56 protein-coding genes (2 of these 56 cut by a window edge) are annotated in these 56,791 nt (G+C 56.6%); 20 read left to right on the top strand and 36 right to left on the bottom strand.

Going from position 1 to position 56,791, the window contains the following annotated elements; translation table 11 throughout:
* The 3 genes in view from PHA01_RS02225 to PHA01_RS02215 are tightly spaced (at most 40 nt apart) and all read left to right on the top strand, a layout consistent with a single transcriptional unit that may run on beyond the window.
* Nucleotides 1–1,070: the 3' portion of a M16 family metallopeptidase gene (locus PHA01_RS02225; RefSeq protein ID WP_271893065.1), read on the top strand. It extends 226 nt beyond the left edge of the window; the window shows 1,070 of its 1,296 coding nt (coding positions 227–1,296); its start codon lies beyond the left edge, outside the window; it ends in the stop codon at nucleotides 1,068–1,070.
* A 15-nt stretch (nucleotides 1,071–1,085) separates the two neighbouring features.
* Complete coding sequence (locus PHA01_RS02220) at nucleotides 1,086–1,667, top strand: GNAT family N-acetyltransferase (protein ID WP_224505425.1); 582 nt, start codon at nucleotides 1,086–1,088, stop codon at nucleotides 1,665–1,667.
* Between the two features lie 40 nt (nucleotides 1,668–1,707).
* Entirely contained in the window at nucleotides 1,708–4,587 is a 2,880-nt protein-coding gene (locus PHA01_RS02215; RefSeq protein WP_417020911.1) for an EAL domain-containing protein, read from the top strand.
* 182 nt (nucleotides 4,588–4,769) lie between these two features.
* Here PHA01_RS02215 and PHA01_RS02210 read toward each other — a convergent pair whose 3' ends face one another.
* The gene (locus PHA01_RS02210; protein ID WP_114432193.1) at nucleotides 4,770–5,372 is read right to left on the bottom strand and encodes a YqgE/AlgH family protein; all 603 of its coding nucleotides are present in this window, start codon (nucleotides 5,370–5,372) and stop codon (nucleotides 4,770–4,772) included.
* Between the two features lie 174 nt (nucleotides 5,373–5,546).
* Between PHA01_RS02210 and PHA01_RS02205 the strand changes: the two genes are divergently transcribed.
* A complete protein-coding gene (locus PHA01_RS02205; RefSeq protein WP_271893064.1) occupies nucleotides 5,547–6,344 on the top strand; it encodes a protein-disulfide reductase DsbD domain-containing protein in 798 nt (265 codons plus the stop codon).
* Nucleotides 6,345–6,423: 79 nt separating this feature from the next.
* Nucleotides 6,424–6,909, top strand: coding sequence for a peroxiredoxin (locus PHA01_RS02200; RefSeq protein ID WP_271893063.1), 486 nt, complete (start codon nucleotides 6,424–6,426; stop codon nucleotides 6,907–6,909).
* 688 nt (nucleotides 6,910–7,597) lie between these two features.
* Here PHA01_RS02200 and rnhA read toward each other — a convergent pair.
* The 11 genes from rnhA to coxB all read right to left on the bottom strand — a co-directional run bounded on the left by rnhA (nucleotide 7,598) and on the right by coxB (nucleotide 16,653).
* Nucleotides 7,598–8,053 carry a ribonuclease HI gene (gene rnhA, locus PHA01_RS02195; protein WP_271893062.1) on the bottom strand — a complete coding sequence of 152 codons (456 nt, stop codon included), beginning with the start codon at nucleotides 8,051–8,053 and terminating at the stop codon, nucleotides 7,598–7,600.
* Entirely contained in the window at nucleotides 8,050–9,030 is a 981-nt protein-coding gene (locus tag PHA01_RS02190) for a homoserine kinase (RefSeq protein ID WP_271893061.1), read from the bottom strand. Before PHA01_RS02190 ends, rnhA begins: the two co-directional genes overlap by 4 nt.
* A 2-nt stretch (nucleotides 9,031–9,032) precedes the next feature.
* Nucleotides 9,033–10,034, bottom strand: a complete 1,002-nt coding sequence (gene ispH, locus PHA01_RS02185; protein WP_271893059.1) for a 4-hydroxy-3-methylbut-2-enyl diphosphate reductase — start codon at nucleotides 10,032–10,034, stop codon at nucleotides 9,033–9,035.
* Nucleotides 10,035–10,084: 50 nt separating this feature from the next.
* Complete coding sequence (locus PHA01_RS02180) at nucleotides 10,085–10,885, bottom strand: SURF1 family protein (RefSeq protein ID WP_271893057.1); 801 nt, start codon at nucleotides 10,883–10,885, stop codon at nucleotides 10,085–10,087.
* A complete protein-coding gene (locus PHA01_RS02175; RefSeq protein WP_271893055.1) occupies nucleotides 10,878–11,273 on the bottom strand; it encodes a DUF983 domain-containing protein in 396 nt (131 codons plus the stop codon). The genes PHA01_RS02180 and PHA01_RS02175 overlap by 8 nt, the downstream gene beginning before the upstream one ends.
* A 128-nt stretch (nucleotides 11,274–11,401) precedes the next feature.
* Nucleotides 11,402–12,280 (bottom strand): cytochrome c oxidase subunit 3, encoded by an 879-nt coding sequence (locus tag PHA01_RS02170; RefSeq protein ID WP_271893054.1) that lies wholly within the window; start codon nucleotides 12,278–12,280, stop codon nucleotides 11,402–11,404.
* Nucleotides 12,281–12,336: 56 nt separating this feature from the next.
* Nucleotides 12,337–12,936 (bottom strand): cytochrome c oxidase assembly protein, encoded by a 600-nt coding sequence (locus tag PHA01_RS02165; protein ID WP_224505415.1) that lies wholly within the window; start codon nucleotides 12,934–12,936, stop codon nucleotides 12,337–12,339.
* Nucleotides 12,933–13,109, bottom strand: coding sequence for a hypothetical protein (locus PHA01_RS02160; RefSeq protein WP_210283366.1), 177 nt, complete (start codon nucleotides 13,107–13,109; stop codon nucleotides 12,933–12,935). Before PHA01_RS02160 ends, PHA01_RS02165 begins: the two co-directional genes overlap by 4 nt.
* 1 nt (nucleotide 13,110) lies before the next feature.
* Nucleotides 13,111–14,055: a heme o synthase gene (cyoE, locus tag PHA01_RS02155; protein WP_271893049.1), complete on the bottom strand. Its 945-nt coding sequence runs from the start codon at nucleotides 14,053–14,055 to the stop codon at nucleotides 13,111–13,113.
* Between the two features lie 59 nt (nucleotides 14,056–14,114).
* Nucleotides 14,115–15,767, bottom strand: coding sequence for a cytochrome c oxidase subunit I (ctaD, locus tag PHA01_RS02150; RefSeq protein WP_114432781.1), 1,653 nt, complete (start codon nucleotides 15,765–15,767; stop codon nucleotides 14,115–14,117).
* A gap of 40 nt (nucleotides 15,768–15,807) precedes the next feature.
* Entirely contained in the window at nucleotides 15,808–16,653 is an 846-nt protein-coding gene (gene coxB / locus PHA01_RS02145) for a cytochrome c oxidase subunit II (protein ID WP_417020910.1), read from the bottom strand.
* A 431-nt stretch (nucleotides 16,654–17,084) separates the two neighbouring features.
* Here coxB and PHA01_RS02140 point away from each other — a divergent pair, with 431 nt between their 5' ends.
* Together PHA01_RS02140 and tldD are read left to right on the top strand one after the other, a co-directional pair.
* Nucleotides 17,085–17,552: an invasion associated locus B family protein gene (locus PHA01_RS02140; protein ID WP_245426596.1), complete on the top strand. Its 468-nt coding sequence runs from the start codon at nucleotides 17,085–17,087 to the stop codon at nucleotides 17,550–17,552.
* Between the two features lie 80 nt (nucleotides 17,553–17,632).
* The gene (gene tldD / locus PHA01_RS02135; RefSeq protein WP_271893046.1) at nucleotides 17,633–19,045 is read left to right on the top strand and encodes a metalloprotease TldD; all 1,413 of its coding nucleotides are present in this window, start codon (nucleotides 17,633–17,635) and stop codon (nucleotides 19,043–19,045) included.
* A 4-nt stretch (nucleotides 19,046–19,049) separates the two neighbouring features.
* Here tldD and PHA01_RS02130 read toward each other — a convergent pair whose 3' ends face one another.
* The 9 genes from PHA01_RS02130 to aroC form a co-directional block, all read right to left on the bottom strand.
* Nucleotides 19,050–20,279: a class I SAM-dependent RNA methyltransferase gene (locus PHA01_RS02130; protein WP_271893044.1), complete on the bottom strand. Its 1,230-nt coding sequence runs from the start codon at nucleotides 20,277–20,279 to the stop codon at nucleotides 19,050–19,052.
* 6 nt (nucleotides 20,280–20,285) lie between these two features.
* Nucleotides 20,286–21,029: a TlyA family RNA methyltransferase gene (locus PHA01_RS02125; RefSeq protein ID WP_271893042.1), complete on the bottom strand. Its 744-nt coding sequence runs from the start codon at nucleotides 21,027–21,029 to the stop codon at nucleotides 20,286–20,288.
* Between the two features lie 5 nt (nucleotides 21,030–21,034).
* A complete protein-coding gene (gene dxs / locus PHA01_RS02120) occupies nucleotides 21,035–22,954 on the bottom strand; it encodes a 1-deoxy-D-xylulose-5-phosphate synthase (RefSeq protein WP_271893040.1) in 1,920 nt (639 codons plus the stop codon).
* Between the two features lie 75 nt (nucleotides 22,955–23,029).
* Nucleotides 23,030–23,968 carry a pirin family protein gene (locus tag PHA01_RS02115; RefSeq protein ID WP_271893037.1) on the bottom strand — a complete coding sequence of 313 codons (939 nt, stop codon included), beginning with the start codon at nucleotides 23,966–23,968 and terminating at the stop codon, nucleotides 23,030–23,032.
* Nucleotides 23,969–24,037: 69 nt separating this feature from the next.
* Complete coding sequence (locus PHA01_RS02110) at nucleotides 24,038–24,292, bottom strand: exodeoxyribonuclease VII small subunit (protein WP_262293924.1); 255 nt, start codon at nucleotides 24,290–24,292, stop codon at nucleotides 24,038–24,040.
* A 3-nt stretch (nucleotides 24,293–24,295) separates the two neighbouring features.
* Entirely contained in the window at nucleotides 24,296–25,222 is a 927-nt protein-coding gene (locus tag PHA01_RS02105; RefSeq protein WP_271893034.1) for a histone deacetylase family protein, read from the bottom strand.
* A gap of 121 nt (nucleotides 25,223–25,343) precedes the next feature.
* Nucleotides 25,344–26,627: a cystathionine gamma-synthase family protein gene (locus tag PHA01_RS02100; RefSeq protein WP_271893032.1), complete on the bottom strand. Its 1,284-nt coding sequence runs from the start codon at nucleotides 26,625–26,627 to the stop codon at nucleotides 25,344–25,346.
* Nucleotides 26,628–26,731: 104 nt separating this feature from the next.
* The gene (ribB, locus tag PHA01_RS02095; RefSeq protein WP_112527301.1) at nucleotides 26,732–27,835 is read right to left on the bottom strand and encodes a 3,4-dihydroxy-2-butanone-4-phosphate synthase; all 1,104 of its coding nucleotides are present in this window, start codon (nucleotides 27,833–27,835) and stop codon (nucleotides 26,732–26,734) included.
* A gap of 16 nt (nucleotides 27,836–27,851) precedes the next feature.
* Nucleotides 27,852–28,946, bottom strand: a complete 1,095-nt coding sequence (gene aroC, locus PHA01_RS02090) for a chorismate synthase (protein WP_271893028.1) — start codon at nucleotides 28,944–28,946, stop codon at nucleotides 27,852–27,854.
* A 169-nt stretch (nucleotides 28,947–29,115) separates the two neighbouring features.
* Here aroC and PHA01_RS02085 point away from each other — a divergent pair, with 169 nt between their 5' ends.
* Complete coding sequence (locus tag PHA01_RS02085; RefSeq protein WP_112527297.1) at nucleotides 29,116–29,370, top strand: DUF1344 domain-containing protein; 255 nt, start codon at nucleotides 29,116–29,118, stop codon at nucleotides 29,368–29,370.
* Here PHA01_RS02085 and PHA01_RS02080 read toward each other — a convergent pair whose 3' ends face one another.
* From PHA01_RS02080 to PHA01_RS02065, 4 genes are all read right to left on the bottom strand, one after another.
* Nucleotides 29,371–29,961, bottom strand: a complete 591-nt coding sequence (locus PHA01_RS02080; RefSeq protein ID WP_271893910.1) for a histidine phosphatase family protein — start codon at nucleotides 29,959–29,961, stop codon at nucleotides 29,371–29,373. It lies immediately after the preceding gene.
* Between the two features lie 13 nt (nucleotides 29,962–29,974).
* Entirely contained in the window at nucleotides 29,975–30,793 is an 819-nt protein-coding gene (gene fabI, locus PHA01_RS02075; RefSeq protein ID WP_114432770.1) for an enoyl-ACP reductase FabI, read from the bottom strand.
* Between the two features lie 92 nt (nucleotides 30,794–30,885).
* Nucleotides 30,886–31,809 carry a J domain-containing protein gene (locus PHA01_RS02070; RefSeq protein WP_271893023.1) on the bottom strand — a complete coding sequence of 308 codons (924 nt, stop codon included), beginning with the start codon at nucleotides 31,807–31,809 and terminating at the stop codon, nucleotides 30,886–30,888.
* Between the two features lie 125 nt (nucleotides 31,810–31,934).
* Complete coding sequence (locus PHA01_RS02065; RefSeq protein ID WP_271893021.1) at nucleotides 31,935–32,285, bottom strand: RT0821/Lpp0805 family surface protein; 351 nt, start codon at nucleotides 32,283–32,285, stop codon at nucleotides 31,935–31,937.
* Nucleotides 32,286–32,455: 170 nt separating this feature from the next.
* On the opposite strand from PHA01_RS02065, the gene pdxH reads away from it, so the two are divergent.
* On the top strand, nucleotides 32,456–33,067 hold the full coding sequence (gene pdxH / locus PHA01_RS02060) for a pyridoxamine 5'-phosphate oxidase (protein ID WP_271893019.1): 612 nt from the start codon (nucleotides 32,456–32,458) through the stop codon (nucleotides 33,065–33,067).
* Here pdxH and PHA01_RS02055 read toward each other — a convergent pair.
* Entirely contained in the window at nucleotides 33,064–33,816 is a 753-nt protein-coding gene (locus tag PHA01_RS02055; RefSeq protein WP_271893017.1) for a crotonase/enoyl-CoA hydratase family protein, read from the bottom strand. The two genes, pdxH and PHA01_RS02055, sit on opposite strands and share 4 nt — an antisense overlap.
* An 8-nt stretch (nucleotides 33,817–33,824) precedes the next feature.
* Complete coding sequence (locus PHA01_RS02050) at nucleotides 33,825–35,600, bottom strand: acyl-CoA dehydrogenase family protein (RefSeq protein WP_271893015.1); 1,776 nt, start codon at nucleotides 35,598–35,600, stop codon at nucleotides 33,825–33,827.
* A gap of 246 nt (nucleotides 35,601–35,846) precedes the next feature.
* On the opposite strand from PHA01_RS02050, the gene PHA01_RS02045 reads away from it, so the two are divergent.
* Nucleotides 35,847–37,016, top strand: coding sequence for a glycoside hydrolase family 25 protein (locus PHA01_RS02045; protein WP_271893013.1), 1,170 nt, complete (start codon nucleotides 35,847–35,849; stop codon nucleotides 37,014–37,016).
* On the opposite strand, the gene purD is transcribed toward PHA01_RS02045, so the two are convergent.
* Nucleotides 37,011–38,291, bottom strand: a complete 1,281-nt coding sequence (purD, locus tag PHA01_RS02040; RefSeq protein WP_271893011.1) for a phosphoribosylamine--glycine ligase — start codon at nucleotides 38,289–38,291, stop codon at nucleotides 37,011–37,013. The genes PHA01_RS02045 and purD overlap by 6 nt on opposite strands.
* A gap of 135 nt (nucleotides 38,292–38,426) precedes the next feature.
* Between purD and ubiA the strand changes: the two genes are divergently transcribed.
* Nucleotides 38,427–39,422, top strand: a complete 996-nt coding sequence (gene ubiA / locus PHA01_RS02035) for a 4-hydroxybenzoate octaprenyltransferase (protein WP_271893009.1) — start codon at nucleotides 38,427–38,429, stop codon at nucleotides 39,420–39,422.
* A 667-nt stretch (nucleotides 39,423–40,089) separates the two neighbouring features.
* On the opposite strand, the gene PHA01_RS02030 is transcribed toward ubiA, so the two are convergent.
* The 3 genes from PHA01_RS02030 to PHA01_RS02020 all read right to left on the bottom strand — a co-directional run bounded on the left by PHA01_RS02030 (nucleotide 40,090) and on the right by PHA01_RS02020 (nucleotide 43,287).
* The gene (locus PHA01_RS02030) at nucleotides 40,090–40,662 is read right to left on the bottom strand and encodes a DUF6101 family protein (protein ID WP_271893007.1); all 573 of its coding nucleotides are present in this window, start codon (nucleotides 40,660–40,662) and stop codon (nucleotides 40,090–40,092) included.
* Between the two features lie 220 nt (nucleotides 40,663–40,882).
* Nucleotides 40,883–42,298 carry an FAD-binding oxidoreductase gene (locus PHA01_RS02025; protein ID WP_271893005.1) on the bottom strand — a complete coding sequence of 472 codons (1,416 nt, stop codon included), beginning with the start codon at nucleotides 42,296–42,298 and terminating at the stop codon, nucleotides 40,883–40,885.
* Nucleotides 42,295–43,287 (bottom strand): L-threonylcarbamoyladenylate synthase, encoded by a 993-nt coding sequence (locus PHA01_RS02020; RefSeq protein ID WP_271893003.1) that lies wholly within the window; start codon nucleotides 43,285–43,287, stop codon nucleotides 42,295–42,297. The genes PHA01_RS02025 and PHA01_RS02020 overlap by 4 nt, the downstream gene beginning before the upstream one ends.
* A 181-nt stretch (nucleotides 43,288–43,468) precedes the next feature.
* Here PHA01_RS02020 and PHA01_RS02015 point away from each other — a divergent pair, with 181 nt between their 5' ends.
* Nucleotides 43,469–43,846, top strand: coding sequence for a hypothetical protein (locus PHA01_RS02015; RefSeq protein ID WP_271893001.1), 378 nt, complete (start codon nucleotides 43,469–43,471; stop codon nucleotides 43,844–43,846).
* 31 nt (nucleotides 43,847–43,877) lie between these two features.
* Here the strand turns inward: PHA01_RS02015 and glyS are convergent, their stop codons facing one another.
* From glyS to PHA01_RS01995, 4 genes are all read right to left on the bottom strand, one after another.
* On the bottom strand, nucleotides 43,878–46,172 hold the full coding sequence (gene glyS, locus PHA01_RS02010) for a glycine--tRNA ligase subunit beta (protein ID WP_271892999.1): 2,295 nt from the start codon (nucleotides 46,170–46,172) through the stop codon (nucleotides 43,878–43,880).
* The gene (locus tag PHA01_RS02005) at nucleotides 46,172–47,107 is read right to left on the bottom strand and encodes a glycine--tRNA ligase subunit alpha (protein ID WP_271893909.1); all 936 of its coding nucleotides are present in this window, start codon (nucleotides 47,105–47,107) and stop codon (nucleotides 46,172–46,174) included. The genes glyS and PHA01_RS02005 overlap by 1 nt, the downstream gene beginning before the upstream one ends.
* 161 nt (nucleotides 47,108–47,268) lie before the next feature.
* Nucleotides 47,269–49,071, bottom strand: a complete 1,803-nt coding sequence (locus PHA01_RS02000) for a tetratricopeptide repeat protein (RefSeq protein WP_271892997.1) — start codon at nucleotides 49,069–49,071, stop codon at nucleotides 47,269–47,271.
* 134 nt (nucleotides 49,072–49,205) lie between these two features.
* A complete protein-coding gene (locus tag PHA01_RS01995) occupies nucleotides 49,206–50,222 on the bottom strand; it encodes a polyprenyl synthetase family protein (protein WP_271892995.1) in 1,017 nt (338 codons plus the stop codon).
* A gap of 348 nt (nucleotides 50,223–50,570) precedes the next feature.
* Here PHA01_RS01995 and PHA01_RS01990 point away from each other — a divergent pair, with 348 nt between their 5' ends.
* The 6 genes from PHA01_RS01990 to moaB all read left to right on the top strand — a co-directional run bounded on the left by PHA01_RS01990 (nucleotide 50,571) and on the right by moaB (nucleotide 54,539).
* Nucleotides 50,571–50,792, top strand: coding sequence for a putative signal transducing protein (locus PHA01_RS01990; RefSeq protein WP_112525794.1), 222 nt, complete (start codon nucleotides 50,571–50,573; stop codon nucleotides 50,790–50,792).
* 3 nt (nucleotides 50,793–50,795) lie between these two features.
* Nucleotides 50,796–51,569 carry a tRNA1(Val) (adenine(37)-N6)-methyltransferase gene (locus PHA01_RS01985; protein WP_271892993.1) on the top strand — a complete coding sequence of 258 codons (774 nt, stop codon included), beginning with the start codon at nucleotides 50,796–50,798 and terminating at the stop codon, nucleotides 51,567–51,569.
* 128 nt (nucleotides 51,570–51,697) lie between these two features.
* On the top strand, nucleotides 51,698–52,555 hold the full coding sequence (locus PHA01_RS01980) for a S49 family peptidase (RefSeq protein ID WP_271892992.1): 858 nt from the start codon (nucleotides 51,698–51,700) through the stop codon (nucleotides 52,553–52,555).
* A gap of 352 nt (nucleotides 52,556–52,907) precedes the next feature.
* Nucleotides 52,908–53,093: a hypothetical protein gene (locus PHA01_RS01975; RefSeq protein ID WP_112525800.1), complete on the top strand. Its 186-nt coding sequence runs from the start codon at nucleotides 52,908–52,910 to the stop codon at nucleotides 53,091–53,093.
* Between the two features lie 5 nt (nucleotides 53,094–53,098).
* Nucleotides 53,099–54,004: a 4-(cytidine 5'-diphospho)-2-C-methyl-D-erythritol kinase gene (locus PHA01_RS01970; RefSeq protein ID WP_271892990.1), complete on the top strand. Its 906-nt coding sequence runs from the start codon at nucleotides 53,099–53,101 to the stop codon at nucleotides 54,002–54,004.
* Nucleotides 53,988–54,539, top strand: a complete 552-nt coding sequence (gene moaB, locus PHA01_RS01965; protein WP_271892988.1) for a molybdenum cofactor biosynthesis protein B — start codon at nucleotides 53,988–53,990, stop codon at nucleotides 54,537–54,539. The genes PHA01_RS01970 and moaB overlap by 17 nt, the downstream gene beginning before the upstream one ends.
* Here moaB and PHA01_RS01960 read toward each other — a convergent pair.
* Nucleotides 54,536–55,084, bottom strand: a complete 549-nt coding sequence (locus tag PHA01_RS01960; RefSeq protein ID WP_271892986.1) for a glycosyltransferase family protein — start codon at nucleotides 55,082–55,084, stop codon at nucleotides 54,536–54,538. The two genes, moaB and PHA01_RS01960, sit on opposite strands and share 4 nt — an antisense overlap.
* A 115-nt stretch (nucleotides 55,085–55,199) precedes the next feature.
* Here PHA01_RS01960 and PHA01_RS01955 point away from each other — a divergent pair, with 115 nt between their 5' ends.
* Nucleotides 55,200–56,351 (top strand): PA0069 family radical SAM protein, encoded by a 1,152-nt coding sequence (locus PHA01_RS01955; protein WP_271892984.1) that lies wholly within the window; start codon nucleotides 55,200–55,202, stop codon nucleotides 56,349–56,351.
* Between the two features lie 163 nt (nucleotides 56,352–56,514).
* Nucleotides 56,515–56,791 carry the beginning of a ribonuclease HII gene (locus PHA01_RS01950; protein ID WP_271892982.1) on the top strand. 383 nt of this gene lie beyond the right edge of the window, so the window shows 277 of its 660 coding nt (coding positions 1–277); it begins with the start codon at nucleotides 56,515–56,517; its stop codon lies beyond the right edge, outside the window.

Genomic DNA, 56,791 nt, shown 5'->3' with positions numbered 1-56,791 from the left:
TCAACGCGGCCACCAGTGTCGAAACAACATCGTATTATGCGCGCGTCTTGCGAGACGACATGCCTCTGGCAATCGACATCCTCAGCGATATCATGACCGGTTCGAAGTTCGATGCTGACGAACTCGAGCGCGAAAAAAATGTGATCATGCAGGAAATCGGGGCGGCTCACGACACGCCTGACGACGTTGTCTTTGACCGCTTCACGGAAGCAGCGTTTCAAGACCAGACAATCGGCCGGACAATTCTTGGAACGCCGGAAACCGTGCAATCCTTTTCTTCTGCCGACCTTCGCCGCTATATGGATGAACAATACAGCGCCGAGCGCATGGTCGTCGTCGCCGCTGGCGGTGTGAAGCATGATGAATTCGTACGCGAAGTCGAGAAGCGTCTCGGTTCCTTCCGTGCCAAATCAACAGCACCGGAACCCGATCTGTCGCATTATGTTGGCGGCGATTTCCGCGAACAACGCGACTTGATGGACGCACAGGTCGTCATCGGCTTCGAGGGACGCGCCTACCACGTTCGCGATTTCTATGCTTCGCAATTGCTGGCCATGATCCTTGGCGGTGGGATGTCTTCCCGTCTTTTCCAGGAAGTGCGTGAGAAACGCGGACTGTGTTATTCGGTCTATGCGTTCCACTGGGGTTTTTCCGATACCGGCATTTTCGGCATCCATGCCGCAACCGGGCGCAACCATCTTAAGAAGCTCGTCCCGGTCATCATCAACGAGCTGCATGAAGCTGCTCGGAACATCAGTCAGGAAGAGTTGAACCGTGCACGGGCGCAGTATCGTGCCAGTTTGCTGATGTCACACGAAAGTGCCGCGAGCAGGGCCGGACAGATTGCACGGCAGATGCTACTCTACGGGCACGCGGTCTCGACCGAAGAACTAGTCGAGCGTTTGTCGAAGATCACGACAGAGCGCCTGACGGATCTCGCGGGCCGCCTCTTCCTCGATACGACGCCAACGATTGCCGCCGTTGGTCCGGTTGGTTCGCTGATGAAATTCGCCGATGTCCGTCAGGGGCTTACTTCTGCAACAGCAAGTCCCCGAAAAATCGCAGTCTGACGGCAAGGCAAGGCCATGATCGCCCTGCCCTTCCTGAAAAGCGCCGCGCCGCCCCTGCAGGGCGAGCGGCTCTATTTGCGTCCGCCGCAACTTTCCGACTACCGTGCGTGGTCCACACTTCGCGCACAGAGCCGCGAGTTCCTCTCGCCGTGGGAACCCCTCTGGGCGGTCGACGATCTGGAGCGCGGAGCTTTTCGCCACCGAATTCGTCATTATGACGAAGAGGCGGCAGCCGGCACAGCGCATCCATTCTTCCTTTTCCGCAACAAGGATTCGCGCCTGCTTGGGGGCATTACGCTCGGCAATATCCGTCGCGGTGTTGGTCAGAATGGCATGATCGGTTACTGGATCGGTGAGCCGTTTGCCGGGCAGGGTTTCATGCATGAAGCCCTGGGCCTGCTTATTCCCTATGCTTTTACCAAGGTGAGGTTGCACCGGCTGGAAGCGGCCTGTATTCCAAGCAATGAAAGATCGATCCGCCTTCTCGAAAAAGCCGGATTTCAGAGGGAAGGACTGCTACGCTCATACTTAAAGATAAATGGTATGTGGCAAGATCATCTGCTCTTCTCGATGATTGAAGGCGATGTACGGCGCTAGGGAAATAAAGGTTGTATCAGTGGAATTATTGACGGGACGAATGCTGAAAGGCTTATCGCGGGTTTTTGCGCTCGTCATTTTGTTGATATCGATGCAGTCGGCCGCGAACGCGTTCGAGACAATCAAGATCACCAAGGAAAGCACGGCTCTTGACCTGTCAAAAGCCGTTGAAGTGTACCGGAACCAAGGCGAGACTTTCCAGATTTCCACCGCACCGGGTACCGACGGTATCGTTCGCCGCATCGAGGTGCAGGCAAACGACAAGCGGTCTACTGGCGACTGGGCAGCCTTTTCCCTTGCCAACCCGACCGACGAGCAGATCGACCGCCTGATAGTCGCGCCACATTTCCGCCTCGTCGGATCTGGTTTCATTTGGCCCGATCTCGGCTCGACCCGCATCGCATCCATTACGCCAAGCGAGGGATTCGCGCTGGACCGGCAAGCCAGCGAGGATGCCGATATTTTCCTGATTACGCTCAATCCCGGGGCCGTGATCACGCTTGTTGCCGAACTAGCATCGCCCAACCTGCCTCAGGTCTACGTTTGGGAGCCGAATGCCTACAAGGACACGGTCAATTCCTATACGCTCTACCGCGGCATTCTTCTCGGAATCGCTGGCTTGCTGGCCCTGTTCTTGACCATTCTGTTTGTCGTCAAGGGAACGTCGCTTTTTCCTGCAACAGCCGCCCTCGCATGGGCGGTATTGGCCTACATTTGCGTCGATTTCGGCTTCTGGAACAAGTTGATAGAGATAACGCCGGGTAACGAACAGATGTGGCGAGCGGGCACCGAGGTGGCGCTTGCGGCGACTCTGGTGATCTTCCTCTTCACCTACCTCAATCTCAACCGATGGCATGACAATTTCAGCTATGGCGCACTGACATGGATTCTCGGGTTGGGGATCGTCTCCGGCGTCGCGATTTTCGACCCGCCGATCGCCGCCGGTATCGCCCGGTTCTCCTTCGCCCTGACCATCATTTCTGGCATCGTCCTAATCGGCTTCTTCTCCTTCCGAAGTTATGATCGCGCAATCATGCTGATACCGACATGGATCCTCCTGCTCGTCTGGTTGATGGGCAGCTGGCTCACCGTATCGGGAATTCTGGCCAATGATATCATTCAGCCAGCCCTTGCCGGGGGCCTCGTTCTCATCGTTCTCCTCATCGGCTTCACCGTCATGCAGCACGCATTTTCCGGTGGCGCGCTGCAACAGGGCCTGTTCTCCGATGTGGAGCGGCAAGCGCTCGCTATTATCGGTTCCGGCGATATCGTCTGGGATTGGGACGTGCCGCGTGATCGCGTCGTTACCACACCGGACCTCACCAATTTCCTTGGAGCTTCGGCAAGTTCCCTACACGGCGCCGTTCGCAACTGGTTACCGAGCCTGCACGCGGACGATCGCGATCGCTTCCGCACGACGCTGGACGTTATTCTCGAAAACAGGCGTGGCCGCATTTCGCAAACATTCCGCCTGCGTGCCAATGACGGCCACTACTATTGGTATTCGCTGAAGGCCCGCCCTGTCATCGGTTCCGATGGTGAAATTGTCCGGTGTGTTGGCACGCTGATCGATGTCACCGAGCAGAAAAAGGCAGAAGAACGCCTGCTGCACGACGCTGTGCATGATAATCTGACGGGCCTGCCGAACCGCGAACTCTTCCTGGACCGCTTGGGCTCCGTCATCACCATGGCGCAGACCGAGAGCAGAATCCGCCCCACCGTGTTCATCATCGACATTGACCGGTTCAAGCAGGTCAATGACGGCCTTGGCATGTCGGCGGGCGATACATTTCTTCTGACGATCTCGCGCCGTTTGCACCGTCTCTTGCGGCCACAGGATACGCTCAGCCGTCTGGCCGCCGATCAATTTGGTCTCATTCTCGTTTCCGAGAGCGAGCCCGCCAAAATTGCAGCCTTCGCCGAAGCGGTGAAACAAGCTATACGGGCGCCGATTGCCTTTTCCAAACGCGAGATCGTGCTGACCGCATCGCTTGGCCTGATCACCTGGACCAGCGGCAGCGCCGCCTCGCCGGAAGATTTGGTCAAGGATGCCGAGCTGGCCATGTTCCAGGCCAAGCGGTTCGGTGGCGATCGCATCGAGCCATTCCGCCCAGCCTTCCGTGCTGTGGGGAGTGACCGGCTTCAGCTGGAATCCGATCTGCGCCGCGCTCTTGAAAGGCGCGAAATTCACATGGCTTACCAGCCAATCATGCGCCTGGAAGACAATAGCATTGCCGGGTTCGAAGCCCTGATGCGCTGGGATCACCCGCGCCGCGGCTCCATTCCGCCGTCGGAGTTCATTCCGATTGCCGAAAGCTCCGGACTTATCGTGCAGCTCGGTCTTTTCGCCATGCAGAAGGCGGCGGAAGACCTCGTCAACTGGCAGCGCAATCTTGGCGCCTCGCCTCTCTTTGTTTCAGTCAATATCTCCAGCAGCCAGCTGATCCGGCAGGATCTGATCGATGACGTACGGTCGGTGCTCCTGCAAACCCAGATCGAGCCGGCGAGCCTGAAACTCGAACTCACGGAATCCCTGATGATGGAGAATCCGGAGCGCTCCAACTACGTGCTCTCCAGCATCAAGGCGATGGGCGTCGGTGTATCGCTCGATGATTTCGGCACGGGCTATTCTTCACTGTCCTACCTGACCTCCTTCCCGTTCGACATGATCAAGATCGACCGATCGTTCCTGAAGGCGGATCAGCCGCAGAAGGTGACACTGCTTCGTTCCATGATCAGCATGGCGCATGATCTTGGATTGTCGGTTGTAACGGAAGGCATCGAGAACGAGAGCGATGCGCTGCAACTCCGCCAGATGGGCTGCGAGTACGCGCAGAGTTTCATGTTCAGCCCGCCGGTTACACTGGATGTCGCGACGAAGCTACTGCGTGAGCAGTTCCAGCAATCGAAAGCGTCGTAGAAATCACATCCGGTTGCCGTCAGGGTGAATTATCTCTGATACTGTTGTTGCAAATTCGTCAGGCCGAGGCGAAAAGGTCGATTTTCGAGGATCGGAGCGGAGCGTACGTTTGGGTACGTGAGCACCGAAGCGCAGAAAATCTGCCTTTGCAGGCCGGCATCAAGAAGAATGCAACTGTAGTATTAGGCGTGGCCGGCAACAGTAGCCAGCCGTGAAGGATCAACGCCCATATAGGCGAGAATCCGATCATACTTGCTGTCAATATCCGTATCGAAAAGCAACTCCTGCGACGCCTTGCAGGTGAGCCAGCCATTATTGGCAATCTCGGTCTCGAGTTGACCCGAAGCCCAACCGGAATAACCCAGCGTCATCAAGGCTTTGCGCGGTCCGCGGCCACCGGAGATAGCACGCAGTATATCCACAGTTCCCGTCAGGCAAATCTCTTCTGCGACCGGCATGGTTGAATCGGTGAGATAATCATCTGAATGCAGGACAAAGCCTCGTCGCATTTCGACCGGTCCGCCATTGCGCACCAGAAAATCGCGCGTCCGTTCAGGCATCATGATTGCCTGCTGCTCGTCGAGAACACCCAGTTGAACGAGGATATCCGAAAATTCCATGTCCTGGACACGGTTGATGATCAGGCCCATGGCGCCCTTTTCAGAGTGCGCACAAACATAGATGACGGAGCGCGCAAACCGGCTGTCGTCCATTCCCGGCATGGCGAGAAGGAACTGTCCATTCAGAAATCCGGTCTCTTTGTTGGCGTCTCTGAAAATCTCCATGAGAATAAAGGTACCAAGGATTCTGTAAATGACAACGGCTTTGGGTAACGAATTGTAAATGATACTTAAATCTGCCAGCCGCGTGCGCATTGCCGGATTACTTCTCACACAGAAATGATGCGCAAAATCAGTCACATCCTTGATAGTGCCCAAAAGGCCTGTAAAGGTCCGAAAATGAAAACAGAATTGCTCTTTTTTGCGGCCGTGATTGCGTTTACCGCTCCGGCGCATGCAAATTCCGAATGGACGAAGACGCCCGGCGGCAACGTTAGGCTCATCGTCGACAATCCTGTCCAGCCATCGCCCGAGATCCGCGGAGCCATAGAGATTAATCTCGATCCGGGCTGGAAAACCTATTGGCGAGAACCCGGTGATGCGGGTGTGCCGCCAGAACTCGACCTCACTGAAAGCACCAACATCAAAAGCTATGCGCTTGCGTTTCCAACGCCGCATCGCTTCGACGACGGCAATACCCATTGGGCAGGATACAAGAAACCAGTTTCCTTGCCGCTCACGCTTACACTAGCCGATCCTGCCAAGCCTGCCCATTTGAAGGGCCATGCATTTCTTGGGATTTGCGAGACGATCTGCATCCCTGTCAAAGCGGAGTTTGATTTTACCGTCGACAACGCCAAACCGACCGACGCGCTGACCAAAACGCTCATAGATGCAGCCTTCGAACAGCTGCCGGGCGAAGCGTCGGCGACATTCGGGGCACATAGCGCAGTACGCAAGGATGACCATGTGAAGGTAATGGTCGACCTTCCTTCCGATGATCCAAACACCGACATTTTCGTCGCGGGTGATGGAATCGTTACGTTTGGCATGTCGAAACTGAAGGACCGGCAGGCAAATGCAGCTGTTTTTTCCGTGCGGATCATTTCCGGAAAGGACAAGAAAACGCCGCCTCTGAACTACACGCTGGTTCAAGGAGACAAGGCCGTCTCCGGCATGATCAACGTGCAGGAATAACGATCAAAACTCTCGACTTTTGCAAGTACGCACCCTATGTGCGGAAGGGCGCATGTCATCATCTCACAGGGAGCCATTCATGACGATCAAGGTAGGCGAGCGTTTGCCGGACGCTATATTCAAGACGAAATCGGATGAGGGTGTCAGTGAGGTCCGCTCCGACGCGCTGTTCAAGGGCAAGAGAGTTGTTCTCTTTGCTGTTCCTGGCGCATTTACGCCGACCTGCAGCATGAACCATCTACCAGGTTATCTTGAAAACAGAGATGCAATTCTGGCTAAGGGTATCGACGCAATTGTCGTCGTCGCCGTCAATGATCCGCATGTCATGGGTGCCTGGGCTAAGGCAACGAATGGCGAGGGCAAGATTCAGTACCTCTCGGACGGCAATGCCACTTTCACCAAGGACGTCGGTCTCGATGTCGATCTTGGTGCCGGAAATATGGGCATACGCTCCAAGCGGTATTCTATGCTGGTTGAAGACGGCGTGGTGAAGCAGCTCAATATCGAAGAGTCTCCTGGTCAGGCCGTCACCTCGAGCGCAGCTACCATTCTTGAGCAGCTTTAGAGAATTCTCGGGCCAAAGTGGGGATAAGTTTTGGATGCAATCCAGAAGGACCCCTCCCTGCTGCTACGCAGCTTCCCTCCCCACAAGGGGGAGGGTGAGACCGTCGCAACTGTCATCCGCTGTATACGGCAAATAGGCGGAGCTGCAGAATAAGGCGCTGTCACCCTCTCCCTTGTGGGGAGGGAAGGCGCGAAGCGCCAGGGTGGGGTCTTGCTTTACCTCGCGTACCTCAAAATAATCGTGGCTGTTTATCCAACACCTCCAAACCTGACTTATCCTTCTCCCCGTCCTCTTCACGGGAACTGCTTCCGGAGCCGTTCGAAGTGGGGAGAGGATCGGCGCCTCCGATGGCGGGTAACGGACCCGCTGTCCGGGGAAGTTCCGTCCAAGGGTTCCCCTGCCGGTACTACGACTGGCGTGTGCTGGACGAGCACTTCGAAAGGGGCTTTCGGCAGCGGGCGAAGCAATTCACCCAAAGCCGAGGCCTCCCAAGCGGAACGGACGGGATCAAAAGACGCCGGACGGGCGGTCTTCGGATCGCATTTTATTCTACAAAGACGCGCTTCGACGACCGCCCGTCTTCCCACAATGCAAGCAATGGCCAGACTCGGGATGAGGGCGTGGCAAGGGGAAAGCACATCCGGTTCTTTGACACTTCAATCGCACGGCGCCCTATTCACGGTAATCCTTATACTTGCGGCATTCGCTTTTGTTTGAAAGGAGCCATGCCAGCACGCGCGAGTTCGTCGGCACGCTCATTCTCCGGATGGCCCGCATGGCCTTTGACCCAATGCCAGACCACCTTGTGACGCTTGCGCGCCTCATCCAGCGCCTGCCAGAGTTCGGCATTCTTCACCGGCTTCTTCGCGGCAGTTTTCCAGCCGTTGCGTTTCCAGCCGTCGATCCAGCCGGAAATACCATCACGAACATAGACCGAGTCCGTATAAAGATCGACTTGGCAGGGCTCCTTCAGGGCATTCAAGGCCGAGATCGCCGCCATCAGCTCCATGCGGTTGTTGGTCGTGTCGGCCTCGCCGCCCGAGAGTTCCTTTTCATTGCTGTTCCAGCGTAGAACCGCACCCCAGCCTCCCGGACCGGGATTGCCGGAGCAAGCGCCATCGGTAAAAGCCTGGATCTCCTTCACACTTTTGAACCTTCCAGGATAAGCCCGTATTCTTCTGCCGACCTGATCTGGCGGTGGAAGCGCATCCGGCGGATATATTCCATCGGGTCTTTTTTAACGACGAGACTGCCTTCCGGCGTGTTGAGCCAATCGTACAATCTTGTGAGCATGAACCGCAGCGCCGAACCACGTGCAAGGATAGGCAAGCTTGCGGCTTCGTCCGCCGAGAGCGGGCGAACGGAATTGTAGCCCCGAAGCAAGGCCGTGCCTTTGGTGAGATTGAAGGAATGATCCTTTTCAAAGCACCAGGCATTCAGGCAAACGGCCACATCGTAGGCGAGCAGATCGGTACAGGCGAAGTAGAAATCAATCAGTCCCGACAATTTGTTTCCCAAAAAGAAGACGTTGTCTGGAAAAAGGTCGGCATGGATGACACCCGAGGGCAAGTGCGACGGCCAGTTTGACTCGAAGAAAGCAAGATCGGTCTCTGTCTCGTCTGCAAGCCCCGGTTCAACTCGATCGGCACCGGCCTTGGAATTATTCCACAGGGGCCGCCAGCCTTCTACAGAGAGCGCATTGGGGCGGCGCATGGGGAAATCTTCCCCCGCGACATGCATCTTCGCCATTGCCTCGCCCAAGGCAAAGCAATGCTGCACGGTCGGGCGGCGCATCCACATGCCTTCGAGAAAGGTTACGATCGCAGCAGGCCGACCAGCCAGTTCGCCGATGCTTGATCCGGACTTCTGGTTCACTGGCAAAGGACAGCGTATCCCCTTGCCCGCCAGATGGCGCATCAAACCGAGAAAGAACGGCAGATCGTTGCTGTTCACACGTTTCTCGTACAACGTCAGAATGTACGATCCAGTGCTGGTATGCAGCAGATAGTTGGAGTTTTCGACGCCCTCGGCAATGCCCTTATACGAAAGCAGCTCGCCGATATCGTAGTCTTTGAGGAAGTGAGCCAAGTCGATTTCATTGATGTCGGTATAGACGGCCATTATCAGCGGCTTCCGTTGACGAACGCCATATCGGCGCTCGTCAGTTCCACGTCGCGCAGATCCCGCATCACATGGAAATTTTCGGTCTCGATGGTTGTTTCCGCGAGTTCGATCGACACGATATACCGCTCCGAAAAGGACTGGATGATTTCGTCAACGATGATCTCCGGAGCAGAAGCGCCGGCGGACAATCCGACCACCGAAATGTTGCCGACCCTGATCCAGTCGATGTCGCCGGCTCGTTGAACCAGCAGGGATTGTACGGCCCCCGACCGTTCGGCGACCTCAACCAGTCGCTTTGAATTGGAAGAGTTCGGAGCCCCCACGACGAGGAAAAGGTCGCAGCCTGGAGCCGCGGCTTTCACAGCGTCCTGGCGGTTCGTCGTGGCATAGCAGATCGATTCTGCAGCTGGTGCCGTCAGCGCGGGGAAGCGGCGCTGTAACGTCGCGATTATCCCGGCAGTATCGTCAACGGAAAGTGTTGTCTGTGTCACGAAGCCGAGGTTATCGGGATCCTCGGGGACATAGGTCTCAGCTTCGGCGATGGTTTCGACCAGCGTGACCGCACCTTCGGGCAATTGACCCATCGTACCGATGACTTCCGGATGGCCTGAGTGACCGACGAGGATGACATGGCGGCCGAGCCGCTGATGGCGCATTGCCTGCTTATGAACCTTGGATACCAGCGGGCATGTTGCATCCAGATAGAAAAGGTTCTTGCTTTCCGCATCGGAGGGAACCGACTTCGGAACCCCGTGCGCGGAAAAGACCACAGGCTGATTGCGATGCTCCGGAGGAATTTCGTCGAGCTCTTCGACAAAAACCGCTCCGCGAGCCTGCAAGCCTTCGACGACGTAGCGGTTATGTACGATCTCATGGCGGACGTAGACAGGTGCGCCATATTTCTTCAACGCCAAAACGACGATCTGGATAGCGCGATCCACACCGGCGCAAAAACCGCGCGGTCCGCACAGGCGGATTGTCAGTGGTTTCTTGTCAGCCATCGTATCGTGTCTCATGGAAGCGTTGCAGTGTTGTTGGAATTGGGCGGCAATCAACGCGAAGTCAAGTCCGAAGCTTCAGATTGGCTGGGATCAGGCTCGTTTGGATCTTTGGGATGGTATCGCTGCCAAAGCGAAATTCCCGCGACCGCAAGCAGTGTCGCGGCGAGGCCGTACCAGGTTACCGCGTATTGCAGGTGGCTATTTGGCAGATCGATGATCGTCACGCCGCCGACCGGCAGGCCCCCGGGATTTGGCGTCTTGTCGGCATCGATGAAAAAAGGAACCAGCTTGTCATCTGCAATGCCCGACTGTCCCGCCATCGTTGGCAGGTCTTTCCAATAGTAGATATTGGTCATGAGGTCGTTGTTCGGCACGATCGACGAAGGCTTGCCATAAAGCGGATTGCGCGCAAGCCCCGTTACAACCACCTGTCCCTCAACTTCACCCTCGGGCCGTGTCACGGAATTCTTCTTGTCATAGGGAACAAAGCCGCGATTGACGAAGACCGCTCGACCATCATCAAGCAAAAGCGGCGTATAGACGTAGAACCCGGAAGTGCCGTCATAGGTCGCAAAATAGTGACGCTCGCGATCATTAAGCAGCCGGCCGGTCACTGTCACTGTCCGGTAGTCGACATCCTTTTCAGCCGCCCAGACTTTCTCGATTTCGGCAAGCGATGCGGGCGTCGCATGCGTTCGAGCATCAATCTCCGCCAGCAGGCCTTCCTTCCAATAGAGACGTTCGACCTGCCATGTCCCGAGGGCGATCAAGATTGCGAAAACGATTGCACCCAGAACAACTTTTATCCACGGGAAGCGGTTGGTTGGTAAAGGTGTCACGCGCTCAGTCATGGCTATCCAGCGTATCAAGCCGACCCTCTGCGGCTTTATGCTTGTACTGCAAGGCTATCAGAATGCCCTTCATCCAGCGGAGGGCCGTAAGGCAGAGCACGAGGGCCAAGGGTATCCACAGGATAAAATGCAGCCACAATGGCGGATCGAGCGTCACCTCCATCCAGAGGGCAAGGCCGACGACAATGAACCCGATCAAGAGCATCACCAGAACTGCTGGGCCCTCGCCCGTGTCGATGAATGAATAGTCCAGCCCACAGGTAGAACGGTGCTTCGCCGGCGTGAGAAACCCATCGAACAGTTTCCCCTGCCCGCATCGAGGACAGCGTGCTTTTACACCGGCAGTTACGGGGTCAACTGGTGGGTAAAGCGCCGTGTCTTGATTCATGGTCATGTGCCTCGAGGCCGGGGAATATGGCTTCGTTGTGATTATATCGGATGGTTGCGCAGGAATGTGCTGAAAAAGTGAGAGCGGCCGTGTTTCCACGACCGCCCGCAAATTTTAGACAAGTTTGCCTATTCCACTGCTATCGGAGCACCCCAGGATGCCCATACATAGATCGAGAAGAACAGGAACAGCCAGACCACGTCAACGAAGTGCCAATACCAGGCGGCAGCCTCGAAACCGAAATGTTTGGTCGGCGTAAAGTCACCACGAAGCGAACGAAGCAAGCATACGGCGAGAAAGATGGTTCCGATGATGACGTGGAAACCGTGGAAACCCGTCGCCATGAAGAATGTTGCGCCGTAGATCGAATCCTTGAACGCAAATGGAGCGTGAATATATTCGTAGGCTTGCACTGAGGAAAAGAGCAGACCGAGCAGGACGGTGAGCGTCAGGCCCCTGATCAGGCCCTTGCGATCATTGTGGATCAAAGCATGGTGCGCCCATGTGACCGTCGTGCCGGACAAAAGCAGGATAACCGTATTATAAAGCGGCAGGTGCAAGGGGTCGAGAACTTCAATACCCTTCGGCGGCCATACGCCGCCGGTGAATGCTGTCCGCGCTACTTGCGCTGCTTCCCCGGGGAAAAGACTGGCATCGAAGAAAGCCCAGAACCAGGCGACAAAGAACATGACTTCTGAAGCGATGAACATGATCATGCCATAGCGCAGGTGCAATGACACAACCCGCGTGTGATGGCCTTCCTTGCTCTCCTTGATCGTGTCGGACCACCAGCCGTACATCGTATAAAGAACGATCATCACGCCTATAAGCAGGATCCAGGGGCTTGTGAGATTAGCGCGGAAAAGGACAAGCTCGCCGCCGGCATGATAACGCATGAAAGCGATACCGCCGATTGCAAGAACAAAAGCGCCGACCGAGCCAAGAAATGGCCATGGGCTAGGATCGATGATGTGGTAATCGTGGTTCTTTTGGTGCGTCTCGGCCATTCTAACCCTCGCAAGGTCTGTTCATTGGTTTTGACACCGGGCTAGGCCGGCGCAGTTTAGAGTTGTCCCGATGTACCATTCTTCTTGACCTCGGTATTGGCAGCAACGGGTGCTGGCATAGGGATCGGGAAGAATGTGTAGGATAGAGTGATTGTGTTGACGCCCTTCAGCTCAGGCGCATTGACGATGTCCGGATCGACAAAAAAGACGACCGGCATTTCCAGATCTTCACCTGGCTTCAGGACCGTATCCGTGAAGCAGAAGCACTCGACCTTATTGAAGTAAGCACCTGCAGCTTGCGGCGTCACGTTGAATGACGCGCGCCCCGCGGTCGGCTTGTCGACGATGTTCTTCGCCTCATATTTGATCAGCTTGGTTTCGCCGATGTTCATCGTGACTTCGCGCTGTACAGGCTCGAACTGCCACGGCAAACCACCAGACGTATTGGCGTCGAAACGCACAGTGATTTTTTTGTCAAGAATTGTATCCGACATCTGTTCGACGCGCTGGGTCGTGCCACCATATCCTGTGACCTGGCAGAACATGGCGTAGAGCGGGACGGCAGCAAACGCCATACCCACCATGCCGAAGAAGAAGGCGAGGCAAGAAATCGCGATCGTCCGGTCGGAAACCTTGCGCTTCGGTGCATCGCTCATTGTGCGGGCCTCGTTACGGGCGCCGTTTGCGAAGAGTGATTGGCCCCGATTTTGGCCCATGTCCCGACATAGACAACGACGACAAACGCGGCCAACGCCAGCGCGAGCGCCAGGGAGCGACTGCGCTGTGCCCGCTTCTGCTTGTCCGTGAGAGTTACCATGTCGTTGCTCATATCAAACACCAGCTACCAGAAATGCCTTGCGCACCAGAATCTCGCCGAGGAGCACCGCATATAAACTGAAAAGATAGAAAATGGAGAAAGCGAACATCTTCTTGGCAGGCTTCAACATCGCATCGCCAACAGGAGCACGCCATACAGTGAAGGCCGAAGCAAGAAAGGCGCAGCCCATTGCTATGGCAAACAGACCATAGCCTGGCCCCGCGAATCCCATGATCCAAGGGAGGACGCCAACTGGTGCTACCAGCAAAGTATAGAGAAAAATCTGAAGCTTCGTCGATGCAGGCCCTGCGACATTGGGCATCATCGGAATTTTCGCCTTCTCATAGTCATCCGACATGAAGAGCGACAAGGCCCAGAAATGCGGCGGCGTCCACAGGAAGATGATGAGAAAAAGGACGATGCTTTCCATGCTCACGGAATTCGTGACTGCCGCCCAGCCGATCATGGGTGGAAACGCACCTGCGGCGCCTCCTATAACGATGTTCTGCGGCGTCGAACGCTTCAGCCACATCGTATAAATGACAGCATAAAAGAAGATCGTGAATGCCAGCAGAAATGCCGATAGGAGATTGACAAAAAGGCCCAGCGTTACGACTGAAAAAGCCGACAGCAGGAGACCAAATGTCAACACCTCGCCGCGCGAGATACGTCCCGCAGGGATCGGTCGCTTCGAGGTACGCTTCATAATGGCGTCGATGTCGGCATCGTACCACATGTTGAGTGCACCTGAGGCGCCTGCCCCCACCGCAATGCAAAGAATGGCGATAGCGGCCAAGACCGGATTGATCTGACCAGGGGCAGCCATCATCCCAACGAAGCCGGTAAAGACGACCAAGGACATAACGCGTGGCTTGAGCAGCGCAATATAATCCGATGCATTGGCTTCCGAGAGGCCAATGCTCGCATCAAGATTTGCGTTTTTCTCAATCAATGCCATTTGATCCGTCTTAGTTTTATTCAATGCCGGGACCTTTGGCAGTCCCGGCATTGTCGTGTTTACTTGATGCGCGGGAGCTGTTCCCACTGGTGGAACGGCGGCGGTGATGAAAGCTGCCATTCGAGTGTCGTTGCGCCCGCACCCCAAGGATTGGCTCCAGCCTCACGCTTCTTGGCGAACGCTTCGAATACGCCGAAGAGGAAGATCAGAACGCCAACGCCAGAGATGTACGAACCGATCGACGATACTTCGTTCCAACCTGCAAAAGCATCCGGGTAATCGATGTAGCGGCGCGGCATGCCGGCGAGACCAAGGAAATGCTGCGGGAAGAAAACCAGATTGACGCCAATGAACATTACCCAGAAATGCGTGTGGGCAATTTTATGATTGTACATGTAGCCGGTCATTTTCGGGAACCAGTAGTACCAGCCCGCGAAGATGCCGAACACTGCACCCAACGACAGCACGTAATGGAAATGCGCAATCACATAATAGGTGTCATGCAGTGAACGATCGAGACCGGCATTGGCCAACTGAACGCCCGTCACACCACCAACAGTGAACAGGAAGATGAAGCCGATCGCCCAGACCATTGGTGGCTTGAACTCGATAGATCCACCCCACATTGTGGCGATCCAGGAGAAGATCTTGACGCCGGTTGGAACCGCGATGACCATCGTGGCGAAGACGAAATAGCGCTGCGTGTCGAGTGACAGGCCCACTGTGTACATGTGGTGAGCCCAAACAATAAACCCGACGACACCGATGGCAACCATGGCGTAGGCCATTCCGAGATAACCGAAGATTGGTTTACGCGAGAATGTCGAGACGATGTGACTGATGATGCCGAAGGCCGGCAGAATCATGATGTAAACTTCGGGGTGACCGAAGAACCAGAACAGATGCTGGAACAGGATAGGATCACCACCACCTTCAGGTGCGAAGAATGCCGTGCCGAAATTGCGGTCGGTCAGGAGCATCGTGATACCACCCGCCAAAACAGGGAGCGCCAGTAATAGCAGGAATGCAGTGATCAAAACCGACCAGGCAAACAGCGGCATCTTGTGCAATGTCATGCCCGGAGCGCGCATGTTGAAGATCGTGGTGATGAAATTGATGGCACCAAGGATCGACGATGCACCGGCAATATGGAGCGCGAGAATAGCAAAATCCATCGCCGGGCCAGGCTGACCTGATGTCGAGTATGGCGGATAGATCGTCCAGCCACCGCCCGTACCGAAGCCACCGGCAGGACCCGGAACGAACATCGATAGTATCAACAACAGGAGTGCGGGCGGGAGCAGCCAGAACGAAATATTGTTCATGCGCGGGAAGGCCATGTCCGGAGCACCGATCATGATCGGAACCATCCAGTTGGCGAAACCGCCGATGAGCGCAGGCATGACCATGAAGAAGATCATGATCAGACCGTGTGCGGTCGAAAACACGTTGTACATTTGCTTGCCGGCATCGATAGCCGCGTCGCCTTCAAAGCCATAAACCATGGAGGCTAGACCGTGGAAAATCTGGATGCCCGGCTGTTGCAACTCGGCGCGCATGGCGATCGAAAGCGAACCACCGATAAGGCCAGCTATGATCGCGAAGATCAGATACAGCGTACCGATGTCCTTGTGATTGGTCGAATAAACCCAACGCGTCCAGCCTGTCGGCTTGTGAGCGTCGTGTGCTTCGTGAGCTGCAGAACCTGCCATCAAAGTGCTCCCGTTCCTCAATAAATTGCGTAAAACCGGCTTAGTTGCCAGCCACGCTTACATTCTTGTCTGCGTCAATTGCTGCGGTCAGCGTCTTGTAGGCACCCGGAAGATCTTTCCCGGCGGCAGTAAACCACGCATTGTACTGATCCTGTGAAACGACATGGATCGCAATCGGCATGAAGGCATGATCCTTGCCGCAAATCTGCGAACACTGACCGTAATACATGCCTTCCTTGTTGGCCTTGAACCATGTCTCGTTGCTGCGGCCAGCAACGGCATCCATCTTCACGCCAAAGGCAGGCATTGAGAACGAGTGGATGACGTCAGCACCGGTGACCAGCAAACGTACGGTCGTATTAACAGGGACGACCATTTCATTGTCGACCGCCAGCAGGCGCGGGTAGGCTTTTTTGTCTTCCTTCCCGGTGGCGGCGCGGTCAGTCTCTTTCAACATGACAGAGTCGAACGAAACCGGGGCTTCGCCGGCTTGATATTCGTAACCCCAATACCATTGATAGCCGGTAGCCTTGATCGTCAGCTTCGGCTCTTCGGGCGAATACTGCGCCGTCAGCAACTGGAAGGAAGGAATTGCCAGGAAGAGAAGAATAACGACAGGGCCCACAGTCCAGACGATCTCGACAGCCGTATTATGGCTGGTCTTTGAAGGGACGGGATTGGCGCTGGCGCGATAGCGATACATCACCCAGGCTAGCAGTGCCATCACGAAAAGCGTAATGGGAACGATGAACCACAATGTGTAGCGCTCAAACCACTCGATCTGCTCCATAATGGCAGAAGCTGCCGGTTGGAAAGTCATCTGCCAAGGCTCCGGCTGGGCTGCATAAGCAGTGCCGGCACTCAACAGGCCACTCAGGATACCCATCAGCGTGACAATATTCTTCTTCACCTAGAAATCTCCCGAATGAAGCATTGATTCCATAGAATAAGACTGGGCAGCGTGATGGCCCGATGTATGGCGCGTTCAAACCACACATTAGCTTACATCGCAAGGAAGGCGAACGTGATCTCATGCGGCATTTTTGCGCGCGGCTTTCCAGCAACAAGCCCCAGACCGCTCGAAGCAGCAGTTTTTTCGTTCTTGCAGCTGTTTTGCAGCACACAGGGCCATTAGGCTCACAATCCGGCCATTTTTCGGCTACACCACGTCTGATAGGCCGCGCTATGCTGGGGAGCGTTTGAGCGGTATTCTTTTCATCGGGGGCGGAGCGGTTTAACGTCTGGATGATTCGTTTTGGAGCCTACATGTTGTCTTTCGCGCTACGTAGCATCGCTGCTGGTCTGCTTGCCCTGTCAATGACTGTCGTTGCGGGCACCGCAATGGCAGCGCAGCAAAGCGGCACAGTCAAGTCCACCCATGGCGCATGGTCGATCCTCTGCGATACGCCGGCGGGTGCTAAATCGGAGCAATGCGCGCTGATCCAGAACGTCGTCGCGGCGGATCGTCCGGAAATGGGCCTCTCCGTCGTCGTTCTGAAAACTGCGGACAACAAAGCGAAGATCTTGCGCGTCCTTGCGCCACTTGGTGTACTCCTGCCCAACGGCCTTGGCCTCAATGTGGATGGTAAAGATATCGGCCGCGCTTACTTCGTTCGTTGCTTCGAAGATGGTTGCTATGCCGAGGTCATTCTGGAAGATCAGCTTGTCCAGACGCTGAAGACCGGCAAGGCGGCAACATTCATCGTCTTCCAGACACCGGAAGAAGGTATCGGCATTCCGGTCGAACTTAATGGGTTTGGCGAGGGTTTTGACGCACTTCCATAAGTTTCGAGGGAGTTTGCGGTTGTCGAAAGGACTGTGAAGGCCTACATCCCGTTCACACCATTTGAACCGGACCCATTCTCATGAAAAGTCTCATCGACAGTTTTGATGCGCCGCGCGACAAAATCCTTGAAACCGTAAAGCAGAGTCTCGACGGGGCGGATGATGGCGAACTCTTCATCGAATACAGAGAATCAGAGGGTCTTGCCTTTGACAATGGCCGGCTGAAAAACGGTTCATTCAACCAGGATCAGGGTTTCGGCCTGCGTGCCGTGGCCGGTGATTCGGTCGGTTATGCCCACGCTGGCGAGTTGTCGCTTGGCGCATTGAAGCGTGCCTCGGATGCAGCTTCGGCGGTAAGGACTGGTTACTCCGGAACTTATACCGCAGCGCCGCCCGGAACGAACCGGAGCCTCTACAGCGATGAAAATCCGCTTGGCTCTCCGAGTTTCGAGGCGAAGGTGAAACTGCTCCAGGAGATTGACGCCTATCTCAGGGCGAAGGATCCGAAGGTGCGGCAGGTTTCGGTCTCGCTTGCGGCCTCGTGGCAGCAGGTAGAAATTCTGCGTGCCGATGGACATTTTGTGCGCGACGTTCGCCCCATGGTTCGGCTTAACGTGTCCGTTGTTGTCGGAGATGGCGACCGGCAGGAAAGCGGCACATATGGTGCAGGCGGACGCAAGGGCTTCGGCGAATTCATCGTCGCGGATAAATGGCAATATGCTGCCGATGAAGCACTACGACAGGCTCTGGTAAATCTGGAGGCAATCCCCGCCCCCGCTGGTACGTTTGACATCGTGCTTTCCAGTGGTTGGCCGGGCGTGATGCTTCACGAAGCTGTAGGCCACGGTCTTGAGGGTGATTTCAACCGGAAGAAAACGTCTGCCTTTGCCGGTTTGCTCGGCCAGAAGGTAGCATCGAAGGGCGTAACCGTCGTTGATGACGGCACCATCTCCGAACGGCGGGGCTCGTTGACAGTCGACGACGAGGGCATGCCGACCAACAAGACTGTCTTGATCGATGACGGCATTCTGGTCGGCTACATGCAGGATCGGCAAAACGCGCGCCTGATGGGAATGGAGCCAACCGGCAACGGACGGCGCGAATCCTACGCTCATGCACCGATGCCGCGCATGACGAACACATATATGCTCGGCGGCGACAAGACGCCGGAAGAAATCATCGCTTCGGTCAAGAACGGAATCTATGCCGTTTCGTTCGGTGGTGGCCAAGTGGACATCACCTCCGGCAAATTCGTGTTCGGCTGTACCGAGGCCTACATGATCGAGAACGGCAAGATCGGCGCGCCCGTCAAAGGCGCCATGCTGATCGGCAATGGACCCGACGCGATGCAACGCATCTCAATGATCGGCAATGACCTGCAGCTTGATACGGGCATAGGCAATTGCGGCAAGGGCGGTCAATGGGTGCCCGTGGGTGTCGGCCAACCACATCTGCGCATGGATCAGATGACCGTAGGCGGGACGGCGGTGTAGGTCGCTATTTTTTGCTGAGCAAAGCCACCACTTCGACGTGCGAAGACCAGAGAAACTGATCGATTGGCACGACGCGGTCGATTTTATAGCCACCCTTGATGAGGATGCTCAGGTCGCGGCCGAGGGTGACGGGGTTGCACGAGACAGCCGCAACTTTCGACACGGTGGATTTCGCGATCTCTATAGCCTGTGCTTCCGCGCCCGCACGCGGCGGGTCAAAGACGAGACCTGCGTACGGCTTCAGTTCCCGTGCCAGAAAAGGCCGCCGGAACAAATCACGGCGCTCCACCGTGACAGGCTTGAGGCCCTGCACATGCCGGATACTGCGATCCATCGCATCAACGGCGGACTGCTCGCCCTCAACAGCGTGGACGGCTGATTTCTCTGCCATCCTGAATGTGAAGGTGCCCGACCCACTAAAAAGGTCGATCGTCTTCTTTGCCTTGGCCAAATGACCTGTCAACAATGCAGACATGGCCATCTCGGCCTCCAGGGTCGCCTGGAGAAAACCGCCGGCGGGCAGGAATACTGGAACTTTGCCAAAATGAACGATAGGCTTTCGTGGCTCGACGATGATTTCGCCTTCAAAGCTCAGTCGGGCAAAATCCTTTTTGATGACCAGCGCCGTCAGCGCCTGACGTTTGGCTGCGTCGGGTGCGGCACATCCTGAAGCCATGATATCGAGGCCTGAAGCCGTCGACGTGACTGTCAGCTTGAAGGGTTTCATACCGCCGCCAAGAACGGCAACCAGTTCGCGCAGATCGTCAAGACGCGAAACGATTTCCGGCACTGTTACCGGACATTCCACGATATCTACCAGTTCGTGACTGAGATGCTTGTTGAAACCGAGTACGGCGCCCCTCTCACTCGTGCGGACGGCAAAAACGGCACGGCGACGGGTCTGCGGGGCACACGGCACAAGCGGATCGAGCGTGAACGCGAACCCTCTGCCCGCAAGCGTATCGTGGACGAGTGATCTTTTCCAATCGCGATACGCGCTGTCCTGCCAATGCTGCAAGGTGCAGCCTCCACACTCCTCAAAATGGCGGCAGGCGGGCGCAATGCGCTCCGGCGATGGTTCCAGTAGCGCCACAAGCGTAGCACGGCCATTTTCCAGCGCCACATTGGCAACCTCGCCGGGTAACGAAAACGGCACATAGGCGCTTCCCGCCGAAGTGGCGGCAATGCCGTCGCCCCCGGCGCCCATCCGTTCGATCGTTACGCGCATACTCATAAGAATTTACTTCTCAATCGTGGCTTTCAGGCCGGTCAGCAGAAACTCGCGATTGCCGTCGCCGCCCTCTATGGGCGAAGGGCAGTACCCAAGGGCTTTCCAGCCCGGCAATCCATCCAACCAGTTCCTTAGATCATTTGCGACGCGTTCACCATCCTTCGGATCGCGCAAAATGCCACCTTTGCCGATCGCTTCACGTCCGGCCTCGAATTGCGGCTTGACGAGAAGAACACAGTGGCTGCCAGGCTCTGCCAGATCCAAGGCTGGTGGCAGCGCAAGTTTTAGTGAAATGAAGCTGACGTCGGAGACGACGAGATCGACAGATTTACCGCTCAGGTGCTCGCGCAAGAGATCTCGCGCATTCAAAGTCTCGATGTTGCTGACGCGCGTATCGCGGCGCAAACTGTCGTGCAACTGGCCATGGCCAACGTCGACGGCAATGACGTGGTCCGCGCCTCTTTCCAGCAGGACCTGCGTGAACCCACCCGTCGACGCACCAATGTCGAGAGCAGTGCAACCTTTCACGTCGATGGCAAAATGATCGAGGCAGGCGACGAGCTTCAACGCTGCGCGCGAGACATAACTACTGGCGGGATCGTCAGCCAGGATTGCTGCGTCGATGGAAACCGTGGTGCCCGGCTTGGTGATGACAAAACCATTGACTTGCACCGTACCGCGTATAATGGCGTCGCGCGCCCGTGACCTGCTAGCAAAAAGCCCCTTATCAACCAGAAGCTGATCGAGCCGCATCAACGTTACGCGCGGGCTGGCGAAATAATGTGCTCGCGACCAAGTGCGCCAAAGACAGTTCGCACGATGCCTGCACTGTCGAGACCTGAACGGGCATACATTGCTTCGGGTTTGGCGTGGTCGAGATAGAGGTCAGGCAATGTCAATGTGCGGACACGAAGGCCGTTATCCAGCAACCCGTCGCGGCTCAAGAAATGCAGAACGTGTGAGGCAAAGCCCCCGATGGCCCCCTCCTCCACCGTAACGAAGACCTCGTGTTCTCGCGCCAGACGACGAATCAAATCCTCGTCCAACGGCTTGGCAAACCGTGCGTCGGCAACGGTCGTCGAAAGGCCAGCAGCATCGAGTTCTTCGGCTGCAGCCAAACATTCTTGCAGGCGGGTGCCAAACGAGAGCAATGCGATCTTCGACCCTTCACGGACAACCCGGCCTTTGCCAATCTGCAGAATCTTTCCCCGCTCGGGCAAATCGATACCGACGCCGTCACCGCGAGGATAGCGAAACGAGATCGGCCCTTCATCATACTCAGCCGCCGTTCGCACCATATGGCGCAACTCGGCCTCATCAGCTGCGGCCATGACGACAAAGCCCGGCAACGCAGCCAGGAAACCCGTATCGAATGAGCCGGCATGGGTCGCGCCGTCAGCACCGACCAGCCCCGCCCGATCTATGGGAAAGCGTACCGGCAGGTTCTGCAGTGACACATCATGTACCACCTGGTCGTAACCACGCTGCAGAAACGTCGAATAGATCGCGGCGAACGGCTTTAACCCTTCGCTTGCCAGACCAGCGGCGAAGGTCACTGCGTGCTGTTCCGCGATACCAACATCGAAGGTGCGTTCAGGAAAAACCTCCCCAAAAAGATCGAGACCGGTTCCGCCCGGCATCGCTGCCGTTACGGCTACGATCCTGTCGTCGTGGCGCGCTTCCTCGATCAGGCTCGTGGCAAAGACCTTCGTATAGCTTGGCGCGTTGGCGGGCGGCTTCGCCTGCGCTCCGGTGATGACGTCGAATTTGTTAACACCGTGATATTTGTCCGCAGCTGCCTCCGCCGGAGCGTAGCCCTTGCCCTTTTGGGTAACGACATGGATCAGAACCGGGCCGTCCATCGTATCGCGGACATTCTTCAATACAGGCAACAGATGGTCGAGATTGTGCCCGTCGATCGGTCCGACGTAGTAGAAGCCCAGCTCTTCGAACATGGTTCCGCCGGTCCAGAAGCCACGCGCATATTCTTCCGACAGGCGCGCCTTTTCCTGCAGGAATTTCGGCAGTTTCTTGGCAAGCTGCTTGGCGGTTTCGCGAAATGAACGGTAAGCACGCCCGGAGACAAGGCGCGCCAGATAGGCGCTCATAGCGCCAGTCGGAGGTGCAATCGACATATCGTTATCGTTGAGAATGACAATGAGACGAGCATCGAGAGCTCCAGCATTGTTCATCGCCTCATAGGCCATGCCTGCCGACATCGCTCCATCGCCTATCACCGAGATCACATTGCGCTTCGTGCCGGAAAGATCGCTGGCAACCGCCATTCCTAGCCCTGCGGAAATGGAGGTGGACGAATGGGCAGCGCCGAAGGGGTCGTACTCGCTTTCGCTGCGCTTGGTAAATCCGGAAAGCCCGCCCTCCTGCCGCAGGGTGCGGATACGATCTCGCCGGCCGGTTAATATCTTGTGCGGATAGGCCTGATGGCCGACGTCCCAGATGATCCGGTCATGCGGCGTATCGAAAACGTGATGCAGGGCGACTGTTAGTTCGACGACACCAAGCCCGGCGCCGAGATGGCCACCCGTGGTCGAAACCGCATCAATCAGTTCGGTACGCAGTTCCTGCGTCAGTTGAGGCAGATCGGATTCCGGCAGTTGGCGCAAATCCAAAGGAACTTTAACGCGATCAAGCAGTGGTGTTTCAAAATTCTTGGCCAAAGCGCAGGTTCCAATTCCAAGCTCAATTCTTGCCGTTCCCTAAAGGAAAACCAGCCGACCAGCAAGAAGCTGAGTCTACCGCTCCATGGGTCGGTTTTCAGGCAGCGGTATGAATTCTTCCTCGTCGCCAGGAACGATATCGAAACGGCCCGTGCGCCATTCCTCTTTTGCCTGCTCGATCCGCTCTTGGGATGAAGACACGAAATTCCACCAGATATAGCGCTTGGACGGCAGAGCAGCACCTCCAAACAGCATGAAGTGCGCGCCTTGCGGTGCACGGACAATGATCTCGTCACCGGCGCGAAACACCAACAGACGGTCCGCCGGGAAGTTCTCTCCTGCAACTTCTACCGAGCCATCCAGCGTATAGATGGCCCGCTCCTCGGCAATGTTAGCTGGCAACTGGATATGGCTCCCTGGGTCAAGCCGAACGTCCACGTACAGCGTCTCCGCATGCTGTTTGACAGGAGAACCAGCACCATGAAACTTGCCCATGACAATACGCGCCTCCATACCTGCTTCGCGCAGTACCGGCAGTTCACCTACGCCTGTATTGGCAAAGGCTGGATTGATTTCCTCCAGATGATCTGGCAGCGCGAGCCAGGTCTGCAGCCCCGAAATCGGCAACGGCTCGGTCCGCAACTCCTCCGGTGAACGTTCTGAATGAACGATTCCGCGGCCCGCCGTCATAAGATTGACGTCACCAGGTTTGATGACCATCTCCGTGCCGAGGCTGTCGCGATGGCGTATGTTCCCGTCGAAAAGATAGGTGACAGTCGAAAGGCCGATATGTGGATGCGGCCGCACATCAAGCGCGTCGGTTGGGCGAAGGATTGCCGGGCCCATTCGGTCGAAGAAAATGAAGGGTCCGACGAGTCGGCGCTTGGCGCTCGGCAGGGCACGCCGAACTTCGAGCCCACCAATATCGCTGGTGCGCGGGATAATTAGCGTCTCGATTGCATCGATTGCTGATAAGTCACCTATCTTGGGATCTGGGCAGGGGGAAAAACTCATGCGCGCTACTCCGGAAGTGTCTATGCCTTAGCATAGCGGTTGACCGCCGTGCTGAACAGCGTTGGTGCCTCACTCCGGATCGAGCGGCTCTGTGCCGACGGGTTCACCGTTACGGCCAAGGCGGATTTTCTGCACTTTGTCTTCAGCGGCGCTCAAGAGAGTATCGCAATGTTTCTTGAGGGCTTCGCCCCGCTCATAGATCCGGATCGATTGTTCCAGTGGTACGTCACCACGTTCGAGATCATCGACTATTTTTTCCAGCTGATCGAGCGCTTGCTCGAAGCTCATGGCAGCGATATCGGAATTGTTCTGTACATCGGCCATGCTTCAGCCTCCCATCAAGCGTCTAATATGCGCGCCCGCCGAGAGCGACATACCCTTGAGGTCGTAACCGCCTTCCAGAAGGCTGACAAGGCGGTTTGACGCATAGCTCCCAGCTCTTTCCATCAGGGTCCCGGTCGCCCAGTCAAAATCGTCCTCGTTCAGATTTATTTCCGCCAACGGGTCGCGGTGATGGGCATCGAAACCGGCAGAAACGATAATCAGCTCGGGCCGAAACTCATCGATAGCGGGGAGAATACGCGTGTTGAATGCTTCTCTGAAATGGTCGCTACCAGTTTGCGCGCTGAGAGGCGCATTGATGATATTGCCAGCACCAGTTTCGTCCTTGGCTCCGGTGCCAGGATAGAGGGGCATCTGATGCGTCGAACAATAGAGCACCGACGGATCATCCCAGAAAATGTCCTGCGTACCATTGCCGTGATGCACGTCCCAATCGACGATTGCAACACGTTCGACGCCATGAGCTTTTTGGGCGTGCCTGGCGGCGATCGCGGCGCTGTTGAACAGACAAAAGCCCATGGCTTTGTCCCGCTCTGCATGGTGGCCGGGGGGACGCGAAGCCACGAAGACATTGTCCGCGACACCGGTGAATACGTCATCCACAGCGGCGTTCGCTGCGCCGATTGCGGTCAACACCGCTTCCCAGCTCTTGGGGCTCACAGTCGTATCCGAATCGACTCGCGCCAGCCCTTCTTCTGGGACGGTATTGCGGACACGTTCAATAAACGTTTGGGGATGCGCATAAAGGATGGTTGTTTCGTCGCCCGTTGGTGCCTGGACACGGTCCAGTGCATCGAAGGCGCTATCCTCCAGCACCTTGTTGAGCGCACGCAATCGATCCGGCCGTTCGGGATGCCCCGGAGGTGTCAAATGTTCCAGATAAATCGGATGCGAATAAAGACGAGTTACCATGAAAGCTTTCTGCAACAGCAAAAGGGCATGAGCATGACCAGGCGGGCCGTATTAAATTGCACTAGCTACTCGCTGTTGTACAAGAGACAAGTCAGCGAATTCTACCGCACGTGTTGATTGCTCAAGCGATGCTTAATGCCTGCGTGAGATCGGCAATCAAGTCATCCGGATGTTCGATGCCGATCGACAATCTTATTGTTGAATCCAGCACGCCAATGCGCTGGCGCACGTCAATGGGGACGCCCGAGTGAGTCATCGTTGCCGGATGGCTGGCCAGCGATTCCGTACCCCCAAGGCTCACGGCCAGTTTCAGTATCTGCAATGCGTTGAGGAACTTGAAGGCCGCCGGCTGTCCACCCACGATGTCAAATGAGAAGGTCGAGCCAGCTCCAGTGCATTGAGCGGCAAACGTTTTACCAAGGGGTGAAGACGCGTCGTGGTACGGCAGATAGTGTATCTTCTCGACCTTCGGATGATCCCGAAGGAAATTGGCAATAGCCAAGGCGTTGTTGTCGGCCTTTTCCATGCGAATACTGAGGGTTTCGAGCGAGCGCCCGAGCATCCAGCAGGAATGAGGATCGAGTTGCGTGCCGATCGCGCCACGCAGCGCTTTGACCTGTTTCATCACGGCTCTTGATCCGAGCGCTGCTCCCGCAATCAAATCGGAGTGGCCGCCGACATATTTTGTCAGCGAATACAGCGAAATATCCGCGCCGTGCTCGATGGGCCGTTGGAATACCGGTCCAAGCAACGTGTTGTCGCAGGCGATTATCGGGCGGTGGCCCTGCTTTTCGCCAATGGCCTCGGCGATCCGGCGGATCATTGCCACATCGACCAAGCTGTTGGTTGGATTGGCAGGCGTTTCGATCAGGATCACGGAGACACGGCCCTTCTGCATTGCCTGGTCAGCGGCAGCTTGTACCGAAGCTTCGTTCACGCCATCGGCGAAGCCGACCGCTGCAACGCCCATGTTGAGGAACGTCTTGGCGAGCAGCGTTTCGGTGCCGCCATAGAGCGGCTGCGAGTGCAGGATCGAGTCGCCCGGACGGACGAATGCAAACAGGGTCGTGGCAATCGCCGACATTCCCGAGGAAAAAACCGCACAGCTTTCCGTGCGCTCATAGACGGCAAGCCGGTCCTCAACGATTTCGCTATTGGGATGATTAAAACGTGAGTAGACCAGACCAGCCGCCGTACCGGCCGGCGGTTCCTTGCGACCAGAGACAAAATCGAAGAAATCCCGGCCTTCTTCAGCGGACTTGAATACGAAGGTCGAGGTCAAGAATACAGGTGGTTTGACAGCCCCCTCGGACAGTTCCGGGTCGTAGCCGTAGTTCAGCATCAGCGTCTCAGGATGCAGTTCATGATTGCCGATATGTGTCTTGGAGGGATGGGGAGCGGTCATGGCAGTGTCCTCGCTGAATGAACCTATCCAGCGAGATTATAGCAAATCCAACGACCATTCCTTGCTATTTTGCAGCGGCCTTCGCAACAAGCGAGAGCCAGTTTTCAAATAATATCGGTCTTGGTGATCTGGATGCCGAAGCCTTCGAGCCCGACATAGTGCCGTTCGCGCGAAGACAATAAGCGTATCGATGTGATGCCGAGATCCTTCAATATCTGGGCACCAAGCCCGATCTGACGCCATTCCTCTTCGCGCACGCGCGCTTCCGCATGGACTTCGCGCTCCTGCAATGCTGCACGATTGCGGTCATCATCCCGGCCAACACCGACCGATCCTTCGCGCAGATAGACAATAACTCCGCGCTTTTCCTCGGCGATGCGCTTCATGATACTGTCCAGCGTATTGCGGGCGCCGAATACATCGCTCAGCACATCCTCACGCTGCAGGCGAACGGGAACATCCTCGCCATCGCGAATATCGCCATAGACGATCGCGGCATGGTGCATCGGCTCCCAAGGCAGCGCGTATGTTATTGCCTTGGCGCGTCCGGCGCAGGTATCGATCTCATACTCGCCAATTCGCTCGATCAGGGTTTCCTTGCGCTGGCGATAGGCAATGAGATCGGCGACCGTTACCTGGTGCAGCTTATGAGTTTCGGCAAAGCTTGCAACCTGCGGACCGCGCATAACCGAACCGTCGTCGTTCACCAACTCGCAAATAACCCCGACAGGCGGCAGTCCCGCCAGCTTGCAAAGATCAACAGCGGCCTCTGTATGGCCGGAACGCATCAGTACGCCCCCTTCGCGGGCCACCAGCGGAAAAATATGACCGGGACGCACGAAATCGATAGCACCGGCATTTGGATTGGCAAGGTTTCTGGCTGTCAACGTGCGATCTTCAGCCGAGATACCCGTCGTCGTCCCATGTTTGTAGTCGACAGTGACAGTAAACGCCGTCGAATGGGGCGCATCATTGTCCGCCACCATTGGCGCGAGATTCAAACGTTTGGCGTGCTCACGGGTCATCGGCGTGCAGACAATGCCTGAAGTGTGGCGAACGATAAAGGCCATCTTTTCGGGCGTACAGTGAACTGCGGCGACGATCAGATCGCCTTCGTTCTCGCGGCCGTCATCGTCCATGACAACCACGATTTCACCGCGTTCGAAAGCGCGTAGGGCATCGACGACCCGTTTTTGATTATAGGCCATATGAGCGTCCCCTTGCTTAGATACGGCCCGTCTGGCCGCGATGTCTGAGATAATGATCTGCGATGGCGCACGCCACCATTGCTTCACCGATCGGCACGGCACGGATACCGACACATGGGTCATGTCTGCCCTTGGTCATGATATCGACTTGATTGCCATCCGCATCAATACTCCGGCGCGGCGTCAAAATCGATGATGTCGGCTTGACGGCAAAGCGCGCGACGATCGGTGCGCCGCTGGAAATGCCGCCCAGAATCCCACCGGCATGGTTGGACAGGAAAATTGGCTTTCCGTCGTTCCCCATGCGCATTTCGTCAGCGTTTTCTTCACCGGTGAGTCTGGCAGTGTCGAAACCATCGCCAATCTCTACGCCTTTCACGGCATTGATCGACATGAGGTAGCTGGCGATATCCTGATCAAGCTTGCCGTAGACCGGAGCACCGAGACCTGTAGGAACGTTCTCCGCCACCACTTCAACAACAGCACCGATAGATGAACCAGCCTTGCGAATGCCATCCAGATAGTCCGCGAATATGTCGACCGATCCCGGATCCGGTGTGAAGAATGGATTGTTGTTCACCTCATCCCAATCCCAGCGGCCGCGGTCGATGGTATGTATTCCCATCCCAACCAGCGCTCCACGCACGACGAGACCGGGCACCACCTTCCGCGCTATGGCGCCAGCGGCAACGCGCGCAGCGGTTTCTCGTGCCGAAGACCGCCCACCGCCCCGGTAGTCGCGGATTCCATATTTGATATCATAGGTATAATCGGCGTGACCTGGGCGATACTGGCGAGCAATATCCCCATAATCCTTCGAGCGCTGATCGGTGTTCTCGATCATCATCGAGATCGGCGTCCCCGTCGAAATCATGGTAAGGCCGTCATCTTGTAGCATAACGCCGGAAAGCACGCGGACCTGATCAGGCTCACGACGTTGCGTCGTGTATTTCGACTGCCCGGGCCTGCGCTTATCGAGATACGACTGGATCTCCGCCTCTGTGAAGGAAATACCCGGAGGGCAGCCATCGACCACGCATCCAAGCGCAATTCCATGGCTTTCACCCCATGTGGTGACGCGAAAAAGATGACCGAAAGTATTGTGCGACATAAGCGTATCCGACGTTTTGTCAGGGGGTTTTATGAGCGTTTACTCCTGTGGTCAAACCCGCCGTTGAAATTCCTTTATCCCACACGAAAAAAGCAATTGTTTTGCCACAAATGGAAGCTCTAACTTGCGTCATTGACCGGCATACAGATTTGATAATAGGGGAATTCAAATGCGCTTCATCGTAGCAACGTTCATGTTCATCGCCTCCCTGCTTCCGGTCGGCGCTCTTGCGGACGATGCGCAAGGTACAATCACCAAGATCGATGAAGACAATTCGACCATTACCCTCGACGATGGCAAGGTCTATAAATTGCCCGGCGAATTTGACCTGAGCGTTATCGAGCAGGGTATGAAGGTTACGTTGATGTTCGACGTGGTCAACAAGGAACGCTTCATTACCGACATCGAAGAGACCACGGAATAGCTACAGCCAGGTAAGGTGGCCATCCTCCAGACGCAGAAGTTGATCCTGTGTGATAAGAAGATTGGCAGCATCGTGGCCGTCAAGTTTCTCGACCATACGGAATATCGTTCTCAGGCAACCGCCATGGGTTACGCAAACCGTGGGTCCCTTTATCTCGGCTAACCAACTTGCAACACGAACACTCAATGTCGCATAGCTCTCGGCGGTGTCCCCCGGTGGGACGAAATTCCACTTGTCCCGCCCCCGTTCTTCTACAAGCTCCGGCGTCTTGGCTGCGATGTCTTCAATCATGAAGCCCTGCCAATCTCCGAAACTCACTTCCATCAGGCGTGGATCGGTATGGTAGTTCTTGGGATCGAGACCCATGCGGGTACGGATTCGCTCCATTGTATCGCGCGTGCGCCGCAAGGGGCTGGCAACGAATTCGAAGCCGGCCCCGTCGCCGATCAATGATTTCAGAAGATCACCATTGCGATCGGCCTGGGCACGGCCACGCGCATTCATATCGACATCTGCTTGGCCTTGAATGCGCTCCGCGACGTTCCAATCCGTCTCGCCATGACGCGAAAAGTAGATCACCGAGCCAGGCAGAATCACTTGAAATTCAATCCTTGACGACAGAGATATCCGGTGCGTCGACTGCTTTCATTCCTACGACATGATAACCGCTATCAGCGTGGTGGATCTCGCCTGTGACGGAGCGCGACAAGTCAGAAAGGAAATAAAGACCAGCGTCGCCGACTTCCTCGATCGTCACGGTACGCCGCAGCGGTGCGTTGTACTCGTTCCACTTCAGGATGTAGCGGAAATCACCGATGCCGGATGCGGCAAGGGTTTTGATCGGACCTGCGGAAATTGCGTTGACCCGAATATTGTCCGGGCCAAGATCGACAGCCAGATATTTGACGCTCGCCTCAAGCGCTGCCTTGGCAACGCCCATGACATTATAGTTCGGCATGACCTTTTCTGCACCGTAGTACGTCAGCGTCAGGATAGAGCCGCCGTCCGTCATCAGCTTTTCCGCCCGCTTGGCAACCGCCGTTAGCGAAAAGACGGAAATCAGCATCGTCTTTGTGAAATTGGCTTCCGATGTGTCGACGTAGCGACCCGTGAGTTCATCCTTGTCGGAGAAACCGATCGCGTGGACCAGAAAATCGATCTTGCCCCAATGCTGCTCAAGCGCAGCAAAGCAGGCGTCGATGGTCGACGCATCGGAAACATCGCAATGTCCGCATAAAAAAGCGCCGAGTTCCTGTGCAAGGGGCTCGACGCGCTTTTTCAAAGCATCGCCCTGATAGGTAAATGCAAGTTCGGCACCTGCGTCGTGCGCTGCCTTGGCAATGCCCCAGGCAATCGACCGATTGTTGGCGACACCCATTATAAGGCCGCGTTTACCCTGCATCAAACCAGTTTTGGCGGTCATATACCAACCCTTCATGAGACTTATGATTGATGTGGGGTATCGCACAGCCCGCGCCGGGCTTCAAGCGCGGTATCTAATCTGGTTTTGGATTTTCAATGACTGGAATCGCGTAAAAAGGCTTCCAAAGCTGGATCCCCATGTTCCGGCAACATGATGCGGACGTGAGCGAACAGATCGCCATGGCCATCTGGCTTCTTTGGCAAACCCTTGCCTTTCAACCGTAAAACCCTATCGGAACTGGTCCACGGCGCGACTTTGACCGCTACGCGGCCATTGAGGGTTTCGACTTCCTGCCGCGAACCGAGGGCAGCGTCGCTCAACGAAACCGGAAGTTCGACATGAAGGTCTCTTCCCTCGACCCGAAATTTCGGATGCGGTTTGAACCGCACTGTGACTAAAGCATCACCAGCGGTGCCACCAGGAACGGCTTCTCCCTGTCCTTTCAAGCGAATCGTTTGACCGTTTTCCACCTGTGCGGGCAGTTTGATCGCCAGCCTCTTGCCGTTGGGAAATATTGCTTCAACCTTTTCGGCGCCCGCTGCCTGCTCAAGGCTGATATCTATAGTTGCCTGTAAGTCCGCACCTTTGCGTGGCCCCGCGCGACGCGTGGCCCCGCCAAAGCCGCCCATGCCGCCGGTCTCGCCAAACAGGCTGCTCAGTATGTCTTCGGCACCAAGGCCAGATGTACCGCCGCTACGGAACTCGAAACCGCCCGGGCGACGCCCGCCGCCGAAACCGGCAAACGGGTCGCCGCCGGCGCTCGAGTAACCTTCAAAACCCTGCGGTGCGCGCTGCTTGCCTTCGGCATCGATCTCGCCCCTGTCAAACTGGCCGCGACGTTCCTTGTCACCAACAATTTCGTAAGCCTGATTGATTTCGGAGAAGTTTGCCTGTGCTTTCGGGTCATCCTGATTTTGGTCGGGATGATACTTCTTCGCGAGTTTGCGAAACGCCGATTTAATTTCCTCGGGCTTCGCCGTCTTGGCGACGCCCAACACGCTATAGGGATCGCGCATGTGTCTGCCTTTCTTCGCAACGGAGCGAGATGTCTTGGGATTCCGCTGCTATATGCTCACGAATAGGAAGAAATTCCAGAGATTTGAGACGAAAAAGTTGAAAAATGGCCCAGATTCTTCATGTGCTACATAGGCGCGAAAGATTTCAACGTCCACTGCCCGCCATTTTGCATGCAGGTCTCGCCCTTGTAAATCATGACCCCGTCAAATGACTCGCGCGAAGTCTGGAACTCGCGGCAAAGACCGGCGTCGTCTTTCTTTTCAGCAATGGTCGTTATTGTACCTTGGCTGCCCGTCTCGGGATTCGACCAAGGAACCGGCTTGTTGCCCCATTGGGTGAAATTCAGCGCCGAGACGATGTTGCGCACTGTCAATTGGTCTGACGAGCCCTTGGCGTCGACAGGTTGTGCAGGAGCGACCGACCCTGTTACTGTTGCCTGGTCTGGAGCCGCTTTCTCGATGCTGAAATCGTTCATGGCGCAGCCCGACAACAAGCAAAGGGCAACACCAACGGCAAAGCCCGGATAAGGCCCGTGCCAATGCTGTTTTTTTGCACCAAATTTCTTGCTATCAGATCGTAGAAACGCCAAACACATATCTCTCTTTAACAAGGTCAATCCGAAATGACTATGGGACTATGGATTAAATGAAGTTAACAACAGATGACTTCACGGAGAATTCCGAGCCGTTCGCGCTTTTCGATGAATGGCTGGCGGAGGCGAGTAAGACCGAACCCAATGATCCCAATGCTGTAGCGCTGGCAACAGTGGACAACGAAGGATTGCCAGATGTCCGCATGGTTCTCCTTAAGGGATTCGACAGCCAAGGCTTTGTTTTCTATACAAATTTTGAGAGCCAAAAGGGTCAGGAAATTCTGGGATCCATGAAAGCGGCGATGTGCTTTCACTGGAAATCTCTTCGTCGTCAAGTCCGTATTCGCGGGCCTGTCGAGATCGTCAGCAGAGAAGAGGCCGACGCCTACTATGCAACGCGCCCTCGCGGTAGTCGTATCGGCGCCTGGGCATCAAAACAATCTCGTCCCCTTGAAAGCCGGTTTGCGCTGGAAAAGGCCGTCGCCGAATACACTGCACGTTATCCAATTGGTGAAATTCCCAGACCCGACTATTGGTCGGGGTTTCGCATTCGACCAACATCTATCGAGTTCTGGCAGGATCGGCCGTTTCGCTTGCATGACCGGGTGGTCTTCAGCCGCCTGACGCCGGAAGGCGACTGGGGCAAGACAAGGCTCTATCCTTAGCCTTTCTTTCGCGTGAGAAAGGCCATCAACGCGCCCCGCGCCTCCTCGGACTGGAGGCGCTCGGCGAAAAATTTTGCCTCCAGCTTGATGCGTTCGACAACATCCTCTCGCGGCATCCGCAGAAGATCGCGTGAAATCTGCATGGCTTCCGGTGGCTTTGCCGCAATCTCGGCCGCCACACTCAGGACTGTGCTTTCCAGTTCCTCTGTATCGACCAGCTTGTAGACCAGCCCCGCTTCCTTGGCTTCAACCGCGTGCAATCCTTCGCCCATGGCCAGGAAAGCAAAAGCCCTTTGGTGGCCCATCAATACCGGACCCAGCAAACTGGAGCCCGCTTCCGGTACCAGTCCGAGATCGACAAAGGGCGTCTTGAAGTAAGATTGCGGTGTAGCGAACGTCAGATCGCAATGGAAATGAATCGTGGTGCCGACCCCAATCGCAAGGCCGTCCACGCCTGCCAGAAGTGGCTTCTTCGCGTTGACCAGCGCAATCAGAAAATCAATGACTTCGCTGCCCATATTGCCAGTGGTGGCAAAGGCCATGAAGTCCTGCAGGTCATTGCCGGACGAAAAGGCTCCCGGCACGCCAAAGAACACGTGGGCGCGAATCGAGGCGTCGACGTCACCGTCGACGATCGCCTTGGTCATCGTCGTATACATTGCACGGGTAAGAGCGTTCTTCTTGTCCGGCCGGTTCATGCGGATAATCTGGACAGCGCCATGGCGCTCGATTTGAATATGGTCTGACATGGATTTCCTTATGAAGCGAGGGCCGAACGCGCGTCGAGTAAACTGGCCGCACCATGAATGACGCGGTCTTTTAGCGCTGAAGTTTCGGACAGGAGGTTTTCCGCAAAGAAGCGCGCCAACGCTGTGCGTCCAGCATGCTCGCTGCCCAGTGCACCTTTTGCAAGGTATGTCGCTCCGGCAGCGAGACCGAAAAGCCGCAGATAGGGCGTCGCTCCGGCGAATGCCGCGCTGATCTCACCGCTGGCCAGCGCCTGCTGCAGCCAAAGGCTCGCCGCCTCCAGATCATCCAAACCCGCCAGCAGACGTTGCCCAGTCTGTCCGAAATCTACACTATTCGATGCCGCCACGGCCTCTGCTACGGCGCGGAGTTCAGCGATATAGGTCCTGATGTGCTCACCCTCGCCCAACTGCAATTTACGCTGGACGAGATCAACGGCCTGGATGCCATTTGTTCCTTCATAGATGGGTGCAATACGAGCGTCGCGCAGAAATTGTGCAGCGCCAGTCTCCTCAATATAACCCATCCCGCCATGGACCTGGATGCCGATCGACGCCACATCGACGCCTATATCGGTGGAAAATGCCTTGGCGACCGGCGTCAACAGATTGGCACGGTCTGCCCAGTGCTGCGCATCGTCTTCCGACGCTGTTTTTGCCATGTCGAGTGCGTGCGCGCAGGCATAAGCAATGGACCGTGCGGCCCCGGTCAAACCCTTCATCGTCAACAGGTTACGCTGCACATCCGGGTGTTCGATGATTGGGCTCATACCCTCGCCCGTCCAGCCCGGCGCGCGCATCTGACGGCGCTCCTGCGCATAGCCCAATGCCTTCTGATAAGCAGCCTCCGCCACGGCGACACCCTGAATGCCGACCGCGAGGCGTGCATTGTTCATCATGGTAAACATGCAGGCGAGCCCCCGATTTTCCTCGCCGATGAGCCAACCAATGGCGCCCGGTTCCTTGTCCTTTGCGAAACCGTCGCCGTAGATCATCGTGCAAGTGGGCGAGCCGTGAATGCCCATCTTGTGCTCGATGCCGCCACAAAAGACGTCGTTGCGAGGGCCAAGTGACCCGTCCTCCTTCACCAAAAACTTTGGCACGAGAAACAACGAAATGCCCTTGGTGCCCGCCGGTGCGTCGGGCAGGCGGGCCAGAACCATATGAACGATATTCTCTGTGAGGTCGTGCTCGCCGTAGGTGATGAATATCTTCGTGCCGAAAATGCGATAGGTACCATCATCGATGCGTTCGGCTCTGGTGCGCAGGGCGCCAACGTCGGAACCAGCCTGCGGCTCGGTGAGGTTCATCGTTCCCATCCACTCGCCGGATACGAGCTTTGGCAGATAGGTGCGCTTCAACTCGTCGGTAGCATGCGCTTCAAGCGCTTCGATGGCGCCGAGTGTCAACGTCGGTCCGATGCCGAAGGCCATCGAGCCGGAATTCCACATTTCAAACGTCGCGATCGCCAGCATCATCGGCAACCCCTGCCCGCCGAACTCGTGCGAACCGGTCAAGGCATTCCAGCCACCGGCGATCCACTCTCCGTAAACGTCTTTCCAGCCCGGCGGCATGGTAACTTCTGCATCCTCTAACGGAGTACCATACTTGTCGCCAACCTCGAGCAGCGGTGCCACACGGGTGGATGCAAATTTACCCGCTTCTTCCAGAATGGCGTCTACCAGGTCATCCGACAAATCAGCGAAACGTCCTTGCGCGATGACTTCGTCGAGTCCGGCGATTGTCTTCAGAGTATGGGCGATTTCATCGACGGGCGCGCGGTACATCGATCATGTCTCCTCATCAGCTGATGCTCGTTGCGGGCTGCACATTGCAACTTCGTGCGTGCTCGAGGCAAGCTTATTTTTACGTAAACGTAAGATATTGCTATAGTGGCTTCAAAATCCCGTTCCAGAGAAGCCATTCAGAGCGCAATTAACGGTGGCTAACCGTTTATTAACCGCGATGCGGTGACCATCATTGGGTACTATCAGATTGAGAGACTTGTTCGCGAGGTGCGAGGGAACACCCATTTGACAATCCGCGTACGTGCTTTTGCCATGTTCGTTGCCGCCCTCATGTCTGGCGGCCTCGTCCATGCGGAGTCAGAGTTCCGCTCGCCCTGGGCCAACAAAGAGCGCGCGATCATACTCGACGGATACGAACACAACTCCTTCAACCTCATGGAAATCGCCAAGGACCCGCGTGTTGCCGCCTTCATCCACAAAGGCTCCGACGGCATGCCCGCCAATTACCATTGCAACCGTATCGTCGATGCGATGCAACAGGAATTGTGCAAACGCATATGGCGCAATTATTCCGTCTCGCGCGAGCTATACCAGACGCGCCGCCAGCTCGCCAAAGCACTGGGGCTCAAATGGGGAGCCTATCATCTCGGCCGTCCCGGCAATCCTATCGAGCAGGCCAATCATTTCATCGACTACACCGATCCGGCTGACGATGAGTTGATGGCGATCGATATCGAGGACAACGACCCTAACAAGTTCATGTCATTGCAGGATGCGCAGATTTTTGCCGAGCATATCAGGTTCCGCACCGGGCGCTATCCGGTTCTGTACACGAACGGCATAACAGCGCGATATATTGCTGATCACCGTCTGGAGCTCCCCATCCTGTCACGTCTGCCGCTTTGGTACGCGCGTTATCAATCGGACATCGCTCCGCATTTTCCCAAGGGCAACTGGCAGGATTATGTGCTTTGGCAGTTCACTTCGCAGAACAATTGCACCGAGCGCCGCTGCCCCTATCGCCCGCCCGGGACCAGCCGGGACATCGACGTCAACGTCGCCGATATGACGGTGACTGAGCTGAAAAGGACGTGGCCGTTCGGTGGTCTGGTCGACGCTATCCCGCCGGACAATCTGCCAACGCCCCGCGACAAGCCGCCATACCAGCAACCCATACTGGTCGCCTCTACTGAACCTTTGCTCCCTCCGGTCAAGGGGGCGGTAGACAGCACAATAACCGCTTCGGTGGTGGAGCAGCCTAGGGGCCAACTGAGGGCTAGGACCCTCACCGTAGACGCGCTGTCTCTCGCACTCAGCCAATCGGTCTCGCGTCAGCTCGATCACTTCTATGAGACCCTGCCCTTCGGGATCACGGCCGCATGTTTGAAGAGAACCAGCATGGCAGCCGATGCGCCCGATCGCATCCGCTACCCTGCCTTGACGCCTTTCCTATAGCGCCTTTTCTCGTTCGATGGCGCGCCAGCCAATATCATGGCGGTAAAAACCCTCCGGCCAATCGATCTTCGCAATCGCGGCATAAGCTGCCTTCTGCGCTTCCTGAACCGTCTTGCCGCTTGCCGTGATGTTTAGAACCCGGCCGCCAATGGCGATCAGTTCTCCATTCCTGTCTTTAGTTCCCGCGTGGAAAATCTCGACGTTTTCATCATGGCCGGCGGTGTCAACGCCTCTTATCACGCTGCCTTTTTCCGGTGCCGCCGGGTAGCCTTTGGCAGCCATGACCACCGTCAGTGCCGGATCGTCGTTCCAGCGAACGGACATCTGATCGAGTGCGCCGTCAGCCGCGGCCTTCAGCAGCAGCAACAGATCATCCTTCAGACGCAACATCAGCACCTGCGTTTCCGGATCGCCAAACCGCGTGTTGTATTCAATCAGTTTCGGCCCGTCTCTGGTGATCATCAGGCCAGCAAACAGCACGCCACTGAAGGGTGCGCCGATCTCGGCCATGCCGCGCATCGTCGGTTCGATCAGGTCGCGCATGGTGAGGCCGATGATCGCCTGCGTCATCACCGGGGCCGGCGAATAGGCTCCCATGCCGCCAGTATTCGCGCCGGTATCGCCATCGCCAACACGCTTGTGATCCTGGGCGGTGCCGAATGGCAATGCTGTCTTCCCATCGCACAGGCAAAAGAAACTGGCCTCTTCGCCTTCAAGATATTCTTCCACAACGACTTCGGCACCAGCTCCGCCAAATGCTCCATCGAAGCAGGCGTCCACAGCATCGAGCCCTTCCTGAAGTTCGAACGCGACGACGACGCCCTTGCCTGCCGCGAGCCCATCCGCCTTGACCACGATCGGCACGCCCTCCTGGCGGATATAGGTCTTGGCCGCTTCAGCCTCAGTGAAACGCTGATACCTGCCAGTAGGAATATCGAACTGGGCGCAAAGGTCCTTGGTGAAGCCTTTCGACCCCTCAAGACGTGCGGCCATCTTTGAGGGCCCGAATACCGAAATCCCGGCGGCGCGCAGATCGTCGGCGATGCCTGCGACCAAGGGTGCTTCCGGGCCAACCACAACAAACTCAATCGACCTTTGCCGGCAGAAGGCAATGATCGCTTCGTGATCTGTCGGATCGAGTGCAACGCATTCTGCAGCGCTCGCAATGCCTGGATTGCCGGGCGCGCAATAGAGCGTCGACAACACCGGCGAGGCGGCGATCTTCCAGGCAAGAGCGTGTTCGCGGCCACCCGAACCTATCAGCAAGACGTTCATCGAATTTGAGCTCCGCTTTGAAAACTGTCGTCTCGGTATGGTGTGATGCTCTCAGGGTCAAGCGCGCACCACGGATTTGCCCTGAAAAACGCCTAAACCGCTTGACTGTATTGCCCAGCGCTGCAAGGTCAAAGCATGACTTCAGAAAAAGACATTATCCAGTCTACGCAGGCCCGCGGCAGGGTTTTCGATGCCCCGTCAGGTCATTGGGTCTACCGGACATTGCCGAACTGGCTTTGGCCCTATGCCCAGCTGGCACGCTGGGACCGGCCAATCGGTTGGTGGCTCCTGCTATGGCCGTGCTGGTGGGCGACGGCCCTCGCGGCAGCTGCCGGTGCGAAGGTCGGCACTCCGCTCTGGTCGGTGCTGCCTTCACCCTATCACTTGGTGCTCTTTCTGATCGGCGCTATCGCCATGCGGGGTGCTGGCTGCACCTATAATGACCTCGCCGACGAAGATATCGACAACAAGGTCGCACGAACGCGTTCGCGGCCGCTTCCGTCGGGTCAGGTGACCCGTAAACAGGCGAAGGTTTTTCTCGTTCTGCAGGCACTTGCGGGGTTGGCAGTCGTGGTGCAGTTCAACCTGTTCACGGTATTCCTTGCCATCGGATCATTGGTTATCGTCGCCGTATATCCTTTCATGAAGCGAATAACCAACTGGCCACAACTTGTTCTGGGACTTGCCTTTTCCTGGGGTGCGCTTGTGGGATGGTCCGCGCACTTTGGTTCGCTCGACTGGCCAGCTGTCCTGCTTTATGCAGGATCGATCCTGTGGGTCATCGGCTATGACACGATCTACGCCCACCAGGACAAGGAAGATGACGCGCTGGTTGGCGTGCATTCAACCGCCAGGCTGTTCGGCAGCCGCACCCGAGAAGCGCTGATCGTGCTTTATGGCGGCGCATTGGCCCTCTTTCTTGGAGCCTTTGCCGTGGCGGAGGTTCCGATGCCCGCGGTGGCCGGACTGCTGGCTGCGGGCGCGCATATGTATCGCCAGATCATGACACTCGACATCGATAACCCGAACGAATGCCTCAGGCTGTTCAAGTCGAATACCGTGGTTGGCTGGTTGATCTTTCTCGGCCTCGTGTTTGGTGGCTTGTGGACGGTGGTCAAGCCGCTGTTCTGAGCTTCATCCTGATTTCAAAGAACCGGGTATGGTTCCCCCTTGCCACGCCCGCTTTCGCGCCTGGCCATTGCTTGCATGCTGGGAAGACGGGCGGTCGTCGAAGCGCGTCTTTGTAGATAAGTAATGCGATCCGAAGACCGCCCGTCCGGCGTCTTTTGATCCCGTCCGTTCCGCTTGGGAGGCCTTGACGTTGGGTGAATTGCTTCACCCGTTGCCGAAAGCCCCTTTCGAAGTGCTCGTCCAGCACACGCCAGTCGTAGTACCGGCAGGGGAACCCTTGGACAGAACTTCCCCGGACAGCGGGTCCGTTACCCGCCATCGGAGGCGCCGCTCCTCTCCCCACTTCGAACGGCTCCGGAAGCAGTTCCCGTGAAGAGGACGGGAATAGAATAAGCGAGGTTTTGGGGGCGTGGATAAACAGCCACGATTTTTTTTTGGAATAACGGAAGTTATGAGAAGAACCCCTCCCTGCTGCTACGCAGCCTCCCTCCCCACAAGGGGGAGGGTGAGACCGTTGCAACTGTCATGCTGCACAGGTCAAACAGGAGGCGCTGCAGGATAAAGCGCTGTTGCCCTCCCCCTTGTGGGGAGGGAGGCTGCGTAGCAGCAGGGAGGGGGTCTTCTGGATTGCACCCAAACTTATCCCACTTCGGCGCTTTTTTGTCGGTTATTTCCCGCCCTGAGCGATGATTTCCTCGCCGCCAATCACGAGCCGCAGGCCGAGATCACCCATCTTGCGGCGAGCAAGAAAGCGTGGACGGCGGCGGCGCGGCTCGCGGCCCTGACGGCGCTCTTTTGGCGCTGCAACAGCAACCGGCCCGATGCTCTGTTCCAGCTGCCGTGCGACACCGTCTTCCTCGACCAGCATCATCGGCAGTTTGAACAGCGCCGACCAGGCACGCCAATCCGCAGCGATATCGTTGAGATCATGCGCAACCAGCAGCGGCACAGAGAGATGCGGGTCCGTGTGCATAAGTTCCAGAGTTACCGTGATATCCCCAATCTCGTCCTCAGCTGCGCGCGCTGTCACGCCGAGAAAGGCACAAGGTGGCAAGGCGAGCGAAACGGGCAGATGACTTGCCGGCAGCAAACGCTTCACCACCGCGCCGCGTTCGTGCAGCGTGAAAGTGATATCGTCACGGTCGTCGCGCGTGGCGTAAGTGACCGTCTGTGGCAGATGGAATGGGTCAAGCCGGAATTCCCGACCTGCCCAAACCGGCTTGGCTCCGGTTTTCTTCATGTGACGCCTTCTGTCGATCCTGAGAGCCGGTTTTCCGGTCTTCTCTGTATTTCCCTGTAGTGCGGACCATTTTCCGGTCTCGTTAGGGCAACAATAGGCGCCAACTCTCCCAATCCCGCTTAACGAACGGGGTTAACTCTTTCTGATTAGGTGGAATGGTTATCGAAACCCAACCGGCACCAAGATTCCGGTAAGGGGTATGAACAGATGATTGACGGAATCAGATGACTTTTCCGGGGTTCATGATACCCGCCGGATCGAAGGATTTCTTGATCCGGCGCATGAGATCGAGAGCCACCGGGGATTTCGTCTCGGAAAGCTCCCTGCGCTTCAATTGCCCGATACCATGCTCTGCGGAGATCGAACCTCCATAGGCACGGACGATATCGTGCACACTCTTGTTGACTTCGACCCAGCGATCGAGAAACGCCTGCTTGTCGGCGCCTACCGGCTGGGAAATATTATAGTGCAAATTGCCATCACCCATGTGGCCGAAGGAAACGATGCGTGCGCCCAGGATGATATCGAGAACGGCGGCGTCAGCCTCGGCGATGAAGTCAGGGATACGAGCAACCGGAACGGAAATATCATGCTTGATTGAGCCGCCTTCCGGCTTTTGGGCGTCGGACATAGCCTCCCGCATGTGCCAGAATGATTTCTCCTGCGCCGTACTTTCCGCAATCGTCGCATCTTCGACGAGACCTGCTTCGAACGCCTCGGTCAAGATCGTTTCGATGGTCTCGCGGGCATCTTCGGCCGAGCGTGACGAAGAAATATCGATCAGCACGTACCATTTGTGCGGTTGCTGCAGAGGGTTGCGTACGCCATCGGTGTGGGCGACCGAAAACTCGACGCCGATACGTGGCATCAGTTCGAAGCCGGTCAAGGACGACCCTGCATGGATCTGCGCCAGGCTCAACAGCTTCAATGCATCATCCGGACTGGCAAGACCTGCGTAGGCGACGCCCTTGCCCTTCGGCAGCGGGAAGAGCTTCATGACCGCGGCGGTGATCACGCCGAGCGTGCCTTCCGCGCCGATAAAAAGATCTTTCAGATCATAGCCGGTATTGTCTTTCTTGACGGTTCGAAGATCGTTCAGGATTTCGCCCGTGGGAAGCACAACCTCCACCCCAAGACAGAGTTCGCGCGTATTTCCGTAGGCGAGTACTGCGGTTCCACCCGCATTGGACGAGAGATTGCCGCCAATCTGGCACGAGCCCTCCGAGCCGAGTGATAGGGGAAATAAACGGCCAGCTTGTTCAGCCGCTTCCTGGAGTTTCTGCAGGACAACGCCAGCCTCGACGATGGCAAGGTTGCCCGATGTGTCGATGGAACGAATTGCGTTCAACCGGGATAGCGACAGGATGATCTGGTCGCCGCTTTCATCAGGTACCTGTCCCCCCACAAGGCCCGTATTGCCGCCTTGGGGAATAATGGCCGTGCCGGTTTCAGTCGCCAGTTTGAGAACGGCCGAAACCTCTTCAACCTGCGCCGGACGCAGCACCAACGATGTCTTGCCACCAAACTTGTCGCGCGGCTCGACGAGATAAGGTTCAATGTCCTGTTTATCGCGCAGTGCATATTTCTCACCGACAATCGCCGTAAAGCGTTCGATCAATTCCAGTGTCAGGGTCATTTTATCTGTTCCATCTCGTCAGTCGAAAGCGAGCGGGGCGCGGCAGCACGGACGAGCCGGTCATTGATGGCTTCGCCCAGTCCGCTAAAGGGAATAGGTTCAACAGCGATCACCGTGCCGCCGAAGCTATCGAGGCGTTTCATGAAGTCGAAAAGGTTGGCGGCGGCCTCGCGCAGATTGCCAGTCTCGCTAAGGTTGAGGCTGGCCGTGGCAAGTTCGGCGCGCATTGCACGCAGCGGGCCGAAAGCAAGCAAGCACTCCCCTTCCCGCACTTCAAGCACATTGAGCCGGACGCTCGCCGACGGCGCATAATGCGAAGCCATCATGCCAGGCGCCTGAATGGCGGCACGCTGATCCAGGCGTTCCAGCTTGTGGCCGATAACCGCCTCTATCTCTTCAGCAGCAAGCCCGCCCGGACGCAGCAACAGGATCGCATCCCCTTGTACTTTGACAATTGTCGATTCCAGTCCGACTTCCGATGGCCCGGCATCGAGGATGAGCGCAATCTTTTGACCAAGATCGTCGGCGACGGCTTCAGCATTCGTGCCGCTGATCTTCCCAGACGTATTGGCGCTAGGAGCCGCGAGCGGCCGATCGAGCGCGGCAATGATCTTTCCGGCAATCCCGCGCGGCATCCGCAGGGCTATGGTGTCCAGACCTGCCGCCACGAGGGGATGAATTCCCGCATCCGGCTTCAGGGGAAGGACCAGCGTGAGTGGGCCCGGCCAGAACGCATCGATCAAGCTTCGCGATAGGGGATCGATCAGGGCGTAACGTTCCGCCATGGCGATATCGGAAACATGGCAGATCAGCGGGTTGAAATGCGGCCTGCCCTTTGCTTCAAAAATTCTGGCCACTGCATCGCCATTGGTTGCGTCGGCCGCGAGCCCATAAACGGTCTCGGTCGGGATGGCGACGAGCTTGCCTTCGGCAAGCGCAGAAGCTGCCGTCAGAATTGCTTGCTCATCTGCTGCAAGGATTAGTGCCAAGGCTTTCTCCGATCGCGTGCATTGCCTACACGATGGAGAACACTTGCCGCAAGTCCAGAGCCTCTAATGCCTGATGAACACGCCGAATGACATCATGCATAAAATTGAATCCATCCTGAATAAGGCTTGGCAATAAATCGCTGTTAACAGTCGGCCAAGAAAAGAACAGGGACGGTTTGCCATGCTTCGCCAAATCATTGCCGCAACGACGATTGCGCTATTTACGGTATCCGCCCAAGCTGGCTCGATCGACGAAGTCAGCGGGTTGGCCAAGCCAAATTCCGTCTCATATGTCGGCTATGACAGCTTCGATGCGAACGGCAATCCGATCTGCTCACCTTGCCTGGCGCAAAAGGCAAAAGAGGCAGCCAAGCTGAAAGCCTATGCTGAACGGCGCGAACGTTCGCGCCAGTATATGGCGCGTCTACAGGGCAACGGTACAGGATCTGACTCGATGATGGCCGCCAATGCAGCGCCGCTTGCGCAGCCCGGCCAGCCGGCACCTGAAAAGGTCATTGCCGATGTTGGCGAAACGCCGCTGCGCGCCGGCGTGCAATAGACAGGCGCTAAGAACAGCGCCTATCTTCCTGTTATCCCGCGATTTTTGAGAAATCCGCAACCGTGTTCGTTGCGGTCCTGATACGGGAGAGCAGCGCCAGACGGTTTGCGCGAATGTCCGGATTGTCGTCGTTAACCAGCACTTTTTCAAAGAATGAATCAACTGGTTCACGCAAAGCGCTAAGTGCGATCATGGCGCCGGAAAAGTCTTCGTTTTGAATCGCTTGCGCCGCCTGGCTCTCAGCTTGATTCACCGCCGCTGAAAGCTCCCGCTCTTCTTCCAGTGCGAAAAGCGCGGCGTCGACAACCGGGGAAATCGGCGTTCCCTTCTTTTCCTCGGCGCTCAGAATGTTGGCGGCACGCTTGGTGCCGGCAAGAAGGTTCTTGCCGTCTTCCGTGTTGAGGAAAACCACCAGCGCTTCAACCCGGCGCGCGATCAGCAACAGGTTGTCAGCGCCTTCCGTCAGCACCGCGTCGATCAGATCGTGGCGGGCACCGAGTTCGCGAAGATGCACTTTCAGCCGTTCATGGAAGAAGCTGAGCAAATCGAGGAGAATGGGCTGGGACCGCTCGGAGAGCTGGCCACGTATGCGCTTCTCGAAGCCGGAGATGGCATTGGTGACATCCTCCTCGCCGTCGACGTCGCCCGAATCCTGTGCCGCCTGGTCCTCCTCGAAATGTTCGATGCGCTGTTCGATCTTTTCTTCGCGCAGCTGAATGAAGGCCGATTGAAACAATGGCAGCAGTTCGATTTTCCATTCACTGGAAAGGAGGAGCCGTATGACGCCGAGTGCCGCACGTCGCAACGCGAAAGGATCTTTCGAGCCGGTCGGTTTTTCATCGATGGACCAGAAGCCGACGAGTGTGTCGAGCTTGTCAGCGAGCGCGACCGCGATCGAAACTGGATCGGCCGGCACAAAATCGGACGGACCTTGCGGCTTGTAGTGCTCCTCGATAGCAGCCGCGACGGAAGGATGCTCCTTCTGCAGCAACGCATATTTGCGTCCCATGCCACCCTGAAGTTCGGGAAACTCGCCGACGATTTCGGTCGTAAGATCCGCCTTCGCGAGAACAGCGGCGCGCATTGCCAGCGCTGGATCAGCGCCAACCAGCGGGGCGATTTCGCGCGCAAGATTCTTGATACGGGTGACGCGTTCGCCCTGTGTGCCGAGCTTGGCATGGAAGGTGACATTGAGAGCATCGAGTCGCGCCATCCGCTGGTCGAGCGGCTTCTTGAGATCAAGATCGAACTTGATCGCGGCAGGCGCCAGGGTGTGCATGTCCGGCAGATCGTGCTGGTCGGTGTTCCAGAAATACAGCGCATCGGAAAGGCGCGCGCGCACGACCTTGCCATTGCCGTGGGCGATCTCACGGCCGCCATCTGTCGCCTCGATATTGGAGACGAGAATGAACTTGTTGGAGAGCCTGTCGCTCTCGCCTTGTTTGCGCGTGACGAAGCATTTCTGGTTCGTCTTGATCGTCAGGCGGATGACTTCTGGTGGAATAGCCAGAAACTCTTCCTCAAACTCGCCCATCAGCACAACCGGCCATTCAACCAGGCCCGACACTTCTTCGAGCAGCGTTTCATCTTCGACCAGCTCGAGACCGGACGCGAATGCGATGTTCTGCGCATCCGACAGGATGATTTCCTTACGGCGGTCGGCGTCCAGAACGACCTTGGCTTTTTCAAGCTTGGCGACGTAGTCGTCGAAACGGCGAACGGTGATCGGTTCGCCGTCGCTCAGGAAACGATGGCCGTAGGTCACATTGCCGGCGCGCAAACCATCGATCTCAAAGTCTACAACGACAGGCTCTTCGGTTTCGGGGCCGAAGGTGCAGAGGATCGACTGCAGCGGACGCACCCAGCGCAGGCTGCCAGGCTTTGACGATGCCCTACCCCAACGCATGGATTTCGGCCAGGGAAACGCGCTGACGATCTTCGGCATGATTTCCGCGATGATCTCTTCAGCGGCGCGGCCGGGCTTGGTCAGATGAGCGACATAGAAATCGCCCTTCTTTGGATCGGTATGGACATGTGCCTCGGATATATCGGCAAGGCCCGCAGAGCGCAGGAAGCCTGCAATCGCCTGATCCGGAGCGGTGACGCTTGGGCCCTTGCGATCTTCATGCACGTCCTTGGAACGCGCGTTCAGCCCACGTATGTCCAGTGTCAGGCGGCGCGGTGTCCAGTAATCACCGGCGGCTTCATAGGTGAGGCCAGCCTCGACCAACGCGTCGGTCACGAGTTTTTTCAGATCGCCCGCGGCCTTGCGCTGCATGCGCGCTGGTATTTCTTCCGAGCGAAGTTCGAGCAAAAGATCAGGCATTACACGGACTCGCTTTTAAGATTGGCGCCGCCGGCTTCCGTCAGCAGGAAGGCCTCGCCGCATGCCTTGGCGAGGTTGCGGACCCGCAGAATATAGCTCTGGCGCTCGGTCACCGAAATGACGCCGCGCGCATCGAGAAGATTGAAGGCATGCGAGGCCTTGATGCATTGGTCGTAAGCGGGCAGGACCATCTTGTGCAGCGGGCTGTTGTCGCCCGCCTTGGGGGCACCGGCGCGCAGGAGTGCCTCGCACTCGGCTTCGGCATCCTCGAAATGCCGCAGCAGAATCGCAGTGTTGGCGTGTTCGAAATTGTGCCGCGAGTATTCCTGCTCGGCTTGCAGAAACACGTCGCCATAGGTGACCTTCTCATCGCCTTCGAGGCCATTGAAGTTCAGGTCATAGACATTGTCGACACCCTGCACATACATGGCGAGGCGTTCGAGACCGTAGGTCAGCTCACCTGAAACCGGGGCGCATTCAATACCGCAGACCTGCTGGAAATAGGTGAACTGCGAGACTTCCATGCCGTCGCACCAGCATTCCCAGCCAAGGCCCCAGGCTCCGAGGGTCGGGCTCTCCCAGTCGTCCTCGACGAAACGGATATCGTGCAGCAGCGGATCAAGACCAATCGCCCGCAGAGAGCCAAGATAAAGCTCCTGCAGATTGGGCGGCGATGGCTTCATGATCACCTGGTACTGGTAATAATGCTGCAGCCGGTTCGGGTTTTCACCGTAGCGGCCGTCCTTGGGGCGGCGCGAAGGCTGCACATAGGCTGCCTTCCATGGCTTTGGTCCAAGCGAGCGCAAGGTTGTTGCCGGATGGAACGTGCCGGCGCCGACTTCCATGTCGTAGGGCTGCAAGATGACGCAGCCATGCTGGGCCCAGTAACTGTGAAGCGTGAGGATAAGACCCTGAAACGAGCGGGTCGGCTGCATATGATCGGGAAGTGAAACGGTCACCGGACAGGCCTTTTATGACGACAAGGAATGAAGTGCATATTTTTGTTTGGAAGCATGATCTTATCCGAAAAGTCGAGCAACTTTTCGGGACCATGCTCTAAGACCTGCACTCCAGCCGGTCAAGTAGAACCAAACAGTCAGCCCTTCTTGTCGGGAGCCGCTGCGGGCGCTGGTGCAACAGGTGGCTTCGGTGCATCGGGGCCATTCTTGGCAACGCCGGGATCCTTGTCATCGGGAAGGCCGTTCTTCAGCTTTTCCTCGATCTTGACCAGGTCTTCCGGTTCGGGCTTGGAATCCCGTGCGTGCGCCCATTGGAACGTTGCTTCCAGTTTGCGGCCGGCCCGCCAATAGGCATCGCCCAGATGGTCGTTGATCGTCGCATCTTCCGCCCGTAGTTTCACGGCCTGTTCAAGCTGCGTCACCGCATCATCATAACGGCCAAGGCGGTAGTAGGCCCAGCCAAGGGAATCAACGATGTAACCGTCCTGTGGACGAGCTGCGACGGCCTTCTTGATCAGATCAAGCCCCTGCTCGAGTTTGGTGTTCATGTCGATCCACGAATAACCGAGATAGTTCAGTACCTGCGGCTGATCCGGATAAAGTTCAAGCGCCTTGAGGAAATTCGGCTCGGCCTTGTCCCATTGCTTCAGGCGCTCGTAGGCGATCCCGCGTTGATAGAAAATGGTCCAGTCCCCACGGGTCGGGTCCTTCAGCGCTGCAACAGCCTGATCGTAGGTTTCCGCAGCCTTCTGATAATTCTTGTCTTGCGAATAGATGCTCCCGATCGCGAGATAGGTACGCATATCTTCGGGTTCGCTCTTTAGCAGGCCATTGAGGTGCTGGATGGCCTCGTCATTGCGCTTCAGGATTGCCAGATTGATGGCGAGTTGCATCTCGGCGTCGCGGCTATAGGGAGAATCCGCAGAAATCTTGCCGAAATAGTCGATCGCCTTGTCTGACTGTTCGAGCTTGGCGCTGATGTCGCCGAGCTGGTACAGCGTCGCGTCATGATCTGGGCGAAGTGGCAAAGACATCTGCAAATAGAGCTTGGAAAAGGCTTCGCCGCCATTGCGGTTGATGGCTGTCGCCACCGTATAAAGCACCTCGGCCGCGCCCTGTTGCGGCGTTTGGATGAGTGGTTTTACCGTCTTGCCATCAGCAATCTGCTTGCCGAATTCAGCGAGCACCATGCGGCCGGAGAGCACTTCCGAGGCTTCCTTGACCAAGGCTTGGGCACCGTCCTTATCGCCCGAGCGCATCTTGAATGACGCATAGGCTTCAACGAGACGTTCATAGGTGTCAGGCGCTGCCGCAACATTTGTCTTGTCGTCGATCGCGCTCTGGTAGAACGTTGCAGCCTTATCCTTCTGGCCCGCCATATCCGCGATCAGTGCAGAATTGTACGTCTTGAACAGTGTGAAACCTTCCGGCCCCTGCAACTTGTCGATCATCGAAAGCGCTTCATTCGGCTTGCCAGCGCCCGCCTTGGCCCAAGCAGCAACCAACCCGGTTATCATGCGGTCAAGATCGGACTGGAGCGACAGCATCATCAGGGTGTCGACCTGCCGGTATTGTTTCCTGTTGAGAGCGTCGATACCGAGAGCCAGCCGCGAAAACCGTTCGATTTCCGGAACGGCCTTCAGTTCCTCTGCTAACGGCAGTGCTTGCTTGAACTGTCCGTTAGTCAACAGCACCAGCATCAGGCTCTGGCGCAGCTCCGTGTTCTTCGGATCATACGCCAGCGCTTGCCGGTAGAACGAGATTGCGCTGTCGAAATCATTGCTGCGCTCCGCAGTACGCGCGGAAAGGAACGCGCCGGAAAGAGTGCCGGCATTCAATGTCGGAGTGTTGTTGGTCGCGGCTTGAGCGGACGCAGCTCCCACCGTTAACGCAGCGAGCGTTGCGCCCATGACCGAGCCAAGCAATTTACTACGCTGCATAACAAAACCCTCTTTGTGTTCCCGAATTGAGATGATTGTCCGAATCCTCAAGGAAACCATGGCCTTTTTACGGTTTTCGCTCAAGGTTGATCGAATGTTCCGAGTTTTGGGCCTTTACGCAGCGTAAGAACCCATTAATTGACCCGGCTGATGCAGAAGTCGATGACTTCGAGAAGCGCATCCTTCTGCGGCGACTGATCGAGTGGAGCGAGTGCATCCCGGGCGATGCCGCCAAAATGCCGGGCGCGCTGTATTGTATCACTCAATGCACCATAGCGTGTCATCAATCCTTTGGCTTTTTCCAGGCCCTTGTCGTCATTTGCACCGTTTTCCAGCGCGTCTTTCCAGAAAAGCCGCTCTTCGGGTGTTCCGCGCCGGTAGGTGAGGACCACCGGCAGGGTAATCTTGCCTTCACGGAAATCGTCGCCAGTGTTCTTGCCAAGATCCTTGGCGTTGCCGCCATAATCCAGAGCATCATCGACTAGCTGGAAGGCGAGCCCGAGATTGAGCCCATAGGAACGCAGCGCCTGACGGTCGGTCCGTGACGCGGAAGCGATGATCGGTCCGACTTCAGCGGCCGCAGAAAAAAGCGCTGCCGTCTTCGCCTTGATGACGGCAAGGTATTCGTCTTCGGTGGTTTCGAGATTTTTTGCAGCTGCAAGCTGCATTACTTCGCCTTCGGCAATCACCGACGCCGACGTCGCGAGCACATCAAGTGCGTCCAGCGAGCCGACCTCGACCATCATCTTGAAAGCCTGGCCCAAGAGAAAATCACCGACCAGAACGCTCGCCTGGTTGCCCCAGATCATGCGCGCCGTACGCTTTCCCCGGCGCAGGTCGCTTTCGTCGACAACATCGTCGTGCAGCAATGTCGCCGTGTGCATGAATTCGACGCTGGTCGCAAGCTTGAGATGGCCATCGCCGTGGTAGCCGAACATGCGGGCAGCGGCGAGCGTGATCATCGGGCGCAAACGCTTGCCGCCGGAAGAGATCAGATGGTTCGCAACCTCCGGAATCATCTCGACGTCAGAGCCGGCTTTCGACAGGATGAGCTCGTTGACGCGGGCCATATCGGCGCCCGTCAAATCGATCAGCGGCTGTACCGATCCGGTATTGTTTTTCTTATCGTCAAGACTGACAACGACGCCCAAAACGAAACTCCCTGCGGTTCTGGCCTGATGCGGCGACACCTTATTTTGACAGCCTGTAACCCGCAAGCGGCGAATTGGCGCGCAAAATTTGTACTAGTGGAACGAAATTTGACATTTGAGTCCTGCGGGGCAGCAATGCTCATACTCAAATGTCAAATTCAAGGTTCCACTAGAAACCAATAACTTGCTAGTGGTCCTTTGATTCTGGCATTCGCAAAGAGCGTCCTGCAAAAATGGGATGCGAATGTCAGAATCGGACCACCAGGGTGACAAATTCGTGATAAGGCCATGCACTGCTTCATACAATCAGGGGAAGGCGCTTTGCGCTACCCTGCAACGGTAGTCAAAATGATTGAAATACTGCGCACAAATGATCCGGTTTTAATCTCTTTTGTCGAATCCCTGCTGAAGGAAGCGAAGATAAACCACTTCGTTGCCGATTCGAACATGAGCATTCTCGAGGGTTCGCTTGGTATTCTCGGACGCCGCATCATGGTTGATGGCGACCGCGAAAAAGAAGTGCGACAATTGCTCATAGACGCCGGTATCGAACAGGAGCTTCGCGACTGATTTATGCTTCCAACAGACGCCTCACAGACGAAGGACGCGTTTCATCGCGGCAGATTTTACCTGTTGCAACCCGCGGCAAAAGGGCACCGCTCCGGTGTGGACGCGATGATCCTCGCCAGCGTGGTGCCGAATGATTTTGCCGGACGGATCGCCGATCTTGGCGCAGGTGCCGGTGCCGCAGGCCTTGCGGTGCTCTCCCGCTGTTATGGCTCAACTGCCGTCCTGATCGAACGATCGGACTTCATGGCTGACTTTGCGCGCAGTTCGCTGGCGTTGCCTGAAAACAGCGCATTTTCCGGCCGTGCCAACGTAATCCAGTCAGACGTAACATTGACAGGCAAGGCCCGTATTGCCGCCGGACTTGCCGACAACAGCTTTGATTTCGCCATCATGAACCCGCCCTTCAACCAGCCTAGCGACCGCGCGACGCCAGACCCGGTAAAGGCTGAGGCGCACGTCATGACCAAGGACATGATGGAAAAATGGGTGAGGACGGCGGCGGCCATCGTGAAGCCCGGCGGATCAATCGGGATCATCGCGCGGCCAACATCGATAACGGATCTGCTCGATGCGCTTGAGGGACGCTTTGGCGGGCTGATCATCGTTCCTGTGCAGCCAAGACCGCAGGACGCCGCCATCCGCATTGTCATCAAGGGTATCAGGGGAAGCCGCGCGGGACTGTCGCTCTATCCTGCCCTTGTCTTGCACCATGAAACTGGAAATGCATTCACCGAGCGGGCAATTGCCATCAATAATGGATTGGCGTCGCTTTTTTAGACTCAGAGCGAGAGTCGACCATATTGCACCGTTCTGTTTCAATATGATCGAATCTCACTCTAGCACCATTGTGATTTCCTGCATGTGGCCTACATGGTTCTGACAACACATAGCCACAGGAGACACGCTTGGCTCGATTTATCCGGAAACTATTGCCCCGTCGCTGGCGCCCCGATTATCAGGAAATTCCGGTTGTTCGCCTACACGGCGTGATCATGTCTGGCGGCGGTCCCTTCCGGCAAAATCTCTCGCTTGCATCGACGGCAGCTGTTCTGGAGAAAGCTTTTGCAGAAAAAGACGCACCTGCAGTCGCAATCTCCATCAATTCCCCGGGTGGATCACCAGTTCAATCGCGTCTGATCTACCGGCGCATTCGCGATCTGGCCACGGAAAAGAACAAGAAAGTCTACGTTTTCGTCGAGGATGTCGCGGCCTCGGGAGGCTATATGATCGCTGTAGCCGGCGATGAAATCATAGCCGACCCCTCCTCCATCGTCGGTTCCATTGGCGTCGTCTCGGCAAGTTTCGGATTCACCGAACTCATCAAGAAAATCGGCGTTGAGCGCCGGGTCCACACAGCGGGAAAGAACAAGGCAACGCTTGATCCATTCCGGCCCGAAAACAAGGAAGATATCGAGCATTTGAAGGCGCTTCAGCTCGAAATCCACGAGACTTTCATCAATCTCGTCAAGGAACGGCGGGGAGAGAAACTGAGCGATAATCCCGACTTGTTCACGGGTCTGTTCTGGACAGGAACGCGGGGCGTTGAACTTGGACTTGTAGATGGTCTTGGCGATATAAGATCTTATCTGCAGTCACAATACGGCCCAAAGACCCGGCTAAAACTGATTACGCAGCCACGGGGCATGTTCGGACGCAAGATTCCGTCTACCGAAACCAGAATTTCGGCGCTTGGAGCCAATCTGGCCAATGGTGTAGTCAGCGCTGCCGAGGAACGGGCGCTTTGGTCGCGATTTGGGCTATGATCTGAGCGCCGCGAGTTTTGGCAAGCTCGCAGTGGCGTGCTATAACAGCCTTTCGCACCTAAATAGAGCCGTTCTGCCGGAGGGAATTCGTGGACAAGGTCAAGGGGTTTGACAAGGCCGATGTCTTTCCATCGGACGAAGCCGAAGCCCGAAGGATTTGGCCCGAATTCACCCGGCCCTTCGGGTTTCCGGCTGGCGGATACCCACTTTGTCAGGCGGCATCGGACGATGGAAAGACATCGGCCTCGCCGCCTTCCGCGTGGATTGTCTCGCCATCCGAGAAACAGAACTGGTTCCATTTAGGTGTGAAAGGCTCTAATACTCAGAACATCTGGTTTTCGAGGTTGGGACGATGCCACAATTGATCTTTTTCGCTCTGGTCGGCTGTGCTGCCTTTTACGGCTATCGCTCGTTCAAGAAAGAGGCGCAGCGCGTTTCCGAGCGGGTTCGCGAAGCGGAAAAAGAAGTGCAGAATCGTGCGCAAGGAACATTGGTGCAGGATCCCGAGACGGGCGAATACCGTTTGCGCAAAGACTGAAGTCAATGTTGGACAGTGTAGAGCCTAGGGCACTAGAGCGTACGATCAACTTGATCGCCCCCGCCAAGATCAATCTTGCCCTGCATGTCACCGGGCGCAGGGATGATGGTTATCATCTGCTCGATAGCCTCGTCGTGTTTGCGCATGTGGGCGACAAGGTGAGCGTGAAGCGCGCGATGCTCGATTCCTTCGAAGTGTCAGGTCCCTTTGGACGTGCCTTGCCCGATGACGAAACCAACCTCGTGCTCAAGGCCCGGAATGCTTTGCGCGCCCGGTTTCCCGAAAAGGCCGCCCCTGTTGCCATTCATCTTGAAAAACATCTTCCGATCGCTTCCGGTATCGGCGGCGGTTCGAGTGATGCCGCGGCCACCTTGCGGGCGCTGACAGCGCTCTGGAGTATCGAAACGAACGAGCTGGCTGCAATCGGTCTGACCTTGGGCGCAGATGTCCCAATGTGTCTGTATGGCCAGCCATTGATTGCACGGGGCATCGGCGAGGAAATCGAGGGTATCGACGATTTTCCACATTTGCCGATGGTCCTCGTCAATAGTGGCGTAGCAACCTCAACCCCTCAAGTCTTTTCGGCGCTTGCAAACCGCGACAACCGATCTCTTCCCGCGCTGCCCAGGCTATCCACCGTCCACGACGTCTGCCTCTATCTCGGGCAGACGGACAACCATCTCTTTTCAGTCGCTGAAAAGCTCACTCCGGCAATCGGCGATGCCATGAGGGCGTTGCGTAACACCGATCCTCGACTGGTGCGCATGTCCGGTTCCGGCGGCACCTGTTTTGCAATTTACGGCAGCGACCAAGAGGCCGAAGCTGCGGCAGCGGCGCTCAAGCGGGCTCAGCCGCATTGGTTCGTTGTTGCCACACACAATGGAGGAGTTGATCTTGGCCCGGATCGATGAGACACGACCGTTTGTGCCGGTCAAGATCGCCGTTCTGACGGTATCCGATACACGCACGCTCGAAGATGACAAATCGGGAACCACATTGTCCGAGAGGCTTCTCGCAGCAGGTCATGTATTGGCAGAGCGCACCATCGTCACCGATGACACGGAGAAAATTCGGGATCGCGTGCTTTCATGGTCAAAAGACCCGCAAATCGATGTGATCATCACCACCGGCGGCACCGGCTTTACGGGCCGCGACGTGACCCCGGAAGCGCTCGAACCTATCTTCGAAAAGCGCATGGACGGCTTTTCCGAAGTGTTCCACCGCATTTCCTACGACAAGATCGGCACTTCGACCATCCAATCACGGGCAACCGGCGGCGTCGTCAATGCGACCTTCGTTTTCGTGCTGCCCGGGTCGCCCGGCGCCTGCAGGGACGCTTGGGATAATATTCTGCAGTACCAGCTGGATTACCGGCACATGCCTTGTAATTTCGTCGAGATCATGCCGCGGCTGGATGAACATCTGACGCGCGGCGGCAAGGGCTAGGTCTTCTTTGACGGGGCCGGAATAATCTCCGCCCGAAGCCGTTTCATCGCAAGCCCGCGCGCAATATCGGCGGCCTTTTTTCCGGGAGTGAACAGTGCCATCGATTGGCGCTTCGAGATGAGCAATCCATCTGCCAACGGGTTGCCGGGAGAAAATACGCGGCTCAGAAACGGCCTGCGATGAGTATGCGACCGGGTGAAGCAAGCAGGCCCCTGCATGCGCTCTACGTGTACTGCCGCGGGCTCCATCCAACCATCCAGCAGTCGCGCGCCAGGCTCGAGAAACAGGAACCATTCGCTGCGGGCCCGCCTGAAACCATCGATCAAAGCCTGGTCCTGCAGAAAGATGCATCCGGCAGCATCGGCAACGCGATGGGTCTGATCGACAGAACCCTGATCGATGATGATCACATCGCTCAAAATACCTTCGACGGCGCCGCCGACCAGACCGCCGAGCGTCCGCGCCAAAGCCTCATCCGAATTTTGGGTTTCAATCAGGACGGAAATCATCAGGAGCCAATATAGTATTATTATAAGAATTTCCATCACTCCTTTCGGCCAAGATTGTTCTTGCTTTGTTCTCAAAGTTTGCTAGGAATAGATTCATGTTGCGGCTATGACGAGCGACTCGTTTCGCTCCCTGCCAAAGGAGACAAGGCAAATGAACATTGTGGTGCAAGCAGACAAGGCTGCCTTTGGTGAGGGCCGTGCACAACATGCGAACGCGCTGATCGAGGAAGCTGGCCTGAGGGTTGATCATCAACGGCGACGCGGCCGCGGGGCTGGTATCAATCCAACCGGCAGGTTCGAAGCAGAAACCCGCCATGTCTACGACGATGGCTGGGAAACCATCGAGGATCTGCCGCCTTTCAAGACCGAAGTGCAGGTGGAAAAGCCGCGCACGATCATTACCCGTAACGACTCGCCGGATATCAGTTTCGACCGTTCGATCAATCCCTATCGCGGCTGCGAGCACGGGTGCATCTATTGTTTCGCCCGTCCGACCCACACCTATATGGGTCTATCGGCAGGGTTGGACTTTGAATCCAAACTGTTTGCCAAGCCCGATGCAGCGAAGATGCTGGACAAGGAATTGTCCAAGCCCGGCTATACCGCAAAGACGATTGCGATCGGCACGAACACTGATCCTTATCAGCCTGTGGAAAAGAAATGGCGCATCATGCGGGACATCCTGCAGGTGCTGGAGGCACACCAACATCCCGTTGGAATCGTTACTAAATCCGCGTTGGTTGTGCGAGATCAGGACATTCTTGCACGCATGGCCGAGAAAGGCCTTGCCAAGGTAGCGCTTTCGGTGACGTCACTCGATGGCAAGCTTGCACGTACGATGGAGCCTCGCGCCTCGACCCCGACGCGGCGCTTGCAGGCGCTTCGCAGTCTCTCGGATGCCGGTATTCCGGTGAGCGTGATGGTTGCCCCGATCATTCCGGGCCTCAATGATCATGAGATCGAGCGTATTCTCGACAGTGCCCACGCCATGGGCGCCAGGGAGGCTGGTTATGTGCTTTTGCGCCTGCCCCTCGAGGTCAGCCCGATCTTCAAAGACTGGCTGCTACGCAATTATCCGGACCGCTATCGCCACGTTCTTTCGCTTGTCCGGTCAATGCGAGGCGGCAAGGATTACGATGCGGAATGGGGTAAACGCATGCGCGGTGAAGGACCCTATGCCTGGCAGATCGGCAGGCGATTTGAGATAGCAGCCAAGCGGCTCGGCATCAATGTGGACAAGCGCCGGCTGCGGACGGACTTGTTCGAGGCCACCCCCGGAAGCGAACAATTGTCACTGCTATAGGTTTTGACGCGTTATGACGATAACGGGATGAATTATCAGCGAAATCAATAAGTTATTTCCGTCAGGCATGCCCCCTCTAGCCTGACGTGACCTTGGGTAGCCCACCCCATCAGCTACCCAGGGGCTTGCAGAGAATCAGAGCGAATGCGAGGCTCGTCGCAACATGGCTCGATCGCGTTCTGATTCTCTGCTTCTTCCTATCGAACCTGGCAAACCGGACTTTGCCAGTGAGCGAAAGCTTATGCGTAGCGGGATTGAGCTTATCGTCGGTATAGACGAAGCTGGGCGTGGTCCGCTGGCGGGACCTGTAGTAGCGGCTGCGGTTATTTTAAACCCGAAGAAAATACCAAAAGGCCTTGACGATTCGAAGCGGCTCACACCCCAGCGACGCGAGGAACTATTTGATATTATTACGGAAACGGCGCTCGCCTGCGCCGTTT

Source organism: Candidatus Phyllobacterium onerii (assembly GCF_028331445.1).
GTDB lineage: Bacteria > Pseudomonadota > Alphaproteobacteria > Rhizobiales > Rhizobiaceae > Phyllobacterium > Phyllobacterium onerii.
Note: the sequence above shows the minus strand (reverse complement) of the source record. Positions and strands in the feature narration are given on the sequence as shown.

Bases quoted from the DNA above. Each gene is read 5' to 3' on its own strand.
- PHA01_RS02165 (WP_224505415.1), bottom strand. From the start codon at position 12,936: ATGAGCGATGCACCGAAGCGCAAGGTTTCCGACCGGACGATCGCGATT.
- PHA01_RS02000 (WP_271892997.1), bottom strand. From the start codon at position 49,071: ATGCAGCGTAGTAAATTGCTTGGCTCGGTCATGGGCGCAACGCTCGCT.
- PHA01_RS02180 (WP_271893057.1), bottom strand. From the start codon at position 10,885: ATGACTGAGCGCGTGACACCTTTACCAACCAACCGCTTCCCGTGGATA.
- PHA01_RS02050 (WP_271893015.1), bottom strand. From the start codon at position 35,600: ATGTACCGCGCGCCCGTCGATGAAATCGCCCATACTCTGAAGACAATC.
- ubiA (WP_271893009.1), top strand. From the start codon at position 38,427: ATGACTTCAGAAAAAGACATTATCCAGTCTACGCAGGCCCGCGGCAGG.
- PHA01_RS01985 (WP_271892993.1), top strand. From the start codon at position 50,796: ATGCTTCCAACAGACGCCTCACAGACGAAGGACGCGTTTCATCGCGGC.
- PHA01_RS02215 (WP_417020911.1), top strand. From the start codon at position 1,708: ATGCTGAAAGGCTTATCGCGGGTTTTTGCGCTCGTCATTTTGTTGATA.
- PHA01_RS02175 (WP_271893055.1), bottom strand. From the start codon at position 11,273: ATGAATCAAGACACGGCGCTTTACCCACCAGTTGACCCCGTAACTGCC.
- PHA01_RS02190 (WP_271893061.1), bottom strand. From the start codon at position 9,030: ATGGCCGTCTATACCGACATCAATGAAATCGACTTGGCTCACTTCCTC.
- PHA01_RS02210 (WP_114432193.1), bottom strand. From the start codon at position 5,372: ATGGAGATTTTCAGAGACGCCAACAAAGAGACCGGATTTCTGAATGGA.
- PHA01_RS02005 (WP_271893909.1), bottom strand. From the start codon at position 47,107: ATGCAGCCGACCCGCTCGTTTCAGGGTCTTATCCTCACGCTTCACAGT.
- ispH (WP_271893059.1), bottom strand. From the start codon at position 10,034: ATGGCTGACAAGAAACCACTGACAATCCGCCTGTGCGGACCGCGCGGT.
- PHA01_RS02070 (WP_271893023.1), bottom strand. From the start codon at position 31,809: ATGCGCGATCCCTATAGCGTGTTGGGCGTCGCCAAGACGGCGAAGCCC.
- PHA01_RS02200 (WP_271893063.1), top strand. From the start codon at position 6,424: ATGACGATCAAGGTAGGCGAGCGTTTGCCGGACGCTATATTCAAGACG.
- aroC (WP_271893028.1), bottom strand. From the start codon at position 28,946: ATGTCGCACAATACTTTCGGTCATCTTTTTCGCGTCACCACATGGGGT.
- PHA01_RS02025 (WP_271893005.1), bottom strand. From the start codon at position 42,298: ATGACCCTGACACTGGAATTGATCGAACGCTTTACGGCGATTGTCGGT.
- PHA01_RS01990 (WP_112525794.1), top strand. From the start codon at position 50,571: ATGATTGAAATACTGCGCACAAATGATCCGGTTTTAATCTCTTTTGTC.
- PHA01_RS02140 (WP_245426596.1), top strand. From the start codon at position 17,085: ATGACTGTCGTTGCGGGCACCGCAATGGCAGCGCAGCAAAGCGGCACA.
- purD (WP_271893011.1), bottom strand. From the start codon at position 38,291: ATGAACGTCTTGCTGATAGGTTCGGGTGGCCGCGAACACGCTCTTGCC.
- PHA01_RS01975 (WP_112525800.1), top strand. From the start codon at position 52,908: ATGCCACAATTGATCTTTTTCGCTCTGGTCGGCTGTGCTGCCTTTTAC.
- ribB (WP_112527301.1), bottom strand. From the start codon at position 27,835: ATGGCCTATAATCAAAAACGGGTCGTCGATGCCCTACGCGCTTTCGAA.
- tldD (WP_271893046.1), top strand. From the start codon at position 17,633: ATGAAAAGTCTCATCGACAGTTTTGATGCGCCGCGCGACAAAATCCTT.
- PHA01_RS02205 (WP_271893064.1), top strand. From the start codon at position 5,547: ATGAAAACAGAATTGCTCTTTTTTGCGGCCGTGATTGCGTTTACCGCT.
- PHA01_RS02125 (WP_271893042.1), bottom strand. From the start codon at position 21,029: ATGCGGCTCGATCAGCTTCTGGTTGATAAGGGGCTTTTTGCTAGCAGG.
- PHA01_RS02115 (WP_271893037.1), bottom strand. From the start codon at position 23,968: ATGAGTTTTTCCCCCTGCCCAGATCCCAAGATAGGTGACTTATCAGCA.
- PHA01_RS02220 (WP_224505425.1), top strand. From the start codon at position 1,086: ATGATCGCCCTGCCCTTCCTGAAAAGCGCCGCGCCGCCCCTGCAGGGC.
- fabI (WP_114432770.1), bottom strand. From the start codon at position 30,793: ATGACCGCCAAAACTGGTTTGATGCAGGGTAAACGCGGCCTTATAATG.
- PHA01_RS02160 (WP_210283366.1), bottom strand. From the start codon at position 13,109: ATGAGCAACGACATGGTAACTCTCACGGACAAGCAGAAGCGGGCACAG.
- ctaD (WP_114432781.1), bottom strand. From the start codon at position 15,767: ATGGCAGGTTCTGCAGCTCACGAAGCACACGACGCTCACAAGCCGACA.
- PHA01_RS02085 (WP_112527297.1), top strand. From the start codon at position 29,116: ATGCGCTTCATCGTAGCAACGTTCATGTTCATCGCCTCCCTGCTTCCG.
- PHA01_RS02065 (WP_271893021.1), bottom strand. From the start codon at position 32,285: ATGAACGATTTCAGCATCGAGAAAGCGGCTCCAGACCAGGCAACAGTA.
- PHA01_RS02030 (WP_271893007.1), bottom strand. From the start codon at position 40,662: ATGAAGAAAACCGGAGCCAAGCCGGTTTGGGCAGGTCGGGAATTCCGG.
- PHA01_RS02015 (WP_271893001.1), top strand. From the start codon at position 43,469: ATGCTTCGCCAAATCATTGCCGCAACGACGATTGCGCTATTTACGGTA.
- PHA01_RS02110 (WP_262293924.1), bottom strand. From the start codon at position 24,292: ATGGCCGATGTACAGAACAATTCCGATATCGCTGCCATGAGCTTCGAG.
- PHA01_RS01955 (WP_271892984.1), top strand. From the start codon at position 55,200: ATGAACATTGTGGTGCAAGCAGACAAGGCTGCCTTTGGTGAGGGCCGT.
- PHA01_RS02055 (WP_271893017.1), bottom strand. From the start codon at position 33,816: ATGTCAGACCATATTCAAATCGAGCGCCATGGCGCTGTCCAGATTATC.
- PHA01_RS02105 (WP_271893034.1), bottom strand. From the start codon at position 25,222: ATGGTAACTCGTCTTTATTCGCATCCGATTTATCTGGAACATTTGACA.
- coxB (WP_417020910.1), bottom strand. From the start codon at position 16,653: ATGGGTATCCTGAGTGGCCTGTTGAGTGCCGGCACTGCTTATGCAGCC.
- PHA01_RS02170 (WP_271893054.1), bottom strand. From the start codon at position 12,280: ATGGCCGAGACGCACCAAAAGAACCACGATTACCACATCATCGATCCT.
- PHA01_RS01970 (WP_271892990.1), top strand. From the start codon at position 53,099: ATGTTGGACAGTGTAGAGCCTAGGGCACTAGAGCGTACGATCAACTTG.
- PHA01_RS02100 (WP_271893032.1), bottom strand. From the start codon at position 26,627: ATGACCGCTCCCCATCCCTCCAAGACACATATCGGCAATCATGAACTG.
- cyoE (WP_271893049.1), bottom strand. From the start codon at position 14,055: ATGGCATTGATTGAGAAAAACGCAAATCTTGATGCGAGCATTGGCCTC.
- PHA01_RS01960 (WP_271892986.1), bottom strand. From the start codon at position 55,084: ATGGAAATTCTTATAATAATACTATATTGGCTCCTGATGATTTCCGTC.
- PHA01_RS02130 (WP_271893044.1), bottom strand. From the start codon at position 20,279: ATGAGTATGCGCGTAACGATCGAACGGATGGGCGCCGGGGGCGACGGC.
- glyS (WP_271892999.1), bottom strand. From the start codon at position 46,172: ATGCCTGATCTTTTGCTCGAACTTCGCTCGGAAGAAATACCAGCGCGC.
- pdxH (WP_271893019.1), top strand. From the start codon at position 32,456: ATGAAGTTAACAACAGATGACTTCACGGAGAATTCCGAGCCGTTCGCG.